Origin of the sequence: Delftia tsuruhatensis NBRC 16741, assembly GCF_001571325.1 — a bacterium.
Lineage (GTDB): Bacteria > Pseudomonadota > Gammaproteobacteria > Burkholderiales > Burkholderiaceae_C > Comamonas > Comamonas tsuruhatensis.
Map to the genome: position 1 here is coordinate 111,579 of NZ_BCTO01000004.1, position 55,034 is coordinate 166,612.

Sequence of the window (55,034 nt, forward strand, 5' to 3'; positions counted from 1 at the left end):
TGCCGATGCGGCCCAGGAAACCGGCCACCGCCGTGGCGATGGCCTCGTCGTTCACATAGCGGTCGTTGGGCGTGTTCAGCGTGATGGTGAAGCCGTTGGGGTAGCCCGCCTCGGCCAGCAGTTGCTTGGCCTTGGCGGCATCCGCCTTGGGATAGGCCGCAAAGGCCTTGTCGTACCCGTTGACGAACGACGGCGCGATTACGCCCGTGGGAATCGACAGGCCGCGCATCACCGAGCGCTTGATCGCATCGCGGTCGATGGCCAGCTCGATGGCCTGGCGCACCTTGGGATCGGCCAGCGGATTCTTGCCCTTGACGTTGCTGCTCTTGAGCTCGGCCGCACCCACGTTCAGGCCCAGGAAGATGGAGCGGTTCTCGGGGCCTTCATTGATGCGCAGGCGCTTGTCCTGCTTCAGGCGCGCCACGTCCTGCGCGGGAATGTCCTGGGCGAAGTCCACCTCGCCCGACAGCAGGGCCGCCACGCGCGTGGCCGGGGACTTGATGGGCAGGTAGACCAGCTCGGTCACCTGCAGCGGGAACTGGCCCTTGCCCCAATAGTCGGGGTTGAGCTTCATCACCGTCTTCGAATCGACCTCGCGGCTGGCCAGCACATAGGCGCCCGTGCCGTTGGCCGCGCGCGTGGCGCCGTTCTCGGTCTTGCTGGCCGTGTCCTGCGTGGTCTCGGCGCCGTTGGCCTTGGACCACTTCTCGCTCATGATGAAGAGATTGGTCAGGTTGTCGGGGAAGATCAGGTTCGGGCCCTTGGTCTTCACCTGCACCGTGAGATCGTCAACGGCCTTGGCCTCCTCCATCGAGGACAGCAGGGACTTGACCTGGGCGTTCTCGCCCTTGGCGCGGTTCAGCGAGAAAACCACGTCGCGCGCCGTGAACGGCGTGCCGTCATGGAACTTGACGTTGGGGCGCAGCTTGAACTCCCAGACCGACGGGTCGGAGGTCATCTTCCACGAGGTGGCCAGCGTGGGCACCAGCTTGCCGTCGGCCGAGCGGATGACCAGGGTTTCGTAGATCTGGTGCAGCAGCACGAAATTGGTGCCCACGTTGAAGGCATGCGGGTCCAGCGAAGTCGGATCGGAGCCGCGCGCCCAGCGCACGGTCTCGGCCTGGGCCAGCGCGGCCGAGGTCAACAGGCCTGCGGCCAGCAAAGAACTGCCCAGAATCTTCATGATCATTTGTCTGCTCCCCTGTGGATTGATTGGAAAGGCGGCGGCCATGCGACGCAGCAGCCCGGGCGCCGCAAGAAGCGGGCCATATAGGTGCGCCCCACTTTAAATAACTTTTTCAGCTTGTTGAATTGATTTTTATACTTAAAAGCCATTTCCAAATAACAAGACTGCCGCCGCGGCCCGCCAATGGTGTGCGGCCATCATGGACAGGCCAACGGCTTTGACAGCTAGTGAAAACGCGAAAGACCAAAACGGCCTGCTCTGGCAAAGGTTTGCAATCGGGCACAGGTCTGCGCCGCACGGCGTGCTAATTTCAGACCCTGTATCGAGCCTGCGGGTTTCCGCGGAAAGGAAGCATCCATGAAGACATCCATTGCCAGCGCACTGCTGTGCGCCATGCTGGGCCTGGGCGCCCTGCCTGCCCAGGCGTCGGGCCTGGGCGACTCGCTGCGCCAGGCCTCGGGCCTTGGCGGTGACAAGGCCGCCGCCAGCAGCGAAGGCACCGGCTCCGGCCTCGGCGGCATGCTGGGTGCGGGCGCAGGCGGTGCGGGCGCGCTGTCCGCCCTGGGCCTGAGCCCCTCGGCCACGGCCGGCAATGCGGCAGGCGTCATCTCCTACTGCATGAAGAACAACTACCTCAATGCCGACAAGGCGGCCCAGGTCAAGGACCAGTTGCTGGGCAAGCTGGGCATGCAAAAGCAGGAAGAGCCCAAGGACACGGGATTCCAGAACGGCCTGGGCGGCCTGGTCACCGGCTCCAACGGCAAGAGCTTCAGCATCGACAAGCTCAAGGGCGACCTCAAGGAAAAGGCCTGCGACTTCGTGCTGGACAACGCTAAATCGCTGATCTGACCCCCTGAGCGGCTGCGCCGCTTCCCCCTTCTCGCTTCGCGGAGGGGGACGACACCTTCGGCTGGGCGCCCCCGCCGCGAGGCGGCTCTTGCTCTGCGTCCCTGAGTGGGGCCGCGCCAGTTTCAACGGCGGCGCGCGATGCAGGCTTGCCTGGCTTGCGGGACAATGCCTGCTCCTTTTTGCAGCACCCCACGCCAGCCCCTCATGCAAGCCACGCGCATCATTGCCATCCGCCACGGAGAAACCGCCTGGAATGTGGACGCCCGCATCCAGGGCCATCTGGACATTCCTCTCAACGACCTGGGCCTGTGGCAGGCCGCCCAGGCCGGCAAGGCCCTGGCGGGCGAGCCGGTGGCCGCCATCTACAGCAGCGATCTGCTGCGTGCCTACGCCACGGCCGAGGCCGTGGCCGCGACCACGGGCGCGACGCTGACGGCCGACAAGGGCCTGCGCGAACGCTGCTTCGGCAGCTTCGAGGGCCAGACCTTCAACGATATCGAGGCGTCCCACCCGGAGGACGCGCTGCGCTGGCGCAAGCGCGATCCCGAGTTCGTGCCCGCAGGCGGCGGCGAGTCGCTGCTGATGCTGCGCGACCGCATCTCGGCCACGGTGAACCGCCTGGCCGGCCGCCACGCAGGCGAGCAGATCGTGATCGTGGCGCATGGCGGCGTGATGGATGTGCTCTACCGCCTGGCCACGCACCAGGAAGTGCAGGCACCACGCACCTGGGCGCTGGGCAACGCGGCCATCAACCGCCTGCTGTGGACGCCCCAGGGCCTGGGCCTGGTCGGCTGGGGCGATGTGCAGCACCTGGAAGGCGGTGCGCGCGACGAGGTTTTCAGCTAAGCACCCGCACGGGGAAGGGCGCCGCAGCGCACCTCCCCGCCGCTTGTCGCTTACCAGTTGTCGTCGTCCTTCTTGCCGACCGGGGCATCGGCATCCTTGGCGGGCGATGCCGCGCGGCGTGCTGCGGACGGTTGTGCAGCACGTGCCGGTGCGGCCTGGGGCTCAGCGTCCGCGGCCGCATCACCTGCTGCAGCCTGTGCGGCCAGAACCGGTGCAGCGGATGCCTTCAGTACTTCACGCACCTGCAGCCCGCCCGGTGGCAGGTCTTCCATGCCGCCGCGCATGTTCTCCAGGTGGCCGTAGGAGAGGTTGGGGGTCACGCGATCGACCACCAGTTCGCAGCACGGTGACTCCAGGCGCCCCAGGCTTTGCCCGGTCTGCGGGTCCTTCATCTCCTTGCCCATGGCCACCACCTGGTAGCGCGCGCCCTCCTTCACGGCCTGGCCGCCCTGGCTCAGCACCACGCTTTCGCCATCGCGGGCGACCACGGTCAGCGGAAAGGTGCGCTGCAGGATGGAGCTGACCACGCCGGCGACCAGCGCATCGCTCATGTCGGTCATGACCTTGTTGCCATCCACGCCCGCGCCCAGCGTGGTCGGTGCCGTGGAAGGGACGGAGCCGCGCAGCGAATCCGAGGCCGTGACCTGGCGCGTGGCCACGTTCACCAGCTTCTGCGACAGGGCCCAGCCGCCCGAGTAGCTCACCAGCTGGCGGTCGCTGGTCTTGAGCTGGCGGGCATGGCGGTTGTAGGCAAAGCTGCTGACACGGGCGCTCCACACCAGATCGGCGCTGGCAGCCTGGGACAGCTTGGCCAGCTCGGCACTGGGCGCCTGGCCCGTGGCGATGATGGCCAGTTCCTGCTCGATCTCGGGGCTGAATTCGCGGTCCAGCACGGCAAAGCGGCCTGTCTGCACCAGGGCGTCGCTGATGCGTTGCCTCAGCGTTGCACCCACCTCGGCGGCGGAGACGCTGCGGTCGCCCATGGGCAGCGAGGCCTGCTCGAAGCGCACCGGCCCCACAACGACCTTGATCTTCTGCATCTCGGCCGAAGGCTTGAACTTGGAAATGTTGGCCTTGATGGTGTACTTGTAGCGCTTGGCCCAGGGCTTGGGTTCCTCCAGATCCACCACCTGGACCGACTGGATGACGCCACCGGACTTTTGCTTGACCACCTCGGCGAAGGCGCTGGCGCGCAGCGAGGCGGCGTCCTGCCCCAGCGCCACGTCGAGGCCGTACTTGGCCGTGACCGAGGCGGACTGGATCACGGCGCCATTGACCTGCAGCAGCGCCATCTGCAGCGCCTGCGCCATGGCTTCGCCAGGGGACTGGCCCAGGCCGATGACCTGGACCTCGACGGTCTCCAGCCTGCCCACGTCGGGCACGGGCGGGGCGACGCTTTGGGGTTGTTCAGGCGCGTCGGTCCTGGGCTGCTCGGACGGCTTGTCGCCACAGCCGGACATGGCGGCGCAGGCAGCCACGACGGCCGCAATGATGCGGATACGCATAGAAAGTGCTCCTTGCCTGTACCGGATCACAGCTTGAGCGTGCCCAGCGCGGCCGTGGCGTCAGCCGCATTGGCCGGCACCTCGATGTCGTTGGCCCGCGCGAAGGCAATGGCCGTCTGCACGGTGCTGAACAGGTCTGAGGCCGAGCCGGGGAACTTGGACACCACCCAGGCCGCGGAGGTGAGCTTGGTCAGCTGCATGGGGTTGGCGCTTTGCAGGCTCTTGCCCATGACCGACACATCCTTGCCCATGCCGGCGTACTTCACGCTGCCGTTGACCAGGTGCACCAGCCCCTCGGCGAAGGTGGCCTTGGAGGCGGCATCGAGCACGGGCTTCTTCGCCATGGACTCGGCAATCGCGCCGCTGGTGTCCGAGACCACCTTGTTGCCATCGCCCAGCGCGCCGATGGTGGCGCCATCACCCAGGCTGTCCGCCGTGCTGGCGGCGCTGGCGGCCTGCTCCTTCAGGCCCAGGGCCGTGGCCATCTTGGCATTGGCGCTGAGCACCTCCTTGCTGGCGCCCACATAGCTGCGCACCAGGGCGTCGCCCTGGCCGGCCACGTCGGCAGAGCCGCTGCCGCCCATGAGCTTGCCGACACCCGGGATGGAGGGCATGGAGAACTGGGCCTGTGTCAGGGCGGGGCTGGCCATGGCGGCGGCAACGGCGACGGTGGTGAAGAGCTTTTTCATGGAGATGGACTCGGGTTGCAGCAGTCCGTGAACACGGACGGCGAAGATAAAAACGTGGAAAGCGTGGAAAACGAACGAAAGGAAAAAGGTCCGGCTGCATGGCAGCCGGACCTTGGAAGCCGCAGCGCTCAGCGCAGGCCCAGATTGGTGACCTGGCTGGTGAGATCGCGGGCCGCGTTGTTGGCGGCCAGCTTCAGCGCGTTGTTGCGCGCCTCATCCTCGGACGGGCCGGTGCCCGCATACAGCACCGGGCCGACGGCGGCAATCGTGTCGGGAATGGTCTGGGCGATGTCCAGGATCTTGGCGTTGACCGTCACGCTCACGCGCATCAGGCCGGTCTGGGGATCGGGCTCACCCATGCCCACATCCAGCGTGCCCAGGGCGATGTAGGGAATCTGCGCCGTGCGCATGCCGGCCACCATGGCCGCCAGGGTCGAGGGCTGCAGGTCCATGCCGCTCTTGTAGTCGTTCTCCACGGCCGCGACCTTGAAGTGGCCGCCCGTGTAGGGCTCCACCATGGCAGCCTCTGACACCTTGAAGCCGGCCTTGGCGAAGTTGGAGGAAAAGACCTGGGCCAGGTTGGCGCTGGGGATCACGCGCCAGGTGGACTCGGCCGAGCGGCGCGTCGTGCTGCCGCCGGTTTCGGAAGTGCGGCTGCTCTTGACCGAGGCGTTGCCCGAGGTCGCCGTGGAGGCATTCGTGCTGATGCGTCCGCCACGGATGGATTCACCCTCGCTGCCCTTTTCGGAAGCGCTGACCTGGGCCTTGACGTCCTCGGTCTCGTCCACGCGCTTGTAGACACGGTCATCGAAGGACTTGGTCGTGGCCACCTGGCGCGAGACGAACATGAAGGCCAGCGGCGACCGGCCTGCGGGACCGCCCCTGGCCACGGCAGAGTTGGCCTTGACGGCATTGCGCAGATTGGCCACGTTCAGCGCCACGCGCACGGAGACCGTGTACTGCTTTCTGTCGGCGTTGTCCTCTTCGCTGAGCACGGTGTGCTCAAGGATGTAGCGATCGGGGTTGGCCAGGATCTTGTCGCGCACGGCGTCGAAATTCTCGGCCTCCGACTGGCCCGCTTCGGCGTAGTAGAACTCCACGGCCTTGAGCTGGGCCGCCATCAGCGCACGCTCCTTGTCCTGCGGGCTGACCTTTGAATCCTGGTAGCTGACCGATGCCTTGCCGCGTGCCTGCTGCACCTGCGCGCCCGCACCGGCCGCGAACAGCGCCATGGAAAGGCACAGGAGGATTTTCTGGATTACTTGCATAGATTCATCAGGTCTTTTGTTTTGACAATTTGCGCTTCGATGTCGCTCTCGGCCGCAGCCGACTTGAGCCAGTCATTGCCCCGTCCAGCCGCCACCGTCTCGGCCAGCTTCACGAAAAGGCCGTTGAGCGAGTCATAGAACGCCGGAAAATCATCGACATGGGTTTGCGTGGAAGGCACTACCTTCACTTCCGCGTTCTTCAGCGAGGCGCCGAGAAACACCGGCCCATTGGGTTCCTGGATGCGCATATCGGCAAAGGTGCCGTAGACATAGCTGGTGCCGGCGCTGGACTCCTTGAACTTGAGCTTCTTGAATCCCTTGAAATCGACGCTGATGGCGTAGTCGGCACTGGGCAGCTGCAGCGTGTAGACCTCTCCGTCAAGCACCTGCATGCGCATCACATTGCCCACGGCATAGCCCATGGCAAAAGGAATGATGGGCACACCAATGCGGCTGGAAATGGCCTCGCCCACGATATCGGCGGCCCAGGTCTTGTGCACCTGCGGGTCCTGCAGATAGCCGGGCAGCATCTCGGCCATGGCGGCGGGAATCTGGATATCGGTGACCTGCAGGAAACGCGGCGTCTGCGAGGGCACGGTGGCCGTGGCCAGCACCTGGGCAAAACGGCCGAAGATGCCGGGCTTGCCTCCCGCGCCTTCGTATACCTTGGTCACGCGCTCCATGATTTCCTCTTGCGACGGCTCGTGGCGCAAGTTGTCGATGAAGGCAAAGCTGAGCGGATACGAACGCACCGCCGTCATGGACTTGAAGTCAAAAAACAGGGCCTGTCCACGAATCAGGATGAACAGCTTGCGCACGCCGCCAAAGCTTTCCACGGAGACCGTCTCGGAATTGAGCACCAGAGAAACCACCAGGGCCTGGTCGCGCCCCTTGAGCTCATCGATGGGATTGGTGGATATCTGCAGATGCTGTGCAGGCGCCTGCTGCACGAATGCCAGTGCCCGCGCATAGGCACTGTGTCCGGCGGCCTTCAGGCGGCTCTCATACTGCTTTGAATAAGGGAATCGCTGCTGCTGCGAACTGGCGTCGCCCGAATAGGCGACTCCCGCAAAAGTGACATTGGGCCGGTCCTCGGCCATTGCAGCGCCCGACGCTGCAAGCGCAAAAAGCCAGAGCCATGCCATGGCCCGGCGCATGATTTTCTCCACCCCCACACCGCCCCCTTAAAAATGTAAGCGGAGGGTAACAGATTTCACACACCAATACGTGGCACTCGGCGCACAAAGGCGACTGCAGACAATGCCGCCGATTTCGCCGGTCCAGTCTTCATTCAATGGAAAAAAGCGGTCACCCGCTGACCGTCAGCGCGGCCTATTCCACCTGGATATTGGCGGACTTGACGATCTGCGTATAGCTCGCCTTTTCCTTCTTCAGGAACTGGGCGAACGTGGCCGGCGTGCCCGAGCCGGGCGTGGCGCCGCTGTCCTGCAGGCGCTTGCGGACCTCGGGCAGCTTCAGCACCTCGGCCAGTTCGGCGGCCAGGCGGCTGACCACGGGTTCGGGCGTGCGGGCGGGGGCGAACAGGCCGGTCCAGGCTTCCAGCTCGAAGCCCTTCAAATCAGGAGCCTCCGCAAAGCTCATCACCTCGGGAATCACGTCGATGCGCTGTGCCGAGGTCACGCCCACGCCTTCCAGCTTTTTCTGCTGCACCAGCGGCGTGGCGCCGGTGGTCATCAGAATGCCCAGATCGACCTGGCCGCCCATGACCTCGCTGGTGACCTGTGCCACGCCACGATAGGGCACATGGACCAGGCGGATGCGGGCACGCTCCTGCAGCCGCTCCATGGCCAGGTGCAGCACCGTGCCCACGCCCGGCGTGGCATAGGTCAGCGCGCCGGGCCGGGCGCGGGCCATGCTGATCAGCTCGTTGAGGTTGTGCACGGGCAGGCCAGGGCGGGCCACGATCACCATGGGCGCCACCGAAGTCAGGCCCACGGGAGCCAGATCACGCTCGGCGTCATAGCGCACGGAGGAGTTCACCAGTTGCGCAATGCTCACCGGCCCGTCAAAGCCCAGCAGCAGCGTGTAGCCATCGGCATGCGAGCGCGCCACCTTGCTCACGCCCAGCACGCCGCCGGAGGCCGGCACGTTGTCCACCACCACCGACTGGCGCAGCCGCGCACCCAGCTTTTCGGCCACCAGCCGCGCCGTGGCGTCCACATCGCTGCCCGCGCCGAAGGGCACGATCAGCGTGATGGGCCCGCCTGCCGGCCAGGGCTTGCCCGCGCCCGGCGCGGCATGGGCGGCGGGTGCAGTAGCAAGGGCCGCAGCCACTGAGGCTGCAGCCGATAGCAGGGAGCGTCGGGACAGGTGCATGGAGCGTGGGCATGCGCGGCGCATGCCGGCGAAGGCGGTGCGGGCTGGCAATGGCCTGCAGGGCAGGGACGGCCAGCGCGTGGAAAGCGGGCGATTCTGCCATAGGGCGCAATTTTCCTGCCACACGCTTGCCACGAAGCCCTATTTATTGCAATCCGTTTCAACCCTTGTGATTCCGTGTCCTAGGGTTCTCGCCTAAGGCGCTGCCCCGCCGCCATGCCCAGAATCGGCTGACCATGCTCTCACCCAGCCAAGTCATTGTCTTCGCCACGCCTGCCTTTTTGCTGCTGATCGCGCTGGAATGGGGCGTGAGCCTGTGGCGCGGGCGCAATGCCTACCGGCTGGCCGACGCCATCAGCTCCATCAGCCTGGGTATGCTCAGCCAGACCAGCGCCGTCTTCACCACGCTGCTGCGCGTGGGCCTGTACACGCTGGCCTTCGAGCACCTGGCGCTGTGGCGCAACGATGCCTTCTGGACCAGCATTCCCGGCTGGCTGCTGGCCCTGCTGTTCTACGACTTCTGCTACTACTGGCTTCACCGCATGGGCCACGAGGTGGCCGTGCTCTGGGCCGCGCATGCCGTGCACCACCAGAGCCAGGACTACAACCTGTCGACGGCGCTGCGCCAGACCAGCTCGGGCGCGCTGCTGGGCTGGCTGTTCTACCTTCCCATGGCGCTGGCCGGCGTGCCGCCGCTGGTGTTTGCCATCGTGGGCCTGATCGATCTGCTCTACCAGTTCTGGGTCCATACCGAGCAGGTGCGGCGCCTGGGCTGGTTCGACCGCTGGTTCTGCGCGCCCAGCAACCACCGCGTGCACCACGCCGTCAATGACTGCTACCTGGACAGGAACTACGGCGGCATCCTCATCGTCTGGGACCGCCTGTTCGGCACCTTCAGGCCCGAGGACGACAGCGAGCCCTGCGTCTACGGCACGCGCGGCCTGCTGCAAAGCTGGGATCCGCTGTGGGCCAACGCCGTGGTGTACCGGCAACTCATCCATGACAGCTGGCATGCGCGGCGCTGGGGCGACAAGCTGCGCGTCTGGCTCAAGCCGCCCGGGTGGCGCCCTGCCGACGTGGCGCAGCGCTTTCCCAGGCCGGCCTTCGACCTGGACGCGCACCGCGTGCTCTACGCACCCGACATGCAGCGCAGCCTGCGCTGGTTTGCGGGCCTGCAGTTCGTGGCGCTGATCGCCGGGGTGTCGCTGTTCCTGTGGCATGCCGACCAGTCCTCGACGGCGCGCAATGCGCTGTGGTTTGGCGTGCTGCTGGCCTGCCAGTGGGCACTGGGCGCGGCCATGCAGGGGCGCATCAGCCTGTGGGTGGCCCTGGCCATCGAGGCCGGCGCGCTGGCCACCGCCACCAGCGTGCTGGACATGCTGCACTGGCACTGGCTGTTCAAGCCGCTGGCCATGGTCTTTGCGCTGATCGCTGTCATGCAGATGTGGCGCGGCAGCGCGGCGTTCTCGGCGCTGGCGAAACCCGCGCGCGGCGCCTGCTGGCTGGCCGCGGCGCTGGCGGCCTCGATGGCGGGCGACGTGTTCCTGATGCTGCCCGATCTGTTCATCCCGGGCCTGGCCAGCTTTCTGCTCGCCCACCTGGCCTATATCGTGCTGCTGCGCCAGGATGCGCCCTGGTTTGCGCACCGGCCCTCGCTGGCCGCCACGCTGGCCCTGGGCGTTGCCATGTATGCCGTGCTCTGGCAGGGGGGGCTGCCCGCCGCGCTGCGCCTGCCCGTGGCCGCCTATGTGCTGGTCATTGCGCTGATGGCGGCCCAGGCCCTGGGCCGCGCCAGGCACCTGGGCGGCCAGCCCGCCTGGACCGTGGCCATCGGCGCCTGCTTCTTCATGGTCAGCGACTCGCTGCTGGCCATCAACCGCTTCGTGCAGCCTTTCGACGGGGCGCAAGCTGCCGTGCTGACCACCTACTACGCGGCGCAGTTGCTGATCGTGCAGGGCTGGCTGGCCCGTGGCGCATCGACATCAGGGTTGACCCGAGGCAGCTCGCAAGGCACAATGGCGGGATCGCATTTTCAGGAGTCCTTCCGTGGACAGTGCCAGTTCAACCAGTGACAAACAGCGCGCCGCAATGGCTACGCTTCTGGCTGACTGACCGACTCCTGTGAAGGGAGCGGCCATGTCGGCCGGCTTCCTTCCATTGCTGCGTTTCCCCTTGGATCTTCGCGCCCGCCCGGCGCTGCAGTGGCATTTGGCTTGCATCAGGCATGCCGCCCCTGCACCTGAGATTCCAGTTGCTGTGGTTCACTGACCGCGTGTCCGTGCCTGCCCCGTTGCAGCGCGCGGCACACGCTGCTTGACGGCCCTGCCCGCGGCAGTCTTCCTGGTTCGCCAAGGAGAAAGCCATGTCCACACCGTTCGCTCGCCCCGCAATGCAACGCCTGCAGCCTGCCACTGCCGCGCCCTGCCCCGGCGCCACCGGCACGCGCGTGGCTGCCTCCCAGGCAGCAATGCAGGCCAAGGCACAGATGCAGGCCCAGGCCCCATCGGCCATGGAGCACGCCATGCACCTGGACCTGCAGACCCACTGGCCCACGCACCGCATCCGCAGCTTTCTGAGCCTGCAGCCGCGCTGAGCGCGCGCCGCAGCCTTGTCCGCCCCATCGTCAGAAAGGAGTTCCCCCATGGACCCCGATCCGAGTCGATCTTGCCCTGACCCCTCCGATACGGTCCGGCCGCACATGCCTGCGGCCCTTCCGCCCCTTCCCAAGGCCCCGGCCGGGAGGCCCGTGCACGTCCATTGACGGATAGGTGCCGGGCTTCTTTCGGCCGCAACGAAAGAAGCCCGCCATGCAACACGTCATCACCGCGCTGCGGACCATGCCCGCAGCCACACCCGCAACAGCACCCGTCTCCACGCGCGCCAGCCGCACCTCCCACACCACCCGCGCCAGCACCTTGCAGCTGGCCCTGCAAGCCGCCATTGCGGCACGCCATACCGGGCAACTGCACGCCCTGCTGCAGCAACACGGCCCCGACCTCTTTGCCCATGCCCTCGTGGCGCTCACGCAGCGCCAGCAGGCCGACGTCCTGTCCCTGCTGGCGGCGCAGGAGCGCGCCGAGGTCTACCGCCACCTGCCTGCCCATGCGCGGCGCCAATGGCTGCAGTCGGCCACCGTGGCCCGCCCGCCGCTGCGCCGCCGCCTGCTGTGCGCCTGCCAGCGCAACTGGCACTGGCTGCGCGCCACCCTTCGTTCGAGCCAGGCCTGAGCCGCCAGGGAGGTCACCATGAAAAGCCTCAAGCACCTGTTCCAGGCGTTTCTGCGCAGCCGCCACGCCCTGGGGCTGTTCCGGCGCAATGCCCTGCCCTCGGGCACGGCCGTGCACCACTCGCGCTCGGTATCGCCGACCCTCACGCGCGAGCTGCTGCGCGCCTCGCGCGATGACATTGCCGCCGTGCTGGCGCGCACCGGCTCCAGCGAGGACGGCCTGACCCGCGAGCAGGCCCGCGCCGCGCTCACGCGTCTGGGCCCCAACGAGGTCGAGCACGAAAAGCCGCTGCCCGGCTGGCTGCACCTGTGGTACTGCTACCGCAATCCCTTCAACCTGCTGCTGACGCTGCTGGCCGTGGTCTCCTACGCCACCGAGGACATGAAGGCCACGGTCGTCATCGCCTCCATGGTGCTGCTGTCCACGCTGCTGCGCTTTGTGCAGGAAGGCCGCTCCAACCGCGCCGCCGCGCGGCTCAAGGCCATGGTCAGCAGCACGGCCACGGTGCTGCGCCGCAATGGCGGCCCACCGGCCCCTGCAGATGCCGACTCCGCAGACGCCCCGCACAGCGGCTTCGGCCAGCAGGCGCGCCGCTACGAGGTGCCGCTGCGCGAGGTCGTGCCCGGCGATTTCGTGGTGCTGTCGGCCGGGGACATGATCCCTGCCGACTGCCGCGTGCTCAGCGCCAAGGACCTGTTCGTGAGCCAGTCCGCCATGACCGGCGAATCCCTGCCCGTGGAAAAGCGCGCCGACGCCAGTGCATCGAATGGCACCGGCGTGCTGGACGCCAGCAACCTGCTGTTCATGGGCACCAACGTGGTCTCGGGCACGGCGCTGGCCGTGGTGCTGGCCACGGGCAACCGCAGCTATTTCGGCACCATTGCCACGCGGGTGACCTCCAACGACCGCGCGCCCACGGCCTTCGAGACCGGGGTCAACAGCGTCAGCTGGCTGCTGATCCGCTTCGCGGCCGTGATGGTGCCCGTGGTGCTGTTCATCAACGGCTACACCAAGGGCGACTGGGCCGAGGCCTTCCTGTTCGCGCTGTCCGTGGCCGTGGGCCTGACGCCCGAGATGCTGCCCATGATCGTGACCTCCACCCTGGCCAAGGGTGCCGTGGTGCTGTCGCGCCGCAAGGTCGTGGTCAAGCGGCTGGACGCCATCCAGAACTTCGGTGCCATGGACGTGCTGTGCACCGACAAGACCGGCACGCTGACCCAGGACCGCATCGTGCTGGAGCGCCACACCGACGCCTTCGGCCAGCCGTGCGATGAGACGCTGCGCTTCGCCTACCTCAACAGCCACTACCAGACCGGCCTGAAGAACCTGCTCGACCATGCCGTGCTGGAACACGTGGAGCTGCACACCCAGATGCGCCTGGCCGAGGACTACCGCAAGGTCGATGAAATCCCCTTCGACTTCGAGCGCCGCCGCATGTCCGTGGTGGTGGCCGAACGCAACCACCACCACGAGCTGATCTGCAAGGGCGCGGTCGAGGAGATCCTGGGCACCTGCACCCGGCTGCGCGAAGGCGACGGCACGCGCCCGCTGGACGAGGAGCAACTGGCCCGCGTGCGCCGCGTGACGCGCGAGCTCAACCGCGAGGGCCTGCGCGTGGTCGCCGTGGCCATGAAGGAAGTGCCGCCGCACAAGAGCGACTACGGCGTGGCCGACGAGTCGGAGCTGACCCTGATCGGCTACATCGCCTTTCTGGACCCACCAAAGGAAACCACGGCCGAGGCGCTGGCCGCCCTGGCCGCGCACGGCGTGGCCGTCAAGCTGCTGACCGGCGACAACGAACTGGTGGCCGCCAAGGTCTGCCGCGATGTGGGGCTGCCCGCAGACCACATCATCCTGGGCACGCAGATCGAGCACATGAACGACGAGATGCTGCGCCAGACCGTGGAACGGCACCAGCTGTTCGCCCGGCTCACGCCGCTGCACAAGGAGCGCATCGTGCATGCGCTGCGCGCCAACGGCCACATCACCGGCTTCATGGGCGACGGCATCAACGACGCCCCGGCCCTGCGCGCGGCCGACATCGGCATCAGCGTGGACAGCGCCGTGGACATCGCCAAGGAAGCGGCCGACATCATCCTGCTGGAAAAAAGCCTGATGGTGCTGGAGCAGGGCGTGATCGAGGGCCGGCGCACCTTCAGCAACATGCTGAAGTACATCCGCATGACGGCCAGCTCCAACTTCGGCAACGTGTTCTCGGTGATGGTGGCCTCGGCCTTCATCCCCTTCCTGCCCATGCTGCCGCTGCACCTGCTGGTGCAGAACCTGCTGTACGACCTCTCGCAGATCGCCATCCCCTTCGACAACGTGGACGACGAACTGGTGCGCCAGCCGCTGCGCTGGAACCCGGCCGACCTGGGCCGCTTCATGGTGTTCTTCGGGCCCATCAGCTCGCTGTTCGACATCCTGACCTTCGCGCTGATGTGGTTCGTCTTCGCCGCCAACACACCTGAGCAGCAGACGCTGTTCCAGTCGGGCTGGTTCGTCATCGGGCTGCTCACGCAGACGCTGATCGTGCACATGATCCGCACGCCCAGGATCCCCTTCCTGCAAAGCCGCCCGTCCTGGCCTCTGCTGCTGGCCACGGCGGCCGTGATGGCGGCCGGCATCTTCCTGCCGATGGGGCCGCTGGCCGGCTACTTCAAGCTGCAGGCGCTGCCTGCGGCCTACTTCCCGTGGATGATTGCCATATTGCTGGGCTACGCTTGCCTGGCCACGCTGCTCAAGCGCGTCTACATCCGCCGCTACGGCTGGCAGTGACGCACCCTTCAACCCATTCACCAGGAAAGTCCGGAACCCCATGCAGGCCCTGCAGAACCTCAACCCCGGCGCCATGCTGGACACCTTCGTCAGCCTGACCACGGCCTTCGTGTTCGGCGCCCTCATCGGCCTGGAGCGCCAGGTGCGCCAGCGCACGGCGGGGCTACGCACCAACACCCTGGTCGCCGTGGGCGCGGCCGTCTTCGTGGACCTGGCCGTGCGCCTGGGCGGGGCCGAGGGCGCCACGCGCGTGGTGGCCTACGTGGTCTCGGGCGTGGGCTTCCTGGGTGCGGGCGCCATCATGAAGGAAGGGGCCAACATCACCGGGCTGAACACGGCGGCCACGCTGTGGGGCTCGGCCGCCGTGGGCGCCTGCGCGGGCGCCAGCCTGGTGGCCGAGGCCGGCCTGGCCACGCTGTTCGTGCTGGCCAGCAACACCTTGCTGCGCCCCGTGGTCAACCGCATCAACCGCCGCCCGGTGGATGACGAATCCACGGAGTCGACCTACTACGTCTACGCCATCTGCCACCGCGGCGCCCAGGGCGATGTGCGCGAGCAGATGCTGGAGCTGCTGGAGAACGCCAGCTACCCCGTGCGCGGCGTGGAAACCCATGCCTTCGGCCCGCAGGACACCGAGATCGAGGCCATGCTCTACGCCACCTCGGTGGACTCCGACGAGCTGGACCGCGTGATCGCCGCCATCGAGGCCCTGCCCGGCGTGCTGCAGGCCTTCTGGAACGCCGGCACGGAAGAGTGAGCCTGCGTCAGCTGGCGTCGTCGCCCGGCACGGGAAGGCCCAGGTGGCGGTACGCCGCCTGGGTCGCCATGCGCCCGCGCGGCGTGCGCTGCAAAAAGCCCTGCTGGATCAGGTAGGGCTCGATCACGTCCTCGATGGTGCCCGCCTCCTCGCCAATGCTGGCCGCGATGTTGTCCAGGCCCACGGGGCCGCCGTCGAAGCGGTGCACCACGGCCTCCAGCAGCTTGCGGTCCATGATGTCGAAGCCCTGGGGATCGACATCGAGCATGGCCAGCGCGCGGTCGGCCAGCTCGCGCGTGATGCTGCCGTCGCCGCGCACATCGGCATAGTCGCGCACGCGGCGCAGCAGGCGGTTGGCAATGCGTGGCGTGCCGCGCGAGCGGCGCGCGATCTCGAAGGCGCCCTCGTCATCGATGGGCGCGTTCAACAGGCCTGCACTGCGCCGCACGATGCGCGCCAGCTCCTCGGCCGTATAGAACTCCAGCCGCGCCACGATGCCGAAGCGGTCGCGCAGCGGGTTGGTCAGCATGCCCGCGCGCGTGGTCGCGCCCACCAGCGTGAACGGCTGCAGGTCCAGCTTGATGGAGCGCGCCGCCGGCCCCTCGCCGATCATGATGTCGATCTGGTAGTCCTCCAACGCCGGGTAGAGGATTTCCTCGACCACGGGCGACAGGCGGTGGATCTCGTCGATGAACAGCACATCGTTGGCTTCGAGGTTGGTCAGCAGCGCCGCCAGGTCCTTGGGCTTTTCCAGCACCGGGCCGCTGGTCTGGCGCAGGTTCACGCCCAGCTCGGCCGCGATGATGTGCGACAGCGTGGTCTTGCCCAGGCCCGGCGGGCCGAACAGCAGCACATGGTCCAGCGCCTCGCTGCGCTTTCGGGCCGCGCCGATGAAGATCTCCAGCTGCTCGCGCGCCTTGGCCTGGCCCACGTACTCCTGCAGCAGCTTGGGGCGCAGGGCGCGCTCCATGGCCTCTTCCCCGCGCGAGACCGGCGCTGCCGAAATCATGCGCGGCTTTTCCGGTGCCTTGTCTGGCGGGAAGCCGCCCTGCCCGAAATCGTCGGTATGGATGCTCATGCGCCGCTCACTTGGCCAGCGCCTTCAGCGCCAGCTTGATGCCTTCGGTCACGCCCACGTCGGGCGGCAGCTTCTTGAGCGCGGCGGCCGCATCCTTGTCGGAATAGCCCAGCGCCATCAGCGCCTGCACGATGTCGTTCTGGTCGTTGTTCACGAACAGCGACTGCGCGCCCGTATCGGCGCCGATCTTGCCCTTGAGCTCCAGCAGCAGGCGCTCGGCCGTCTTCTTGCCGATGCCCGGCACCTTGACCAGGCGGCCCACCTCCTGCAGCGTCACGGCCTGGGCCAGGTCCTCCACGCTCATGCCGCTGAGCACCGACAGCGCCATGCGCGGGCCGATGCCGGTGATCTTGATCAGCTCGCGGAACGCCTGGCGCTCGCTGTGCGTGCCAAAGCCGTACAGAAGCTGCGCATCCTCGCGCACCACGAAGTGCGTCAGCAGGCTGACCCTGGCCCCGCTGGCCGGCAGGTTGTAGAAGGTGCTCATGGGCACCTGCACCTCGTAGCCCACGCCGCCGCAGTCCACCAGCACCTCGGGCGGGTTTTTTTCCAGCAGCGTTCCTGTCAATTTGCCTATCATTGGTGTCCTTTGCCGCCCCAGGGGCGGCTTTTCATGCCCGTCCGCAACCGAACGCCGGCCCATTCACAGGGTATGGCACCACGCCCTCGCGCTGGCCGCCGCCCGGAATCTCTGGAATTATCCGCGTGATCCTGCGCCACACATTCACACCCCACGACAACAACCGGTTGAGCCATCTGTGCGGCCCGGCCGACGCGCACCTGCGCACCATCGAGATCGCACTGGGCGTCAAGATCGCCCACCGCCACGAGCAATTCAAGATCGACGGCCCCAAGGCCAAGGCCAACGACGCACTGGAGCTGCTGCAGGCCCTCTACGAGATGGCCGACGACCCCATCCTGGACGATTCGCTGCAGCTCATGCTGGCCGGCGACACCGAACTCATCGAGCAGCCCCTGGACGCCATCCAGCTGTCCACGCGCCGCCCCGACCTGCGCGCGCGCACGGCCAACCAGTCGGCCTACCTGGAGAACATCGCCCGCCACGACATCACCTTCGGCATCGGCCCGGCCGGCACCGGCAAGACCTACCTGGCCGTGGCCTGCGCCGTGGACGCGCTGGAGCGCAGCGCCGTGCAGCGCATCGTGCTCACGCGCCCGGCCGTGGAAGCAGGCGAGCGCCTGGGCTTTCTGCCCGGCGACCTCACGCAGAAGGTCGACCCCTACCTGCGCCCGCTGTACGACGCACTCTACGACCTCATGGGCTACGAGAAGGTGCAAAAGGCCTTCGAGCGCAATGTGCTGGAGATCGCGCCTCTGGCCTTCATGCGCGGGCGCACGCTGAACAATGCCTTCGTCATCCTGGACGAGGCGCAGAACACCACGCCCGAGCAGATGAAGATGTTCCTCACGCGCATCGGCTTCGGCGCCCGCGCCGTGGTCACGGGCGACGTCAGCCAGATCGACCTGCCCAAGGGCGCCCTGAGCGGCCTGATCGATGCCGAGCGCGTCTTGAAGCGCGTCAAGGGCATCGCCATCAACCACTTCACCAGCGCCGACGTGGTGCGCCACCCGCTGGTGGCCCGCATCGTGGACGCCTACGACGCACGCGGCCAGGCCCCGGCACGCCGTGCCGCACCGCGCCTTGCAGCGCCTTGATCCCGACAGCCACAGCAGACGCCCGCCCACGGGCGCTCCAAAGCACAAGCTCACGCCCACGCACTTCCCCATGTCCCTGAACCAACTGCAACTGTCCCTGCAATTCGCGCGCTTTGCCGAGGCGCCCGCCCACCGCGCCGTGCTGTCCCGCAGCAAGGTCACGCGCTGGATACGCCATGCCCTGGCCGTCGATGCCGAAATCACCGTGCGCATCGTCGATGCCGAGGAAGGCCAGCAGCTCAACCGCGAATACCGCCAGAAGGACTACGCCACCAACGTCCTGACCTTCGACTACCAGCAGGAGCCCACCGCCATGGCCGACCTGGTGCTGTGCGCCCCCGTGGTCGAGCGCGAGGCGCGCGAGCAGAACAAGACGCTGGAGGAGCACTACGCCCACCTGCTGGTGCACGGCACGCTGCACGCCCAGGGCTGGGACCATGAAACCAGCGAGCAGGACGCCGAGGAAATGGAAGCCTACGAGACCGAGATCATGGTCGAGCTGGGCTTTGCCGACCCCTACGCCAAGTAGGGCCCGCGCGGGCCTCAGCGCGCCGTATCGATGACGACCCGGCCGCGCACCTGGCCGGCAAGCAGCCGGGGCGCCAGCGCAACCGCATCGGCCAGGCCCGCCTCTTCGGTATTGCGCTCCAGCACCTCGCGCGGCAGTTCGGCGGCCAGCCGCGCCCAGGCCTGCTCGCGCCGCGCCTGCGGCGCATAGACGCTGTCGATGCCCAGCAGCGACACGCCGCGCAGAATGAACGGTGCCACGGAAGCCGGCAGGTCCAGCCCCTGGGCCAGCCCGCAGGCCGCCACGCAGCCGCCGTAGCGCAGGCTGGCGCACACATTGGCCAGCGTATGGCTGCCCACGCTGTCCACGGCCGCCGCCCAGACCTCCTTTTGCAGCGGCTTGCCGGGCGCATCCAGGCTGCTGCGCTCCACGATCCGCGCCGCGCCCAGCGCCTTCAGGTGCTCGGCCTGTTCGGGCCGCCCGGTGCCGGCGTGCACCTCGAAACCCAGGCGCGACAGCAGGGCCACGGCAATGCTGCCCACGCCGCCATTGGCCCCCGTCACCAGCACCGGGCCGCTGGAGGGCGTGATGCCATGCGCCTGCAGCGCCATCACGCACAGCATGGCCGTATAGCCGGCCGTGCCTATGGCCATGGCATCGCGTGCGCTGAAGGCCTCGGGCCGGCGGATCAGCCAGTCGCCGTTCACGCGCGCCTGCTGGGCGAGCCCGCCCCAGTGGGTCTCGCCCACGCCCCAACCGTTGAGCAGCACGGCATCGCCGCGCTGGAAACGCGCGTCCTCGCTGTCCAGCACCGTGCCGGCCAGGTCGATGCCCGGCACCATGGGGAACTGGCGCACCACGGGCGAGCGCCCCGTGATGGCCAGTGCATCCTTGTAGTTGAGCGTGGAATGCGAGACGGCCACGCGCACCGCGCCGGCGGGCAGGCTGGCTTCGTCCAGCTCCACACACTCGGCACGGGTTTCACGCGGTACGGGTTGGGTCAGCAGCAAGGCTTTGAACATGGGGTCTCCAGCAAGGCAGTGGCAAAGGAATCCAAAGGCAATCAGGACTGCGGCGCGCCCAGCACGTCGCTGCGGCACAGGCAGGCGATGGCCTCGTCCGCCATCCCCAGCTCCCGCAGCAGCGCAAGGTTGCCATCGCCCAGGACGGGGACCGGCGCACCCGGCAGGGGCTCGGCATCCATCCACCGGAACCCCATTCCCGGAGTGTCCACCGCAGCGCCGCCGGCGCCATAGCTCACAGGTGACACGGTGCCGGCAGCGCGGGCGTCGCCCAGGAACTCACCCAGGCGCCGCACCCTGGCGGCAGGCACGCCCACGGCGTTGAGCCGGGCTTCCATGTCCCGTGCGCTGCGTGCGGCGAAGGCCTCGGCCAGACATGCCTGCAGCCGCTGCAGCGCGGACGCATCGCGCGCGGCCACAAAGCCGCCCTCGGGCGCGTTGAAGGCATCGAGGTCCAGCAGCGTGGCGTCCTCGCACAGCGCATCGAGCCCCAGCACGCTGGCGAGCCTGCGGAACTGCTGCGGCGTGTTGGCGGCCGTGGACAGCCAGCCGTCGGCGCACCGGTAGGTGTCGGCCGCCGGGCTCCCCGTATAGCCCCGGTTGCCCGCGCGCAGCTCCATGCTGCGCCGCATGATGGAAGAGGTGTTCCGCCGCGAAGGCGTGATCGCGCCCACGCCCGTCATCGAATCCACCAGCCCCTTCACCAACCTGCAACTGGTCCGGGCCGGCCTGGGGCTCAGCGCCGTGCCCGACTCCACGCTGCAGGCCTCGCACCGGTCGCTGGGGGTGCGCAGGGTGCATGTCACACCCGCCATCTCCATGGGCCCCGTGGCGCTGATCTACCGCAGCGCCGTCGCCAACCCACGCGTCGCCCTGCTGCGCGCCACGCTGGGCCTGCCCGGCCCGGTGGTGGCGCCGCCCTAGTCGCCTGGTGGCCGCCACGCCGGCGCGATCCTGTCCTTTTGCGCAAAGCAGCCCTGACCCAGCCGCCATGCCGGTGCGACAGCCCGCCCGATGGTCCGGCACTAAGATCGGCCTCGACCTATAACACCGGCCTGGCCGCGCAAGGCCACGGCGGCCTGCCGATGCCCGGCCCCAGGAGGAGACAACACCCATGTGGGACATCGCACTGCTCATGAGCGCCGCCTTCGTGGCCGGCGCGCTCAATGCCGTCGCCGGGGGCGGCAGCTTCCTCACCCTGCCCGCCCTGGTCTTCACCGGCGTGCCGCCCGTGGCCGCCAACGCCACCGGCACCGTCGCCCTGCTGCCCGGCTACATGGCCGGTGCCTGGGGCTTTCGCCAGGACATGGAGCCGCCGCCCGGCCTGGGCATGCGCGGCGTCATCGTGCTGTCGCTCATCGGCGGCTCGCTGGGCGCGGCCCTGCTGCTGGTCACGCCCGACCACCTGTTCCGCAAGGTCGTCCCCTGGCTGCTGCTGGCCGCCACCGCCATGTTCGCCTTCGCGCCCCAGCTCAGGCGCATGGCATCACGCGGCAGCGCCGAGCATGCCGCCCATGCATCGCCCCTGAAGGCCGGCGCCGGCATGCTGGTCGTGGCCATCTACGGCGGCTACTTCAACGGCGGCCTGGGCATCCTGCTGCTGGCCCTGTTCGGCCTGCTGGGCCAGACAAGGCTGCATGCCATGAACGGCATGAAGAACCTGGTCTCCGCCCTGCTCACGGCCATTGCCGTCGCCATCTATGCGGCCGGCGGCGTCGTGCAGTGGGAGCAGGCCCTGGTCATGATGATTGCCGCCACCGCAGGCGGCTACGGCGGCGCCCGCCTGGCGCGCCGCATCCCGCCCGAATGGCTGCGCGCGGGCATCGTGCTGACGGGGCTGGTGATGGCGGGGGTGTTTTTCTGGAGGCAGTGAGGCCAGAAAGCTACTTCTTCGGCGCCGCACTCCGCACTGTCTTCGATACGCGCTTGCCTGTGGATCTTTCCGGCGTCGCCGCATCCGTGTCTGGCTGAGGGCCGCTCTGTGGCAGGGCCAGGGCTTGCGCAAGCGATTGCAACCGCTCTTCGATACGCTTCACGGTTTCCAGCGTTTCGTCACCGACGCGGGTATCCAGATTCATTTGCAAACTACCGCTGTCCATGCCCGAAACGTGCGGCGCCGCAAAGGTCTGCTGTAGCCGAGCCACGACCTCGGCAGTCATTGAGCGCCGGTTCTCTTCGGAAGCGGCATCCAGCAGATCCTTCAGCTCCTGAGGGATACGCATGTAGATGGTTGGGTCGTCGCGTGCCATCCGCGCACTTTGCCATGGAACACACTTGCCATTTTCTATGCACAGTGCATAGAATATTGAGTGCATAGATCGTGCATAGAAAGCCCGAGTCATTGAAGCGACGACAAAGGAATCGATATGGCTGCGTCACGGCACTCAACGAACAAGCCCTGCACGATGGACACCGCTGCCTGGCCCACCATGCAGCAAATGATCGCCCTGTCCATTGCCCGCGCAGAGAGGGGGCTGGTTGCCCTGATCGAAACACGCTGTGCCGACATGGACTGGCATGACGCGGATGTAGAGGTGGACCTGGCTGCAGACCTGGCGCTGAACCACATCCGGCAAATCCGGCACAAGGTATTCGAGGACGCCAGCGAATTCGACAACGAGTGGTACCTCGCCCGCGCAGCCATCGCCCTGGCAGCCCAGGCCTTCAACCGGCCACAGAGCCTCTACGCCCGGCGCCTGAAACTGCTCTTGCAACTGTTTGATGAAGCACCGTCCTTTGTGGAATACGCGGAGCATGGTCCGGAAGGTTGAGGGCAGGCAGGCCTGTGCCGCATCCAGGGCAGTCGGCTTTCATGTGTCGAATGACTGGGCGGAATTGGACGAAAAAAGCGCCTTGCTTTCACAAGGCGCTTTCGCATTTCAATAGCCGGAGAATGTCACTGCATCTGCTTCAGATTCCCGATGCGCACCAGCATTTCCGTGAACATCTGCATGTCGGCGCGCAGGTCGGGCAGTTCCTTGTATTCGAGCGCGTTGTGCGCCGTGTACTTCTTGCCGGGCATGGCGGGGCCGAAGTTGATGGCGTTGGGCATGAGCTTGGCCGTGGTGCTGCCGGCCGTGGGCACGGGCTTGGCGTCCAGGCCCGTGGTGTCGCCGAAGATGTTGAGCAGGGTGGACAGCCAGGCGCCCTTGGGATCGCGCGCCATCCAGTTGCCCTGGGTGTACTGCAGGGTGAGGGGAACCTTGGCGGCCTCGCTCCAGCGGGTGATGCGCTGCTCGACTTCGGTGCGCAGTTGCTCTGGCGTCTTGCCGCGCGGCATGCGCACGTTGGTGGTGACTTCGAGCTTGCCGTCTGCCGCCTTGATGAGGTTGGGCGACAGGGTCAGCGGGCCCATGAAGTCGTCGGCATAGGCAACGCCCAGCTGCTTGCCGAAGTAGTCGAGGCCGAAGGCGCCGTTGATGTAGCGCAGGGCGTTGCTGTAGGCATTGGGCTGGACCAGGGCCACGCCATCGGTGGGCATGAGCACCTGCTGCAGGAACAGCGTCAGGCGCGGCACGGGGTTGACGCCTTCCTCGGGGCGCGAGCCGTGGGCCGAGGTGCCCGTGACCTTGACGGTGGCCGTCGCGCCGCTGTGCTGTATGTCGATGGTGAACGGTCCGCCCTGCCCGGCATAACTGGTGGTGAAGTCACCCTTGGCCGCCTGCAGGCGCGCGGCGATGGCGGCAATGGCGGCTTCGTCGCTGGCCGTGATGGTGGCGGTGGCGGTCTGGGCAATGGCGTTGGCCGAGGCGGCGCCGGCCATGGCGGTGATGGCCGGGCGGGCGGGGTCGGTCCTCACGTCGTCGAACACGGCCTTGAGCGCGCCCGAGCCTTTTTCCGCGACGACGGCTGGGTACTTGCTGTCCAGCACGATGTTGTAGGCAGGCAGCGTGGTCTTGCCCTGGTAGTACTTCATGGCGTCGCCGCCGGTTTCCTCGGTGGTCTCGATCATGAGGCGTATGCCGCGCGACAGGGGCAGGCCGCTGTCCTTGACGGCCTTCATGGCGAACAGCACGGTGGCGATGGAGCCCTTGTCGTCGATGGTGCCGCGCCCGTAGATCCGATCAGGCATGGGTGGGACAAGCACCGGGGGATGGCTCATCAGGGTGATCCCGCTGTTGCCGGGCACAAAGGTAACCTCGAATGGGTTGATTTGCTTGCCGTCCAGCACCCATTCGGCGGCCACGGCAGGTACGACGTCGGCATGGGTGAGGATGCCGAATTCATCGGTGCCCGCGTTCGCTGCGTTCGCAGGCAGGGTGACCTCGAAGATGCGGTTGTCCACGTTGCGGTACTGCAGGCCGAAGTCCTTGGCCATCTGCTGCACCAGTTCGCCGAAAGCCAGGATGGCCGGGCTTTCGTGCGGCGGCACCTTGGGGTCGCGCACCGTGGGCAGGGCGACCATGCGCTCGATGCTGGCCAGCACGGCCCGCTCCTGCGTGAGACGTGTGTACAGGCCCAGCAGGCGGGCGATGTGGTTGAGTTCATCCCCCGTGAGCGCGGCGCCTGCGGCATGGCGCTGCACGGCCTGGGCGATGGCAGGCTGCGCGGCCGCGGCCTGCTTCAGGAAGCTGGCGAAGTCGGTGGGTGCCGGCTGCGCCTGGGCCAGCGCGTCCAGCGCGGGCTTCCTGAGGGTGTCGGCGCCGGCCGCGCCGCTCCACGCCAGGGCCATGCTCATGGCAAGGGCCAGGGTGGAGGCTTTGAACGGATGGTTCTTCATGGTCGTCGGTCTGTCGATGAATGCTGAGGCCGCAAGAATACGGGCTTTGCAGGCATGTTCCGACCAGGCCGCGCTCGCAGATCGCGCCAGAATCCGCCCCAGAACAGCAGGTCTGCGGCGCGCTATGCCGCGGTGGCCGGAGCTATCGACAGCGGGATGGTCACGGGCCCGTCGTTGAGCAGGTGCACCTGCATGTCGGCGCCGAAGCGGCCCGTGGCGACTTCCGGGTGCAGGGCGCGCGCCCGCTGCACGATGTAGTCGTACAGGCGCTCTCCCTCGGCCGGTGGCGCGGCGCGCGTGAAGCTGGGGCGGTTGCCGCCGCCGGTGTCGGCCGCCAGCGTGAACTGGCTGACGATGAGCAGGCCGCCGCAGGCGCCCTGCCCGTCCAGGTCCTGCACGCTGCGGTTCATCTTGCCCGCGTCGTCGGCAAAGATGCGCAGCTTGAGCATCTTGGCCAGCAGCTTGTCGGCCTCGGCTTCGGTGTCGCCGCGCTCTGCGCAGACCAGGGCCAGCAGGCCAGGGCCTATGCTGCCGGCGACCTGGCCATCGATTTCCACGCGGGCCTGTTGCACGCGCTGCAGGATGCTGATCATGGTTCGGGGTTCGGTTTCTTGTCGGTGGATGGGGAAGAAGTGTCCGCCTGGCCTGCCGCCTCGATGGCGGCTTCCATGGCGGTCTGCATGCCCAGCGGCAGCAGCTCTATGCGCGCGTACAGGCCGGGCACGGCCTGCAGCAGTTCGGCCTCGATCTCGGTGCGCAGCCGGGCGGCGCGGGCCACGCTCCAGTCGCCGGGCACATGCATGTGCAGGTCGGCAAAGCTGCGCTCGCCGGCGCGCCGGCTGGAGATGTTGTCAAAGACCACGCCATGCGCGCGGTGCGCATGGCGGTCCAGAACGGCGTCGATGCGCAGGCGCTCGGGCGCGTCCAGGGCCTGGTCCATCAGGCCCTGGGAAGACTGCCAGACCAGTTGCGCGCCCTGCACGCAGATGTTGATCGCAACCCCGATGGCCACGGCCGCGTCCAGCCACAGCCAGCCTGTGAGCGCTGCGCCCATCAGGCCGATGACCACGCCGGCCGAGGTCCAGACATCGGTGAGCAGATGGCGGGCATCGCCCTCCAGCGCCATGGAGCGGTGCTGGCGCGCCGAGCGCAGCATGGCCACGGCCAGCAGGCCGTTGAGGGCAGAGCTGGCCACGGACAGCGCCAGGCCCCAGCCCAGCTGCTCCAGCGGCTGCGGGTTCCACAGCCGCGCCAGCGCCGCCCAGCCAATGGCCAGGCTGGCTCCGATGACCAGGATGCCCTCGAAGCCCGCAGAGAAGTACTCGGCCTTGTGGTGCCCATAGGGATGGTCGGTGTCCGCCGGCCGCTTGGCGATGGTGACCATGGTCAGCGCGAACACGGCGCCGGCCAGGTTGACGAAGGATTCGAGCGCATCCGACAGCAGGCCCACCGATCCCGTCAGCCACCAGGCCAGGGTCTTGAGCACGATGGTCAGCAGGGCCACGGCCACCGAGATGCGCAGCAGGCTGTGCGGCGCCATCCAGCCGGCCGCGGAAGCGGGGGCGGGAGCGTTGGCAGTAGGGGGAGTGGGTTCGGCCATGCTGCGCTGCGGTACGTGGGGGGGGGTGCTCCGGATTAGACCACCGCGTGCCCACCGCGTGTGCGAGCCGCATGACAGAATCCGCGCCATGAATGGATGGCAGCGAGCAGCGGGGTGGGTGCTGGCCTGGGCCCTGGCCGCAGGCTGTGGCGCGGCGTGGCTGGCGCACAAGCGCCTGCAGTCGCTGCGCGAGGTCTTCGACACCGATGCACGCATCGCCCACCGGCTGCTGAGCCAGCGCATGGTGCAGCACGACGCCGTTCTGGGCACGCTGGCCCTGCTGCAGCCGCGCCAACCCGCATCCGGCCAGGCGCCATGGAGGCAGCTGCAGCGCCTGTATCCCCAGGTGCTGGATGTGGCGCGCCGCGCGGCCACCGCAGGCGAGCCCTGGCCCGAGACCTGGCCGCCCGGCATGGCCGAGGCCGAGCGCCGCTCCCAGGCCAGCGGCCAGGCCGAACTGGCCCTGGCCGACCTGGTCCGGGGCCGCCTGTACCTGGTGCAGGCCGGGCTGCCGGCCAGCTACGCGCTGCTGCTGGACCTGCGCGCCACGATTCCCGCCGACGAGTGGCCGCTGCCGCCCGCCACCAGCCCGGTGCGCGCATGGCTGGCCCTGGGCGGGCAGGAATTCGTGATCCAGCCGGGCCGAGCCGCCGCGCACGGCTGGAACACATGGTCGTGGGAGGTGAGCAAGACCCTGGCCTCGCCCAGCCAGCCTCTGGTGCTGTACCTGCGCCAGCCGCTGGACGCCACGGTGCTGCCCTGGACGGCCATGCTGGGCTGGGCCCTGGGCTGTGCGCTGGCCGTGGCCGCGCTGCGCGCCCTGCTGCGCCAGCGCGTGGCCCGCCGCCGCGCCGAGCAGTTGCTGCAGCTGGGCCAGGTGGCACGGCTCAATACGCTGGGCGAACTGGCGGCCGGCATGGCGCATGAGCTGAACCAGCCGCTGACGGCCGTGCTGTCCAACAGCCAGGCCGCGCGCCGCCTGCTGGCCGAGGACCCGCCCGAGATGGACGCCGCACGCCAGGCCATGGGGCAGGCTGCCGAGCAGGCCAAGCGCGCATCAGCCGTGGTGGGCAGGCTGCGCCGCCTGGTGGAGCGGCCGGGGCTCGCGCCCCAGGCCGAGCCGCTGGATCTGGGCCAGGCCGTTGCCGAGGCGCTGTATCTGCTGGAGCCCGAGCTGCGGCGCCGCCAGGTTCAGGTCATGGTGCAGGCTGCCGATCTGCCCGCCGCCCAGGCCGACCCCGTGGCGGTGCAGCAGATACTGCACAACCTGCTGGTCAATGCACTGCAGGCCATGGACGAGCAGCCGCCCGCAGCCCGCCATCTGCGGGTGGAGCTGGCACGCCGCGACAGCCGCCTGATGGTGGCCGTGCACGACAGCGGCCCCGGCGTGGCGCCCGAGATGCGCCAGCGCCTGTTCACCCCGTTTGCCACGGGCCGCGCCCAGGGCCTGGGACTGGGCCTAACGCTCAGCCAGAGCCTGGCCGAATCCATGGGCGGCAGCCTGGAGCTGGCCGCATCCGCCGCCACCCCGCCGCAAGGCGGAGCGCGCTTCGAGCTGCTGCTGCCTGCGGCCCATGGCCCGGCACCTGCCGTACCCAACGCCCCTCAGGAACCACCGACCCCATGGCTGCCGCGCCCGCCCAAGACCTGTCCCCGCTGATCCATCTGGTCGATGACGACGAGGCCGTGCGCGACAGCCTGGCCCTGCTGATCGGCACCGTGGGCCTGCGCGTGCAGTGCTGGGCCGATCCGCTGGCCTTTCTCGACGGGCTGGACCGCCAGGGCATAGGCGCCATCGTGCTGGACGTGCGCATGCCCGGCATCGGCGGGCTGGCCCTGCTGGGCCGGCTGATGGAGCAGGGTGTGGACCAGCCCGTGATCATGCTCACCGGGCATGGCACGGTGGACATGTGCCGGCGCGCCTTCAAGGCCGGCGCGGCCGAGTTCCTGGAAAAGCCCGTGGACGACGAGGTGCTGATCGATGCGCTGCAAGGCGCCGTGCGCCAGCATGTGCAGTCGCGCGAACGCCAGCAGGCCGACCGCGATGCCCAGCAGCGCTTTGCGCAGCTTTCCGCGCGCGAGCGCGAGGTGCTGGCGCTGATCGTGCAGGGCCTGACCAACAAGGAGATAGGCCGCAGCCTGGAGCTGTCGCCCCGCACGGTGGAGACGCACCGCGCCAACCTGTTCGCCAAGCTGGATGCGCCCAGCCTGGCGCAGCTCATACGCCGCTACGCCAGCCTGGCCGATCCGGCGGCAGGCGCCTGAAGTTCCATCGCCGCGCCCAGCGCGCCTGGCTTCTCCGTATTTCTACGCAGCGGCGCGCGTAGCCGTCCGAATGGTGCGCGGCGACGGCATTTTCTACAGTGCATGCATGCCGTCCGGGCTTGTGTCCCGGGCCGTCCTGACCCCCAAGGAGAAGACCATGCAACGCCGCACCACCAAGCTCGCCACCCTCGCCGCCCTGACCCTGGGCCTGATCGCCACCGCCGCCCAGGCCGATGCCGTGCGCACGGAAAAGAACATGTCGCTGGAGCTGGCCAACCAGATCGCCGCACGCAGCGTGGCCGCCTGCGCCGCCGACGGCCATGCCGTCACCGCCACCGTGGTGGACCGCGCCGGCACCGTGCGCGCCGTGCAGCGTGCCGACAACGCGGGCCCCCACACGCTGGAGGCCAGCCGCCTGAAGGCCTACACGGCCGCATCGGCCAAGAACAGCACGCTGGCCATCATGGAGGGCGCGCAGAAGAACCCCGGCGCCGCCAACCTGGTGAATATTCCCGGCTACCTGCTGCTGGGCGGTGGCCTGCCGGTGAAGGTGGGCAACGAGGTGATCGGCGCCGTGGGCATCGGCGGCGCGCCTGGCGGCCACCTGGACGACAAATGCGCCCAGGCCGCGCTGGGCCAGGTGCAGGAACTGCTCAAGTAAGGCGCCCGCAAAGGCTACCACACTGCACCGCGCCCGGCCGCGCCTGCCCTTGATGCGGCGCTGCAAAAAAAAGACAGGCCGCCACGGCGGCCCCTGATGCCCGACAGCCGCACGCGCCCCCACGCGTCAGCGGCCGCTCACCCTCGCACAAGAGCGCTATCAAAATCTCTGCGATTCCGCTATAAATCCCCAGCGAGGGGGACGCATGCCAGAGAACATCGATGCGCAAGACACGGGGCCCGATGATGCGCTGTTGCGGCTGATAGCAGACACGGCTCCGGCCATGCTGGCCTATTTCGATGCGCGCACGCTGCGCTGCCGCTTCGCCAACATCAACTACGCACGCAATTTCGGCTTGACGCCCGCCGAGGCCGTGGGCAAGACCGTGCGCGAGATCGTGGGCGAGGCCGTGTGGCAGCTCATCGCGCCGCAGGTGGAGCGCGGCCTGCGCGGCGAGCATGTGCGTTACGAGCGCGAAGTGCCCCAGCCGGACGGACCGCCTCGCCATATCGAGTCGCTGCTGATGCCGCACTTCGAGCAGGGCCGGCTGCAGGGCGCCGTGGTGCAGATCACCGACGTGAGCCACCACCACCATGTGGCGCAGAAGGTGCGTGACAGCGAAGAGCGCATGCGCAAGTTCACCGAGGTCACGACCGAGGCCATCGTCATGCACCGCGACGGCCTCATCATCGACGGCAACGAGGCCCTGTCCCGCCTGGCCGGCTACACGCTGGACGAGCTGATCGGCCGCCCCATCCTCGACTACATCTGCCCGGAATTCCGCCTCTACGCGCTGCAGTACATGCGCAGCGGCCGCGAGGACCGTTTCGATGGCGCCCTCCAGCACAAGGACGGCCACCGCATTCCCGTGGAGATCGAGGCCAAGACCATGCCGGCCGGGGGCAGGCCCTACCGCATCGTGCTGGTGCGCGACATCACGCTGCGCCAGCTGGCCCAGGAGCGCATGGACTTCCTGGCCCAGCACGACCAGCTGACCCAGCTGCCCAACCGGGTGCGCCTGATCCAGATGCTGCGCCAGGCGCTGTCGCTGGCCTCGGTCAAGCAGCGCACGCTGGCCGTGCTCCTCATCGACCTGGACCATTTCAAGACCATCAACGACTCGCTGGGCCACCAGGCCGGCGACCTGCTGCTGTGCGAGGTCGCCCAGCGCCTGCGCGGCAGCGTGCGCGCCCATGATCTGGTGGCGCGCGTGGGCGGCGACGAATTCGTGGTCGTGCTCACCGATGATCCCGATCCGCAGGAGACCGAGACCCAGGCCAGGCACCTGCAACGCATCATCGAGGCACCCTGCACCATCGACGGCACGCCGCTGGTGGTCTCGCCATGCATGGGCATCGCCATGTACCCGGGCGACGGAAAAAGCGCCGAGGAACTGCTCAACCGCGCCGAAAGCGCCACGCACACGGCCAAGGACAGCGGCCGGCGCAACCTGCAGTTCTACGCACCCGCCCACGGCGGCCAGGCCACCCAGATGCTGATGCAGGAGCAGCAACTGCGCGGCGCGCTGGAGCGCGGCGAGTTCGAGCTGCACTACCAGCCCCAGACCTTCACGGCCGATGGCCGGCTGGCGGGCTTCGAGGCCCTGGTACGCTGGCGCCACCCGCAGCGCGGCCTGGTGCTGCCCGGCGAGTTCATCGGCTTTGCCGAGGCGCGCGGCCTGATCTCGGCCATAGACCACTGGGTGCTGCGCGAGGCCTGCCGCCAGGCTCGCCAGTGGCAGGACGAGGGGCTGCGGCCCGTACCCCTGTCCGTGAATGTCTCCGCGCTGGAATTTCGCCAGCGCAACATGGCGCGCGAGGTGGCCCTGGTGCTGGAGGAAACCGGCCTGGAAGCGCGCTGGCTGCACATCGAGCTGACAGAGTCCACGCTGATGCACACCAGCGGCCAGGTGCAGGACACCTTGCAGGCGCTGCAGGCCCTGGGCGTGGGCCTGGCCATCGACGACTTCGGCACCGGCTATTCCTCGCTGGCCTATCTGCGCCGCCACCCCATCAACCAGCTCAAGATAGACCGGTCCTTCATCGCCGACGTGCCCGATAGCGAGGACGACACGGCCATCGTCACCGCCATCGTGCAGATGGGCCACAGCCTGCATCTGGACATCGTCGCTGAAGGCGTGGAAACACCTGCCCAATTGGAGCTTTTGCGCGACCTGGGCTGCGGCATGATGCAGGGGTACCTTGTGGCGCCGCCCATGCCGGCCGACAGAGCGCGCGCCTGGCAGTTGCACAACAGTCATCCAGTCCAACGACAATAGCCCATGGTTTCGCTTCACAACCCCTCGCAGGCCTCACGGGCCGCAGCCACCTTGCACACCGACCCCCAGCGGGCCCTGGAGCATGTACAGCAGATCTACCGCGAGCAGATAGAGCACCTGCGCACGAACATGCAGCGCTTCGTCTCCGGTGAAACCCCGGCCGCCCCCGTCCACGCCTACTACCCCTTCGTGCGCATGCATACGGCCACCGTGTCACGCGCGGACACGCAGCTGGCCTACGGCTTTGTCGAGGGGCCGGGCACGCACGAGGCCACGCTCACGCGGCCCGACCTGTTCTCGCGCTACTACGCCGAGCAGTTCCGCCTGCTGATCAAGAGCCACGGCGTGCCGCTGGAAGTGGGCCTGAGCGACAAGCCCATCCCCATCCACTTCTCGTTTGCCGAGAACGACCACATCGAAGGCACGCTGTCGCGCGAGCGCCGGCAGCTGATGCGCGATGTGTTCGACCTGCCCGACCTCGAGGCCATGGACGACGGCATCGCCAACGGCACCTGGCGCCCCCAGCCGGGCGAGGCCCTGCCGCTGTCGCTGTTCACGGCCCCGCGCGTGGACTATTCGCTGCACCGGCTGCGCCACTACACGGGCACCCAGCCGGAGTGGTTCCAGAACTTCGTGCTGTTCACCAACTACCAGTTCTACATCGACGAGTTCATCCGCCTGGGCCACGCCGAGATGGCCCGGGAGGACAGCGAGTACGTGGCCTTCATCGAGCCCGGCAACGTGGTCACGCGCCGCACCGGCCTGCCGGCCCAGCCCAATGACGAGCTGGGCACGCCGCCGCCGCGCCTGCCGCAGATGCCGGCCTACCACCTGGTGCGCGCCGACCACAGCGGCATCACCATGGTCAACATCGGCGTGGGGCCGGCCAATGCCAAGACCATCACCGACCACATTGCCGTGCTGCGCCCGCACGCCTGGATGATGCTGGGCCACTGCGCGGGCCTGCGCAACAGCCAGCAGCTGGGCGACTACGTGCTGGCCCACGCCTATGTGCGCGAGGACCATGTGCTGGACGAGGAGCTGCCGCTGTGGGTGCCCATTCCCGCGCTGGCCGAGATCCAGCTGGCCCTGCAGCAGGCCGTGGCCGACGTCACGCAGATGGACGGGCCCGACCTCAAGCGCATCATGCGCACCGGCACCGTGGCCAGCACCGACAACCGCAACTGGGAGCTGCTGCCCAACAACCTGCCCCAGCTGCGCTTCAGCCAGAGCCGCGCCGTGGCGCTGGACATGGAAAGCGCCACCATCGCGGCCAACGGCTTCCGCTTCCGCGTGCCCTATGGAACGCTGCTGTGCGTGTCCGACAAGCCGCTGCACGGCGAGATCAAACTGCCCGGCATGGCCAACCACTTCTACCGCGAGCGCGTGGACCAGCACCTGCGCATCGGCATGCGCGCCATCGACATCCTGCGCGAGGGCGGCACCCAGCGCCTGCACAGCCGCAAGCTGCGCAGCTTCGCGGAGGTGGCGTTCCAGTAGCGCGGCCACCTTCTTCCAAGGGCCCCGCTTCGCACCGCCATCCAGGGACGCACATGCCATCCACGCTGCCCACCCTGGATTTTTTCTCCATGACCTCGGTCGTGGCCCTCAACATGATGGCCATGTCGGCCGCCCTGCCGCTGGCCATGGGGCGGCGCGTCAGCGGTGCCGCGCGCCATGCCCAGCATTTCTTCCTGATCCAGGCCGGTGCCTGGATCTTCATCCTCATCGCCAGCCGCCTGCCGCAAGGCCTGCTCTCGCGCGAACTGCTGTCGCTGGGCGCAGCAGCCTGCGCGGCATCGGCACAGTGGCAGATGGCGCGCGCCTTGCGCGAATGGCTGGGGCCCCGGCCGCCCTGGCTGGAACGCGGCCTGATCGCGCTGTGCTTTCTGGGGCCGCTGGGCTTCACCCTGCTGCTGCCCCACTTGTCCTTGCGCACCGGCTGGTTCAGCGCCGCCCACGGACTGAGCCTGCTGGCGCTGGCCGGCCTGTGCCTGGAGCCACGCCGCCCCGTGGCACGCAGCTGGCGCTATCTGATGTGCGGCGTGGCCGTCTTCATGGGGCTGGTACTTCTGGTGCGCAGCTACCTGGCCCTGGCCACGCCCTTCCTGCCCAGCTTCACGGCCGACAGCGGCGCCAACCAGATATTCGCCCTGCTGGTCACGTTGAGCAGCACGCTGCTGATGGTGGCCGTGCTGGTGGCCTGGCGCGACGAGACCAACCAGCAGCTGCGCGACATGGCCTTGCAGGACATGCTCACCGGCCTGCCCAACCGCCGCGCCCTGCTGGAGCGCGCCCCCGCCATGCTGGCGCATGCCCAGCGCCACCGGCAGGCCCTGGCCCTGGTGATGCTGGACCTGGACCACTTCAAGCATGTCAACGACGAATACGGCCATGCCACGGGCGACCGTACGCTGTGCCTCTTCGCCCGCCTGCTGCAGCAGCAATTGCGCAGTGACGAAATCGCTGCGCGCTGGGGCGGCGAGGAGTTCTGCCTGCTGCTCTACACCACGGACGACGGTGTGGATACCCTGTGCACCCGGCTGCAGTCCGCGCTGCTGCAGGCCTCGACGCAGACGCTGGGCTTCGAAGTCCGCTTCAGTGCCGGCTGCGCCCACGCGCCCCAGGTCTGGGACGGCCTGCGCCTGGAAATGCTGCTGCCCGCCGCCGATGCCGCGCTCTACGCTGCCAAGCGCCGCGGGCGTGACTGCTGGACGCAGGTGCGGCTGAGCCCGCCGCAGCAGCAGGCCTGCGCCGATGCGCCAGCTGTATCGGAGACGCCGGAGACGCCGGATGCGCCGGCCAGGCCCGCACTGGCCGCCAAGCCTGCGCGCTAGCCCCGGCCCCCAGGAAAACGCTCCATGCCCGCGCTCTTCGACGCCCTGAACCTGCGCAAGCGCTACGGCGACACAACGGTGGTCGATGACCTGTCCTTTTCCATCGCTCCCGGCGAATGCCTGGGCGTGATCGGCCCCAATGGCGCGGGCAAGACCACCACGCTGCGCATCTGCCTGGGCCTGACGGCACCCGATGCGGGCCATGTTCTCTACCACCCCGAAGACGGCTCGCCGCCGCTGCACATGCCTGCCGATGCACTGGCCATCAAGGCGCGGCTGGGCGTGGTCTCGCAGAACGACACGCTGGACCCCGACTTCAGCTGCGCGGAAAACCTGGGCGTCTACGCGCGCTACTTCGGACTGGGTACGGCGCAGATGCGTGACCGCATACCGCAGCTGCTGGACTTCGCGGCGCTGTCGCACAAGGCCGCGGCCAGGCCGGGCGAGTTGTCCGGCGGCATGAAACGGCGCCTGTCCCTGGCGCGCGCCCTGGTCAACGACCCGCGCCTGCTGCTGCTGGACGAACCCACCACGGGCCTGGACCCGCAGGCACGCCACCTGATCTGGGAGCGTCTGCAGTGGCTGCTGCAGCAGGGCAAGGCCATCTTGCTGACCACGCATTTCATGGACGAGGCCGAGCGCCTGTGCTCCCGGCTGCTGGTGCTGGACCACGGCCGCAAGATCGCCGAAGGCCGCCCGCGCGAACTCATCGCCGAGCACCTGGAGCCCGAAGTGGTCGAGGCCTACGGCAACGGCGCCCTGCACCTGGCGCATGACGCGGCACTGCGCCCCCTGGCCGGGCGCACCGAGGTCAGTGGCGACACCGTCTTCTTCTATACGCACGACGCGCGCCCGCTGCTGCAGGCGCTGGCCGCGCACAGCCACCTGCGCACCCTGCACCGCCCGGCCAACCTGGAGGACCTGTTCCTCAAGCTCACCGGCCGACAGATCAGAACCGACGGCTGAATCACCATGACCGAACCCGCATCGGACACCCCCAGCATCTGGCGCCCGCCCGACCTGTCGCTGCGCTGGTGGCCGGTGTTCCTGCGCAACCTGCTGGTGTGGCGCAAGCTGGCCCTGCCCAGCCTGATCGGCAACATCGCCGAGCCGCTGATGTGGCTGGTGGCCTTCGGCTACGGCATGGGCGCCTTGGTGGGCGAGGTCACCGTGGGCGCCACGGGCCGGCAGGTGCCCTACATCCTGTTCCTGGCCAGCGGCTCCATCTGCATGAGCGCCATGAATGCCGCCAGCTTCGAGGCGCTGTACTCGGCCTTCTCGCGCATGCATGTGCAAAAGACCTGGGACGGCATCATGAACGCGCCCATCAGCCTGGACAGCGTGCTGCTGGCCGAGATGCTCTGGGCCGCCTTCAAGGCGCTGTTCACGGTCACCGCCATCCTGGGCGTGATGCTGGCGCTGGGCATCAGCCACTCGCCCAGGCTGCTGGTGGCCTGGCCCGTGCTGCTGTGCGTGGGCATCATGTTCTCCAGCATCGCGCTGATCTTCAACGCCCTGGCCAAGGGCTATGACTTCTTCACCTACTACTTCACCCTGGTGCTCACGCCCATGATGTTCCTGTCCGGCGTGTTCTTCCCGCGCGAGCAGCTGCCCGAGGCCGTGCGCCTGGCCTCGGACTGGCTGCCGCTGACCAATGCCGTGGAGCTGGTGCGCCCGCTGTTCATGGACGAGTGGCCGGCCCACCCGCTGCGCCACGGCCTGGTGCTGGCCGCCACCACGGTGGCGGCCTACTGGTTTGCGCTGGCGATGACGCGCAGGCGCTTCAGGGCCTGAGATCCGGCCGTTCTTCAGCGCGCTGCGGCGCGGATCATGTCCACCGCCTTCTCCGCGATCATCACCGTGGGCGCATTGGTGTTGCCGCTGACGATGCGCGGCATGACCGAGGCATCGACCACGCGCAGGCCCTTGAGGCCGTAGACACGCAGCTGCGCATCGACCACGTCCATGGGCCCCGGCCCCATGCGGCAGCTGCCCACGGGGTGGTAGATGGTGTCGGCATGGCTGCGGATGAAGGCCTCGATGCCCGCATCGTCCTGCGCGCCGGCCGAGGCCGGCATCTCGCGCCCGCCCAGGGCCGCCAGCGCCGGCTGGGCCAGGATCTCGCGGGCGCAGCGCACGCCGTTCACCATGCGCCGCAGGTCCTGCGCATCGGAGAAAAAGGCCGGATCCACCAGCGGCAGGGCCAGCGGGTCGGCACTGGCCAGGCGCAGGCTGCCGCGGCTGGCCGGCTGCAGCACGCAGACATGCAGGGAATAGCCGTGGCCCCAGACCGTCTTGCGCCCATGGTCCACCAGCTTGGCCACCACGAAGTGCAGCTGCAGGTCGGGCGCGGCCTCGCCGGGGCTGCTGCGGATGAAGCCGCCCGCCTCGGCAAAGTTGGTGGTCAGCATGCCGCGCCGCTGGCTGCGCCATTGGCCCACGGCGGCCAGCAATCTGCGCGCACCGCCCAGTGACAGGCCGAAGCTGTCGGTCAGCTGCGCGCCATCGACCACCAGCACCACATCCGGGTGGTCATGCAGATGGGCGCCCACGCCGGGCAGATGGTGGACCACATCGATGCCCAGCGAACGCAGGTGCTCGCCCGGCCCCACGCCAGACAGCATCAGCAGCTGCGGCGACAGCAGTGCGCCGCCGCTGAGCAGCACCTCGCGCCGGCAGTGCAGTTGCTGCACCGTACCGCCCTGCAGGTACTCCACGCCCACGGCGCGCCGGCCCTCGAACAGAATGCGCAGCACCTGGGCACCCGTTTCCACGCGCAGATTGGGCCTGGCACGGTGCGGCGCCAGATAGGCCTTGGCGACGTGGTGGCGCTCGCCGTTGCGCTGGGTGACCTGGTACAGGCCCACGCCCTCCTGCGCCTGGCCGTTGAAATCCGCGTTGTGCGCATGGCCGGCCTGCACGCCCGCCTGCACGAAGGCCCGGGACAGCGGGTTGGGATCGCGCAGCTCGGCCACGTTCAGCGGCCCGTCCGCGCCGTGCCAGGCGTCGGCGCCGCGTTCGTTGTGTTCGGCGCGCAGGAAATAGGGCAGCACCTCGCCCCAGCTCCAGCCCGGGTTGCCCTGGGCGGCCCAGTGGTCGTAGTCGGCCGGCTGGCCGCGCACATAGACCATGGCGTTGACCGCGCTGGAGCCGCCCAGCACCTTGCCGCGCGGCTGGTGGCCACGCCGCCCGCCCAGGCCCGGCTGCGGCACGGTGGACAGGCCCCAGCTGTGGCGCCCGCCCTTGGCCATGGCGGCCATGCCTGCCGGACAGTGGATGAGCACGCTGGAGTCGGCCAGCCCGGCCTCCAGCAGCGCCACCTGCGTCTGCGCATCCTCGCTGAGCCGCCCGGCCAGCACCGAGCCCGCCGAGCCGCCTCCGATCACGATGTAGTCCAGCATGCCTCCCCCTCCCCTGCGGTGTAGCCATCCACTGTTGCAGTCGCCTGCGCGGCGCCGCAAGCCGGGGCAAACCCGGTGGATGCTCCGAATCCCGCTACGATCGCTGGATCGCATTCACGTTCGCATTCACTTTGTTCGTTTGAGGAGACTGACAGTCATGGCAATTCAAACCGTAGGCATCATCGGCGCAGGCACCATGGGCAACGGCATCGCGCAGGCCTGCGCGGTATCGGGCATCGACGTGGTCATGGTGGACATCTCCGATGCCGCCGTCCAGAAGGGCGTGGCCACCGTCTCGGGCAGCCTGGACCGCCTGATCAAGAAGGAAAAGCTGACCGAGGCCGACAAGGCCGCCGCCCTGGCCCGCATCAAGACATCGACCGACTACGCGGCGCTCAAGGGCGCGCAACTGGTCATCGAGGCCGCCACCGAGAACTACGAGCTCAAGGTCAAGATCCTCAAGCAGCTGGACGCCCTGCTGGATGCCGACGTCATCGTCGCCACCAACACCTCGTCCATCTCCATCACCCAGCTGGCCGCCGTGACGGGCCGTGCCGACAAGTTCATCGGCATGCACTTCTTCAACCCCGTGCCCATGATGGCGCTGGTGGAGATCATCGTCGGCCTGCAGACCAGCGACGAGACGCACGCCACGGTCAAGGAACTGTCCGAGCGCCTGGGCAAGAGCCCCATCACCGTGAAGAACGCGCCCGGCTTCGTGGTCAACCGCATCCTGGTGCCCATGATCAACGAGGCCTTCTTCGTGCTCGCCGAAGGCCTGGCATCGGCCGAGGACATCGACGCCGGCATGAAGCTGGGCTGCAACCAGCCCATCGGCCCGCTGGCGCTGGCCGACATGATCGGCCTGGACGTGTGCCTGGCCGTGATGGAGGTCTACCTCAAGGAATTCGGCGACAGCAAGTACCGTCCCTGCCCCCTGCTCAAGGAAATGGTGGCCGCCGGCCGCCTGGGCCGCAAGACGGGCCGCGGCGTGTACAGCTACTGATACACCGCCCCCAAGGCCAAGCGAAGGCGAAGGCAGCTCAGGCTGGCCTTCGCCTTTTGTTTTGGTGGCCGCGCGCTACTTGGTTTTGCGCACCAGCGCCAGCATGTCCTCGATGACGATGTGACGTATCGACCTGAGCATTCTCAGGTGGGCACTTCTTGTGGAATGGTCCATTGCAGAGTCGGCAGGCTGGTGGAGCTGGCCAGCCTCGAATTCTGCGATCAACGTATCGGCCTGCGGAGCCAGCATGCCAAGCATCCTGTCGAGCACACGTCCGCTTGTGCTCTGGGTCAGGCCCAAGGCCGTACCTGCGGCCAGCAGCTTTCCGTAGGTCACGTCGGCAAAGAAGGCCGCACCCGCAAGCGGAACCGTCAGCCGCTCCTGTGGCCATACCGCATGTTCATCGGCGTAAGCCCGCGTGTGATAGACGGCGGTGCTCAGGAGATCGTAGAACGGCGCCAGCCTGACGCCGCCCCGGTCCACCAGGAACGACAGATTCTTCAGATGACTGTCGCTGTTGCCCACCAGGGTGTTGAACAGCAGCCACTGATAGATGCCCATCCGGGCGTGCGCCTTTTCGCGGCAGCGGTCCATCAACGACGCCAGTGTCTGGATGCTGGCTCCTTGATATTTGAAAGTCCGGGCCAGGTCGAGCAGTTGGCAGGCATCCACCACATGCAGTCGCAGCCACTCTTGGGACGCTTCATCAAACACGCGGTCAAAGCGGTTGATGACATAGACCGGATCGGGCGTGTACAGCAGGTGTACCGGCGGCACATCAAGCCCCAGGCGCCCGGCAAGCTTCATGGTGAAGGCCTCGTTGACGGTCGATTGCGGATAGCCTTCGGCCGTGGAGTCCGGCTTGAGGATATGGCTGGAAGCCGTCCCTTGGAAGGGTTCCTGCAGGCGAGCGGTTTTCTCGTCGTACAGCACCACCATTTTGTGCTGCGCTCCAGCCAGGGACATGCGCTTGGGTGATCCGGCATGCAAGGATATGCGCGGCAAGTTCCTGAGTCTTAGTGACAGTTCGCCGAACTCCAGCCTCCTTGCGCCGCGCTCGGCTGCACCCGCCCCAGGCGGCAGCAGGACCAGGGATCCGGCCGATTCCGCGCCAAGGGCCTGCAACAGGCCGAAGGCATCGTGCTCATTCACCTCCAGCTCTTTGCTGATCGCACTGCGCAGTGCTTCCTCGGGCAGCAGGTTGTCGAAGAACCATTGGACGCTGCGGTGCGTAGATCCGTCGATGTGCCTGCGCTTTGCCAAGGAAATGCCGGGCGCCAATGGGAAAGCGCGAGGGTCGCCCATCCACTCCTCCTCATAGGCAAAGCCCCAGACATCCCTGTTTTCGACCAGCTTTCCGGCAAGCCGGCCGTTGATGAATACGTCCAGGATGCGTGCGGTCACGGCCTGTTCTTTTCGAAGGCGGTGCGGAAGAACGCATCGTCCGAGTCGCGGGCACCGGGCTCCTCCCTGACTTCAGCGGCTGGCCCTCCGTCCGGTGCGCCCTGGCGCGTTCGGTACTCGTGGGAACCATGGGACTCAGGTGGCAGCCTGGCCTGGCGGCGCTGCAGATAGGCCTGCTCGGTTCCCTCGGGAAGGTCGATGAGCACCTCGATTCCCAGTTCGGACAGCAGTTGCAGCACGCGCCCAAACTGGACCGTGGGCTTGCCGCGCTCCACGTCCCGCACAAAGACATGGCTCACGCCTGCGGCGCCTGCTGCATCGTCCTGGCGCAAGCGCCGCGCCTTGCGAACGGCCCATACCGCGTCACCGAGTGCATCCACAGAGTCGATGGAGATCTTCATGGCTTCAATGAAATCGAAAGCATGGTTTCGATCTTATCGATCGGCAATGGCGCTGGCAATGAATCGAAACGAACTTATCGATTTTCATCGATCAGCTTCCCAAACCTCAGAAAACGAAAGCATTGCTTAGATATTCATTTCGTTTTCAACCGTCCTCTGCGCGACTGCACCCATCCCTGGCCTGCTCTAAGGTCCATGCGCAGGAGACACGCATGGACATCAACACCCCCACCCCGCCGCCCGAAGGCTGCATCAGCTGCGAAGTGCGCGGCCATGTGCTGCTGATCGGCATCAACCGCCCCGCCAAGCGCAACGGCTGGACGCCGCCCATGTTCCAGCAACTGGCCGAGGCCTATACGCGCCTGGACGACGATCCAGAGTTGCGCGTGGGCGTGCTGCATGCGTTCGGCAGCCATTTCACGGCGGGGCTGGACCTGCCGGTGATGGCGGAGTACCTGCGCTCGGGCAGGAAGGCCATCCCGCAAGGCCTGGTGGAGCCGCACGACTACGGCCTGGTCGGCTACCGGCGCCGCGCCAAGCCCATGGTGGTGGCGGTCAAGGGCATTTGCTTCACGGTGGGCATCGAGCTGATGCTGGGCGCCGACATCGTGGTCGCGGCCGATGACTGCCGCTTTTCCCAGCTGGAGGTGCAGCGCTGCATCATGCCCACGGGCGGCGCCACGCTGCGCATGGCCGAGCGTGCGGGCGTGGGCAATGCCATGCTGCACCTGCTGACGGCCGACGAATTCGACAGCGCCGAGGCCTATCGCCTGAACTTCGTGCAGAAGGTGGTGCCGGCCGGTGAGGAGCTGGCCGAGGCGCTGCGCATTGCCGAGCGCATTGCCGCCCAGGCCCCGCAGGCCGTGGTGGCCACGCGGCTCAATGTGCTCAAGGCCATCGAGCTGGGCCAGGCCGCCGCCGTGGCCGACTTCATTCCCGTGCAGCAGCGCCTGGCCAGCAGCGAGGATGCGGCCGAGGGCGTGCGCTCCTTCATCGAAAAACGCCCCGCTCGCTTCACGGGCCGATAGGCCCCCTCGGTCCCTCGACCCCTGCGGATCTTCACCTTCCGATCCGAAGGGGTTTTTCAAATTAATTTGTGCACAATTTAATTGACAGCAATAATTCAACCCATGCCCAGCAGCCACCCCCTTCCTCTCGACAGCTCCGAGCTTCTGCGCCTGGACAACCAGGTCTGCTTCGCGCTGTACTCGGCATCGCTGGCCATGACCAAGCTGTACAAGCCCCTGCTCGATGGCATCGGCCTGACCTATCCGCAGTACCTGGTGATGCTGGTGCTGTGGGAGCGCGACGGCCTGACCGTGTCCGAGATCGGCGAACAGCTGTATCTGGATTCGGGCACGCTGACCCCGTTGCTCAAGCGCCTGGAAGGCGCGGGCCTGCTGGAGCGGGTGCGCGATGCGCATGACGAGAGGCGCGTGCGCATCACGCTCACGCCGCAAGGCCGGGCGCTGCGCGATGCGGCTGAAAAGATTCCCGCCTGCGTGCTGCAGAGCACGCAGTGCACGCTGCCCGAGTTGCAGGCGCTGACGCAGCAACTGGGCGCACTGCGCCAGCGGCTGGTGCCGCGCCGCAGCGATTGACGACCACCCACAGACGATTTCCTCCACCCGTCCGCACCGCCGGACAACTTTGCAAAAGGAAGACACCATGGCCCAGCTCGAAAAAGTCCTCTACACCGCACGTGCCCACACCACCGGCGGCCGCGACGGCGCCTCGCGCACCGATGACGGACGCCTGGATGTGACCCTGTCCTCGCCAGGCACCAGCGGCACGGGCACCAACCCCGAGCAACTGTTCGCCGCCGGCTACTCGGCCTGCTTCATCGGCGCCATCAAGGCCGTGGCCGGCAAGCAGAAGATCAGCCTGCCCCAGGACCTGGCCATCGACGCCGAAGTGGACCTGGGCACCATCCCCAACGCCTACGGCATCGCCGCGCGCCTGAAGGTCAGCCTGCCCGGCATGGACAGGGCCGCCGCCCAGGCCCTGGTGGACGCGGCCCACCAGGTCTGCCCCTACTCCAACGCCACGCGCGGCAACATCGACGTGCAGATCACCCTGGCCTGATCAGGCCCAGTCCGGCCTCTGCAGCCAGTGCAGCCTGCGGCGCAGGAGGTCGTAGCGGGCGTGGCAGGTCAACGGCCCGTGCAGCACGTCGGCTGCATAGCTGACCAGCGCGATCTCGCCCACGGCGGCCTGCCAGTGCTCCTGCATTGGCAGGCCGCTCATCCATTGCAGCACCTGGTCACGGGGCCAGGCAGCGCTCCAGGCGCCCAGCGTCACATGGGGCACGTAGGGGCGCATCGCCTCGGTCAGCGCCAGCCCGGGCCCTGTCTGCGCGAGCACGCCATGCAGTCCGTGCAGCGTGCAGCCGTCCGGCCTGCCGTCGCGCACCTGAAGGTAGGGCGCCATCTCGAAACTTCCCCAGCCACCGAACTCCAGCTGCAGCGGCGCGGCCGGCAGGTGCTGCAGCGCGAGCAGGTCGCGCGACAGTTGCGCCGCGCCGTAGGCCTGAGGCAGTTGCGCACCGCCATCCAGAAAGCCCGCGGTGGCCAGGGTCACGTGCAGTTGCCGCTGGCAGTGCGGGACCAGCGCCGCGCCCAGCCAGCGGCGTGCCTGCGCACAGGCGGCTTGCACGGCGTCGCGCACAGGCGGGGCCAGCGCCTGCATCGTCACCACCCAGACCGCATAGCGGCCACGGCCGAGGTGCCAGGCGCTCCAGTCGTCGGATGGCCCGGCCGCACTGGCGATGGCATGGGATTGCAGGAAGTGGGGCAGCAGCGGCACGGCGGGCGGATCGGCGTTGTCGGGCGGACGCAAAGCTTAAGCCAGCCCGGCGACAATCGCCCCATGTCTGCCACACCATACGATCCTGATCTGAGTGCCGTCCCCGATGCCGGTTCGCACGCCTATGCCCGGCTCACGCCCGACGCCGTGCTCGACGCACTGGCCTCGGTCGGCCTGTGGGGCGATGGCCGGCTCACGGCCCTGGCCTCCTACGAAAACCGCGTCTACCAGGCCGTGCTGGAGGACGGCGAACGGGTGGTGCTGAAGTTCTACCGCCCGGGCCGCTGGAGCCGCGATCAGATCCTGGAGGAGCACGCCTTCAGCGCCGAGCTGACGGCCGCCGAAGTGCCTGCCGTGCCCCCGCTGGTGCTGGAAGGTGCCACGCTGCACAGCTATGCGGGCTTTGATTTCTCGGTCAGCCCGTGGCGCGGTGGCCGCCCGCCCGAGCTGGACGATTTCGAGGTGCTGGAGTGGACCGGGCGCTTCCTGGCCCGCATCCACACCGTGGGCGAAGCGCGCCCGTTTGTGCACCGGCCCGCGCTGGATCTGGCCACCTTCGGCCACGACTCCATGCAATGGCTGCTGGACCGGAAAATGATTCCGCTGGAGGTGGAATCCACCTGGAAAGCCGCCTGCCAGCGCGCCCTTGAGCTGATGGCACCCGCTGCCGACGGCCTGAGCGCAGCCGGCCACTTCGGCCTGCACAGCGCGCGCACGCTGCGCCTGCACGGCGACTGCCATCCCGGCAACGTGCTGTGGACGCCGCTGGACGACGAAGGCCATGGCGGCCCGCATTTCGTGGACCTGGACGATGCGCGCACGGGCCCGGCCGTGCAGGACCTGTGGATGCTGCTGTCGGGCGACCGCAGCCAGCGCACGCGCCAGCTGGGGGCCCTGCTGGATGGCTATGAGCAGTTCCGCCCCTTCGACCGACGCGAGCTGGCCCTGATCGAGCCGCTGCGCACGCTGCGCCTCATCCACTACAGCGCCTGGCTGGCGCGGCGCCAGGACGACCCGATCTTTGCCATCAACTTCCCGTGGTTCGGCACACCCGACTACTGGCGCGGGCAGGTGGACATGCTCAACGAGCAGATCGAGGCGATGCAGGAAGAGCCTCTATACGCCTGAGGTCACCGGGCCGCCTGCCTGCCGAAGACAGAGATCTTTACAAATTGTCCACACCCCCTGCGCCCTATCCAGGGCTGCGGGTTCCGGGGTATTCTCGGCCCGAAATCCCACCGGCCATGCCCTACTCCGCCTTCCCCCCTTCGCTGCCCAACCCGCTACAGCCCTTGCCTGCCGGGCAGAAGGTGCTTGTGGTGGACGACGTCCCGGACAACGCCGCCATCATCTGCCAGGTGATCAAGGATCTGTGCAGCGTGCTCATGGCCCACACGGGCGAGGACGCGCTGACCCTGGCTCGCCAGTACCTGCCCGACCTCATCCTGCTGGACATCCGCATGCCCGAGATGGACGGCTTCGAGGTCTGCCGGCGCCTGAAGGCGGACCTGGAAACCGCCCACATCCCCGTCATCTTTCTCACGGCGCTGACCGAGCCCCATTGCGAGGAACTGGGACTGAACCTGGGCGCGGTGGATTTCGTGACCAAGCCCTTTCGCCCGCCCGTGCTCAAGGCGCGTGTGCGCACGCATCTGGAGATTGCACAGCAGCGCAAGATGCTGCAGCTGCTCTCGCACAGCGACGGGCTGACGGGCACGGCCAACCGGCGCTTTTTCGGCGCCCAGCTGGAGCGCGAGTTCATGCGCCTGCAGCGGCTGGGCGAGCCGCTGTCGCTGGTGATGATCGATGTGGACCACTTCAAGGCCTACAACGACCACTACGGTCATCTGGTCGGCGATGAATGCCTGAGCCAGCTGTCCCAGGCCATACAGGGCGCGCTGCACCGGCCTGGCGACCTGCTGGCGCGCTATGGCGGCGAGGAATTCGTCTGCCTGCTGCCCCATACGGCGCTGGACGGCGCGGTGCTGGTTGCGCAGGGCATCGTCGATGCGCTCAGGGCGCTGGACCTGCCCCACGCCGCCTCGCCCCTGGGCCATGCGCTGACCGTCAGCCTGGGTGTGGCCAGCATGGCGCCTTCGCCCGACAACAGCGCCGACCAATTGCTGGCCGATGCCGACCGGCGCCTGTACCTCGCCAAGAACGCGGGCCGGGACCGTATCGTCTGGGCGGGGTGAACCGAAGTACCCCCTGAGCGGCTGCGCTAGGCTGGGCCAGGCGCACCTTCCAGGGCGACGCATACCCTTAAGCGTTAGCAACGCCCGTCGACGCGGCAGGCCGGTACGACCTGACCGCTGGCGTCGCGCCATTGCAGCTGGCCGGCGGGGGTCTGGGAGGGCGCTGCAGGTGCGGGCTCCTGCGGTGTTTGGGTGGCGGAGCGCTGCGGGTCGTGCAGCACGGTGGACGAGCCCACGCCCACACCCACCCGCGCGCCGCCCACGCCCGTGGAGGCGCCCACGCCGGCGCTGCCCAGGACCTGGCCACTCTGGTTGACGCCCACCCCAACGCCCAGCGGCCCCACGCCCGTGCCGACACCGGCGCTCAGCCCGCCGCTGCCCAGCCCGACGCCCACCGATACCGGGCCGACGGGAATGCCTATGCCCACGCCGCCGCCTACCGAGCCGCAACCGGCCAGCAGCAGCGCGCAGGCGGCAAGCGCGGCCCCAGCCGCCTTGCGCGATGGCGGGCAGGTGATGAAGGCGGTGGGTGGAACTGGCATGCCGGACTCTCTGGACAAGGGAAAACACAGGGACGGCCACAGGGTACACCCGCCCGCCTGGCGCACGATGCCAGCGGTATGCCCGGGTGCATGCCAGGGGCTCGGAGGCGGCGAAACACCCAGGACACGCGGGTTTCTTAGAATTCACCCATTGGCCTGCGGGTCATTCCAGATTCCATGCGCTCCCGGACAGTGCCGCGGCGCCTCGGGGCGCAAGGCCTGCGCGGCGCCTCTTTCCCTCGCTTTCGTCTTCTTCGCGTTCCCTTTTTCTATGCAAACCCGTTGGCCGCCCTATGCGTGGGTGTGTTTTTCCATGTGCGTGGGTGTCATGGGCACGGCCCTGGCCAGCCCGCTGTACCCGCTGTACCAGCAGGCCTGGGGGCTGCAGCCCAGCCACATCACGCAGATCTTCGTGGCCTACATGTTCGGCGCGCTGGCCAGCCTGCTGTTCCTGGGCCGGCTGACCGACCGCTTCGGCTTTGTCGCCGTGCTGCGCGCCGGGCTGATCCTGATGACGCTGGGCGTGCTGGCCTCCACCGTGGCCTGGAACGTGCCCAGCTTTGCGCTGGGCCGCGTGGTGATCGGCGTGGCTTCGGGGCTGATCACCACCTCGGCCTCGGTGGGCATGACCCGGCTCAACAACCGGGGCGACCTGCAGCGCGCCGCGGCCACGACCAGCCTGACCATTGCCTTCGGCTTCGGGCTGGGCCCCGTGGTGGGCGGGCTGATCGCGCAGTGGCTGCCCTGGCCGCTGGTCACGGCCTATATCCCCTCGCTGGGGCTGGGCCTGCTGGCCATCTATGCGCTGTACCAGGTGCGCATTGCCGAGCCGGCGGAGCTGGCCTCCACCCAGGCACGTGCGCTGCACTGGCGTGATTTCATGCCCACCATCACCCTGCCCGAGCGCCGCTTTGCGCGCCACTACGCGCTGGGCGGCATGTGTGCGTTCTGCGCCTTCGGCATGTTCAGCCTGTTCGCATCGCTGGCGCCCAGCTTCATGCAGCGCATGGTGCCCTGGCATGGGCCGGCCGTTTCGGGCCTGTCCATCGGCGTGATCCTGTTCCTCTCGGCGGGCTTCCAGTACCTGGCGCGCCCGCGCCCGACCAAGGGCTCGGCCATTCTGGGCTTTGCCTGCCTGGTGGCCTGCAACCTCCTGCTGCTGGTCAACAGCTTTGCGGGCTCGGCCCTGCTGTTCGCGCTCAGCGTGATCACCACGGCGGCGGGCCACGGCCTGTGCAACCTGGCGGGCATGTCCATCGTCAACAAGGTCTCCACGCCGGCCACGCGCACGGGCCTGCTGTCCACGTACCTGGTGGTCGGCTACCTGGGCACCATCGTGCCCATCCTCGGCCTGGGCTGGCTCTCGGACCACATCGGCATCACCGAGGCCCTGGTCGCCTACTGCATCGTCATGGGCGCGCTGGCCGGCTGGCTGTGCTGGATGTGCACGCGCACGCCCACGCTGCCCATGCCCAAGCACTAGGGCCTGTTCGCGCCCAAGCGCAGGCTATTCAGCGAAAGTGCGGCCCCGGCCCGTCCTTGGCCAGGCAATCGCCGTCATTGCGCAGCGGGCAGACCTTGAGGGACAGGCAGCCGCAGCCAATGCAGCCGTCGATCTGGTCGCGCAGCTGGGTCAGCCCCTGGATGCGCGCATCCAGCGCATGGCGCCAGCGCGCGGACAGCGCGCTCCAGTCGGCCTGCGTGGGCGTGCGGCCGCTGGGCAGCTCCTGCAGCGCCTCGGCAATCTCGGCCAGCGGCACGCCCATGCGCTGGGCCACCCTGATGACGGCCACGCGCCGCAGCACGGCACGCGCATAGCGGCGCTGGTTGCCGGGCGTGCGCAGGCTCTCGATCAGCCCCTGGCGCTCGTAGAAATGCAGGGCCGAGACGGAGATGCCGCTGCGCCGGGCCACTTCGCCCACGGAGAGGATGGCCGGCCCGTCATGGTCGGACGCGGTGACACCGGCAGAAGACAGATTCATGGCAGCAGGAAAATAGGCGCAGGAAAAATAGGTCCAAGCAGGCCTGCATTTGACCTCAACTTTGGTTGAGGTTTCACACTGGCAAGCCTCGCCGGTCCAGCCGGCGCACTTTCGGACTCCAGGCCCACCATGCAACACGACGCACTTCCAGCCGCCTCGGCACAGCCCGCCGCTTCCACGGCCCCGCAACTGCACCATCTGCAGCCCGCCGGTCTCTACGACGCCACGCCCAACGGCTACACCCATGTGGTCACCGTGCACGGGCCGGCGCAATGGGCCTTCGTCTCGGGCCAGGGCGGCGAGAACCAGGCGGGAGACCTGCCCGACAGCTTCGCGGACCAGGCGCAGCAGGCGCTGTCCAACCTCAAGCTGGCGCTGCAGGCGGCGGGTGCGGACATGGGCCAGGTGGTCAAGCTGACCCTGCTCATCGTGGACCACTCGGAGGCCCGCTTCAACGACTGGCAGGCCGCCGTGCGCCTGCATTGGGGAGATGGTTCCCCCGGCGATGGCGCACCCAGCAATACCCTGCCGCGCTTTCCGGCCTGCACCCTGATCCCCGTGCCCCGGCTGGCCCTGCCCGGCATGCTGATCGAGGTCGATGCCGTGGCCGCACTGCCCGCCACCGCCCAGCCGGCGCGACCGCCGCTGTGGGTCTGAGCCATCCGCTTGCCACCCATCAGCAGATACCACAGGCATTCGTCCGATGAACAGATCCTCCCCGGCCCCCGCCCTGCCCTCGCCGCCCATGCAGGCCACCGCCGCGCCCGTGCTGCCCCAGAGCACCCTGCTGCTCATGGCCACGGCCTGCGGCCTGTGCGCGGGCGCCAATTACTTCAACCAGCCGCTGCTGCACTCCATCGCCATCGACCTGGGCATCAGCGAGGCGCGTGCCTCACTGACAGTGACCATGGCCCAGGTCTCCTATGCGCTGGGACTGCTGCTGCTCGTGCCGCTGGGCGACATGCTGGAACGCCGCCGCCTGGTGCTGGGCCTGATGCTGCTGGCCGCGCTGGGCATGCTGGCCAGCGGCATGGCGCACAGCTTTGCGCTGCTGGCGGCGGGCACGCTGATGACGGGGCTGTTCTCGGTCGCGGCCCAGGTGCTGGTGCCCATGGCGGCCAGCTTTGCGGCGCCCGGCGCCAGCGGGCGCGCCGTGGGCCTGGTCATGAGCGGGCTGCTGATCGGCATCCTGGCCTCGCGCAGCGTGGCCGGCGTGCTCTCGGACCTGGGCGGCTGGAATGCCGTGTACTGGGTCGGTGCCCTGGCCACGGCCGGCGTGGCCCTGCTGCTGCGGCGCGCGCTGCCGCTGGCGCAGCCGGCCCAGCGCATCGGCTATGGCGCGGTGCTGCGCTCCCTGCTCACGCTGGCGCGCGAGCAGCCGCGCCTGCGCAGCCGGGCGCTGATCGGCGGCATGGGCTTTGCCACGGTGAGCGTGCTGTTCTCCACCATGGCACTGCTGCTGGCCGGGCCGCGCTACGGGTTCGGCGATGCGCAGATCGGCCTCATCGGCCTGGTCGGCGTGGCCGGCGCCCTCATGGCCAACATGGCCGGCCGGCTGGCCGACCGGGGGCTGGAGCAGCGCACCACGCTGGCCGGCGGCCTGCTCATGCTGGCGGGCTGGGGGGCGCTGTGGCTGGGCGGCACCAGCCTGTGGTGGTTCCTGGCGGGGCTGCTCATCGTCGATGCTGCGCTGCAGGCCCTGCACATCAGCAACCAGAACGTGATCTACGCGCTGGCGCCTTCGGCGCGATCGTGCATCAATGCGGTCTACATGACGGGGTACTTCATCGGCGCCTCGCTGGGCTCGGCCGTGGGCTCGACGGTGTGGCTGCACTGGGGATGGACGGGTGCCGGCGTTGCAGGCCTGGCCCTGAGCCTGTGCACGCTGGCCGTGGTCGCCTGGGACAGAAGCCTGGCGCGCCAGGCCAAGGCACGGGCGTAGGGCATCGCACCAACCTGCGGCACGGCGGCGCAGGAATGCACCGCAAGCGTGCCGCATTCCGCCCCGCGCATGGCAGCGCACGCACCAATCCGATGCGCCAGCGCACCAGCAGGGCGCAGCCGCCACTGCACCGGATTGGCACGCTAAATGCATGACGGAAGGCCGTTACCACCCACACGCCCTGTACCGTCCGCCCCGCCCATGTCCGCAGCGCTACCGATCACCGCCGTGCCCACGTCCGCCTCGGGCTGGCAGGCCATGCTGGAGCTGCGCTTCGGGCACCGCGCCGGCCAGGGCAGCGTGCTTTCCCACGCACGCCACAGCGGCCCGCTGCGCGTGCAAAAACCGCTGCACCCTGAAGGCCCCGGCATCTGCCATGCCGTGCTGCTGCACCCGCCCGGCGGCGTGGCCGGCGGCGACCAGTTGCAGATCGATGTGACCGTGGAGCCCGGCGCCCACGCCCTGCTGACCACGCCAGGCGCCACGCGCTGGTACAAGTCCCAGGGCCGCCCGGCCGCGCAGCGCGTGCGGCTGCGCGTGGAAGAAGGCGCCATCCTGGAATGGCTGCCGCAGGAAAACATGCTGTTCGCCGGTGCCGACGCCACCATGGCGCTGGATCTGGAGCTTGCCCCGGGTGCGCGCGCCATCGGCTGGGACGCCACGGTGCTGGGCCGCTATGGCGCAGGCGAGCACTGGAACCATGCCGACGCACCGCCTGCGCGGCTGCAGCTTCACAACCGGCTGACCCATGCGGGCCTGCCACTGTGGCTGGAACAGGGCGAGCTGCACTGCGGCCATGCCCTGCTGTCCAGCCCGGTTGCCTGGGCAGGCTTGCCCATACAGGCCAGCCTCTGGGCCGCGGCCCCGGAACCCCTGGCGGCCATGGAGCCATTGAGCGAGCAACTGGCCGCCAGCCTGCCCTGGAGCGATGAAGTGCGCGCCGGCGCCAGCCTGCTGGCCGGCCAGGGCGGCGCGCCCTCGGTGCTGCTGCTGCGCGTGCTGGCGCGGCGCATGGAGGCGGCACGGGCCGTGCTGCATGAAGGCTGGCGCCTGCTGCGCCCCGCACTGCTGGACATGCCTGCCCGCCCTCCCCGCCTCTGGGCCACCTGATCAACGGAGACTCATCCATGGAACTCACCCCGCGTGAAAAAGACAAGCTGCTGCTGTTCACCGCAGCCCTGGTGGCCGAGCGGCGCAAGGCGCGCGGCCTGAAGCTCAACTACCCCGAGGCCGTGGCGCTGATCAGCGCTGCCGTGCTGGAGTGGGCGCGCGACGGCAGGACCGTGGCCGAGCTCATGCACCTGGGCACCACGGTGCTGACGCGCGCCGATGTGATGGAGGGCATCCCAGAAATGATCCCGGACATCCAGGTCGAAGCCACTTTCCCGGACGGCACCAAGCTGGTCACCGTTCATCATCCAATAGTTTGACCCCCTGAGCGGCTACGCCGCTTCCCCCAAGGGGGACGGCGCCATCGCTGCGGGGCGGCGCGGCCAGCTTAGGCCCTTGCTGGGCACCCCCAACCAGCCCGCTGCATCCGCTTGTGCCGTGGGCAGATCCAGTCTCGATAGCGATCAAGGAGATCTCCATGTTCAGATTCCGCAACACTTTCAACTACCTGCTCGCCCCGGCCCTGCTGGCCGCCGCAACGGCTGCCAGCGCCCATACGGGGGCCGGCGCCCACCTGCATGCCGGCGACGGCGCCATGCAGGCCCTGATGGCCGGGCTGTCCCATCCCATTGCGGGCCTGGACCATCTGCTGGCCATGGTGGCGCTGGGCCTGTGGTGCGGGCTGATGCTCAAGCGCCAGTGGCTGCCGCCCGTGGCCTTTGCCGCCTGCATGGCGCTGGGCCTGGCGCTGACGCAGACCCCGCTGGAGCTGCCGGCCGTCGAGCCCATGGTGGCTGCATCGCTGCTGGCCTTCGGCCTGCTGCTGGTGGCCCAGCGCCGCCTGCCCTTGGCCCTGGCCATGGTGCTGGCCGGCGCCTTCGCGCTGTTCCACGGATACGCGCATGGCGAGGTCTTCCCCCACGCGCTGCCCGCAGCCGTGTTCTGGGCCTACATGGCGGGCATGGTCGCCACCACGCTGGTGCTGCATGCGCTGGGCGTGGCCTTTGGCCGGGCCATGCGCGGCGGCACGGCATCGGCCTGGGCCGCACGCCTGGCCGGCGTGGCCGCCATGGGCTACGGTGCCGTGGCGCTGGCAGGCTGATCGCGGGAGCCGCACATGACCGAGCGCATCATCCCCGGCGAACTGCTGGCCGAGCCCGGCGAGATCCTGCTGAACGCGGGCCGGCCCGTGCAGACCCTCACGGTCACCAACACCGGCGACCGGCCCGTGCAGGTGGGCTCGCACTTTCACTTCTTCGAGGTCAACGAGGCCCTGCACTTCGACCGCGCCGCCGCACGCGGCTGGCGGCTGAACATCGCGGCCGGCACGGCCGTGCGCTTCGAGCCCGGGCAGGAGCGCACCGTGGAACTCGTGGAAATCTCCGGCGACCGCATCATCTATGGCTTCAACGCCAAGGTGATGGGACCTCTCTGAAAGGGAACATTCATGGCAAGCATCACGCGTCAGGCCTATGCCGAGATGTTCGGCCCCACCGTGGGCGACCGCCTGCGGCTGGCCGACACGGCCCTGGTCATCGAGATCGAGAAGGACCACACGATCTACGGCGAAGAGGTCAAGTTCGGCGGCGGCAAGGTCATCCGCGACGGCATGGGCCAGAGCCAGCGCATGGCCGCCGACTGCGCCGACACCGTCATCACCAATGCCGTGATCATCGACCACTGGGGCATCGTCAAGGCCGACATCGCCATCAAGAACGGGCTGATCGCCGGCATAGGCAAGGCCGGCAACCCGGACATGCAGCCGGGCGTGACCATCGTCATCGGCCCCGGCACGGAAATCATTGCGGGCGAGGGCATGATCGTCACGGCCGGCGGCATCGACACGCACATCCACTTCATCTGCCCGCAGCAGATCGACGAGGCGCTGACCAGCGGCGTGACCACCATGATCGGCGGCGGCACGGGCCCGGCCACGGGCACCTTCGCCACCACGGTCACGCCCGGCCCCTGGCACATGGAGCGCATGCTGCAGGCCGTGGACGGCTACCCCATGAACATCGGCCTGCTGGGCAAGGGCAACGCCAGCCAGGCCGCGCCGCTGCGCGAGCAGATCGCGGCAGGCGCCATCGGCCTGAAGCTGCACGAGGACTGGGGATCGACGCCCGCCGCCATCGACTGCTGCCTGGGCGTGGCCGACGAGACCGACACCCAGGTCGCCATCCACACCGACACGCTCAACGAGGGCGGCTTCGTCGAGGCCACGGTGGCCGCCTTCAAGGGCCGCACCATCCACACCTACCACACCGAAGGCGCGGGCGGCGGCCACGCGCCCGACATCATCAAGGTCTGCGGCGAGGCCAACGTGCTGCCCTCGTCCACCAACCCCACGCGGCCCTACACGGTGAACACGCTGGACGAGCACCTGGACATGCTCATGGTCTGCCACCACCTGGACGCCTCGATTGCCGAGGACATCGCCTTCGCCGAAAGCCGCATCCGCCGCGAGACCATCGCCGCCGAGGACGTGCTGCACGACCTGGGCGCCTTCTCCATGATCTCCAGCGACAGCCAGGCCATGGGCCGCGTGGGCGAAGTGGTGCTGCGCACCTGGCAGACCGCGCACAAGATGAAGGTCCAGCGCGGCAGCCTGCCGGGCGACAACGCGCGCCACGACAACTTCCGTGTCAAGCGCTACGTGGCCAAGTACACCATCAACCCCGCACGCACGCATGGCATCGCCCATGTCGTGGGCTCGGTCGAGGTCGGCAAGCTGGCCGACCTGGTGCTGTGGCGGCCTGCGTTCTTCGGCGTCAAGCCCAGCCTCATCCTCAAGGGTGGCAGCATCGCCAGCGCCGCCATGGGCGACCCCAACGCCAGCATCCCCACGCCCCAGCCCGTGCACTACCGCCCCATGTTCGCGGGCCAGGGCAGCGGCGTGGCGGCGGCCAGCCTCACCTTCATCTCGCAGGCCGCCCAGCAGGCCGGCGTGGCAGACCGCTACGGCCTGCGCAAGCGCACCGTGGCCGTGGAAAACTGCCGTAGCGTCAGCAAGCGCGACATGGTGCACAACGACTGGCAGCCCGACATCAGCGTCGATCCCGAGACCTACCAGGTCGTGGCCGACGGCCAGCTGCTGACCTGCGAGCCCGCCACCGAGCTGCCGATGGCGCAGCGGTATTTTCTGTTCTGATCACCCCATGCTCACCGTCAACAAACACATGCCCCAGGGCGGCGGCTTTGCCGCCGTGCTGGTCAGGCGCGCCACCACGCTGGAACTGGACTGGGACATGCGCCAGAAGAGCCGATTTGCGGCCATCGACTCCACGGGGCGCGAGCTGGCCGTGGTGCTGGTGCGCGGCAGCGTGCTGCGCGGCGGCGATGTGCTGGTGGCCGAGGATGGCAGCCTGGTCGCCGTGCGCGCCGCGGCCCAGGCGGTGTTGCGCGTGACGGCGGCCACGCCGCTGGGCCTGCTGCGTGCGGCCTACCACCTGGGCAACCGGCATATCCCGGTGGAGGTCACCCCCACGCACCTGCACCTGGAAAACGACCCCGTGCTCCACGACATGCTGCTGCGCCTGGGTGCACAGGTGGCCCTGGTGGATGCGCCCTTCGAGCCCGAGGCTGGCGCCTATGGCGGCGGCCACCGCCACGGCCATGACGCCAGCTTTGCCGAGGACCAGGCGCTGGCGCAGAGCGTGTATGCGCTGCATGACCATGGGCACGCACACGGCCATTCCCACGAACATTCCCACGATCATTCCCACGGGCATGAACATGGCCACGACCACAGCCATGACCATGATCACAAAGGCTGCTGCGGACACGGGCACGGCCACGACCATCCGCATGGCTGACCTGTCGATACAGGGGCTGTGCGCCCTGCTGCACTTGGCATCGCCCCAGCTGCCCGTGGGCGGCTTCAGCTATTCGCAGGGGCTGGAGGCCGCCATCGAGCACGGCCTGGTCACGGACGCCGGCACGGCGCGCACCTGGATTGCCGATGCGCTGGCCCACGGCTTTGCACGCTGCGAGGCGCCGCTGTGGCTGCTGCTGCGCCGGGCCTGGAGCGAAGGCGACGAAGGGGCAGTGCACGAATGGAACCAATGGTTCATTGCCAGCCGCGACAGCCGTGAGGCCCGTGCCGAGACGCTGCAGATGGGCTGGTCGCTGCACAGCCTGCTGCGCTCCGTGCCCTGG

At 68.3% G+C, this 55,034-nt stretch carries 56 protein-coding genes (2 of these 56 cut by a window edge); 36 read left to right on the forward strand and 20 right to left on the reverse strand.

The window, feature by feature from the left end; translation table 11 throughout:
* A protein-coding gene (locus DTS01S_RS00805) for an ABC transporter substrate-binding protein (RefSeq protein WP_016446523.1) crosses the window boundary here: on the reverse strand, positions 1-1,189 show its 5' portion. It extends 404 nt beyond the left edge of the window; only the first 1,189 of its 1,593 coding nucleotides appear in the window; it begins with the start codon at positions 1,187-1,189; its stop codon lies beyond the left edge, outside the window.
* Positions 1,190-1,543: 354 nt separating this feature from the next.
* Between DTS01S_RS00805 and DTS01S_RS00810 the strand changes: the two genes are divergently transcribed.
* Both DTS01S_RS00810 and DTS01S_RS00815 read left to right on the forward strand, forming a co-directional pair.
* Positions 1,544-2,035 (forward strand): DUF2501 domain-containing protein, encoded by a 492-nt coding sequence (locus DTS01S_RS00810; protein WP_017406434.1) that lies wholly within the window; start codon positions 1,544-1,546, stop codon positions 2,033-2,035.
* A 204-nt stretch (positions 2,036-2,239) separates the two neighbouring features.
* On the forward strand, positions 2,240-2,881 hold the full coding sequence (locus DTS01S_RS00815; protein WP_017406433.1) for a histidine phosphatase family protein: 642 nt from the start codon (positions 2,240-2,242) through the stop codon (positions 2,879-2,881).
* Between the two features lie 50 nt (positions 2,882-2,931).
* Here DTS01S_RS00815 and DTS01S_RS00820 read toward each other — a convergent pair whose 3' ends face one another.
* The 5 genes from DTS01S_RS00820 to DTS01S_RS00840 all read right to left on the reverse strand — a co-directional run bounded on the left by DTS01S_RS00820 (position 2,932) and on the right by DTS01S_RS00840 (position 8,680).
* Positions 2,932-4,386 (reverse strand): CsgG/HfaB family protein, encoded by a 1,455-nt coding sequence (locus tag DTS01S_RS00820; protein ID WP_017406432.1) that lies wholly within the window; start codon positions 4,384-4,386, stop codon positions 2,932-2,934.
* Positions 4,387-4,412: 26 nt separating this feature from the next.
* Positions 4,413-5,075 carry a hypothetical protein gene (locus DTS01S_RS00825; RefSeq protein WP_012203166.1) on the reverse strand — a complete coding sequence of 221 codons (663 nt, stop codon included), beginning with the start codon at positions 5,073-5,075 and terminating at the stop codon, positions 4,413-4,415.
* Between the two features lie 128 nt (positions 5,076-5,203).
* Complete coding sequence (locus DTS01S_RS00830) at positions 5,204-6,343, reverse strand: hypothetical protein (protein ID WP_016451868.1); 1,140 nt, start codon at positions 6,341-6,343, stop codon at positions 5,204-5,206.
* Positions 6,334-7,488 (reverse strand): hypothetical protein, encoded by a 1,155-nt coding sequence (locus DTS01S_RS00835; protein ID WP_228676823.1) that lies wholly within the window; start codon positions 7,486-7,488, stop codon positions 6,334-6,336. The genes DTS01S_RS00830 and DTS01S_RS00835 overlap by 10 nt, the downstream gene beginning before the upstream one ends.
* 187 nt (positions 7,489-7,675) lie before the next feature.
* Entirely contained in the window at positions 7,676-8,680 is a 1,005-nt protein-coding gene (locus DTS01S_RS00840) for a Bug family tripartite tricarboxylate transporter substrate binding protein (protein WP_016451870.1), read from the reverse strand.
* A 236-nt stretch (positions 8,681-8,916) separates the two neighbouring features.
* On the opposite strand from DTS01S_RS00840, the gene DTS01S_RS00845 reads away from it, so the two are divergent.
* The 5 genes from DTS01S_RS00845 to DTS01S_RS00865 all read left to right on the forward strand — a co-directional run bounded on the left by DTS01S_RS00845 (position 8,917) and on the right by DTS01S_RS00865 (position 15,442).
* A complete protein-coding gene (locus DTS01S_RS00845; protein ID WP_017406428.1) occupies positions 8,917-10,752 on the forward strand; it encodes a lysoplasmalogenase family protein in 1,836 nt (611 codons plus the stop codon).
* A 290-nt stretch (positions 10,753-11,042) separates the two neighbouring features.
* Positions 11,043-11,273 (forward strand): hypothetical protein, encoded by a 231-nt coding sequence (locus tag DTS01S_RS00850; RefSeq protein WP_016451872.1) that lies wholly within the window; start codon positions 11,043-11,045, stop codon positions 11,271-11,273.
* A 214-nt stretch (positions 11,274-11,487) separates the two neighbouring features.
* The gene (locus DTS01S_RS00855; RefSeq protein ID WP_017406426.1) at positions 11,488-11,907 is read left to right on the forward strand and encodes a hypothetical protein; all 420 of its coding nucleotides are present in this window, start codon (positions 11,488-11,490) and stop codon (positions 11,905-11,907) included.
* 18 nt (positions 11,908-11,925) lie between these two features.
* The gene (gene mgtA / locus DTS01S_RS00860; RefSeq protein ID WP_061287158.1) at positions 11,926-14,685 is read left to right on the forward strand and encodes a magnesium-translocating P-type ATPase; all 2,760 of its coding nucleotides are present in this window, start codon (positions 11,926-11,928) and stop codon (positions 14,683-14,685) included.
* A gap of 40 nt (positions 14,686-14,725) precedes the next feature.
* Positions 14,726-15,442 (forward strand): MgtC/SapB family protein, encoded by a 717-nt coding sequence (locus tag DTS01S_RS00865; RefSeq protein WP_012203158.1) that lies wholly within the window; start codon positions 14,726-14,728, stop codon positions 15,440-15,442.
* Positions 15,443-15,449: 7 nt separating this feature from the next.
* Here the strand turns inward: DTS01S_RS00865 and ruvB are convergent, their stop codons facing one another.
* Entirely contained in the window at positions 15,450-16,520 is a 1,071-nt protein-coding gene (gene ruvB, locus DTS01S_RS00870) for a Holliday junction branch migration DNA helicase RuvB (protein WP_061287159.1), read from the reverse strand.
* 7 nt (positions 16,521-16,527) lie between these two features.
* Positions 16,528-17,100, reverse strand: coding sequence for a Holliday junction branch migration protein RuvA (gene ruvA, locus DTS01S_RS00875; protein WP_016446532.1), 573 nt, complete (start codon positions 17,098-17,100; stop codon positions 16,528-16,530).
* Positions 17,101-17,225: 125 nt separating this feature from the next.
* Between ruvA and DTS01S_RS00880 the strand changes: the two genes are divergently transcribed.
* Together DTS01S_RS00880 and ybeY are read left to right on the forward strand one after the other, a co-directional pair.
* A complete protein-coding gene (locus DTS01S_RS00880; protein ID WP_016446533.1) occupies positions 17,226-18,197 on the forward strand; it encodes a PhoH family protein in 972 nt (323 codons plus the stop codon).
* A gap of 70 nt (positions 18,198-18,267) precedes the next feature.
* Positions 18,268-18,726, forward strand: a complete 459-nt coding sequence (gene ybeY / locus DTS01S_RS00885) for an rRNA maturation RNase YbeY (protein ID WP_016446534.1) — start codon at positions 18,268-18,270, stop codon at positions 18,724-18,726.
* 14 nt (positions 18,727-18,740) lie between these two features.
* On the opposite strand, the gene acuI is transcribed toward ybeY, so the two are convergent.
* A complete protein-coding gene (acuI, locus tag DTS01S_RS00890) occupies positions 18,741-19,727 on the reverse strand; it encodes an acrylyl-CoA reductase (NADPH) (protein WP_017406424.1) in 987 nt (328 codons plus the stop codon).
* 41 nt (positions 19,728-19,768) lie between these two features.
* Complete coding sequence (locus tag DTS01S_RS00895) at positions 19,769-20,359, reverse strand: CoA transferase (protein WP_017406423.1); 591 nt, start codon at positions 20,357-20,359, stop codon at positions 19,769-19,771.
* On the opposite strand from DTS01S_RS00895, the gene DTS01S_RS00900 reads away from it, so the two are divergent.
* Positions 20,346-20,651, forward strand: coding sequence for a LysR substrate-binding domain-containing protein (locus DTS01S_RS00900; RefSeq protein ID WP_017406422.1), 306 nt, complete (start codon positions 20,346-20,348; stop codon positions 20,649-20,651). The genes DTS01S_RS00895 and DTS01S_RS00900 overlap by 14 nt on opposite strands.
* 190 nt (positions 20,652-20,841) lie before the next feature.
* On the forward strand, positions 20,842-21,600 hold the full coding sequence (locus tag DTS01S_RS00905) for a sulfite exporter TauE/SafE family protein (RefSeq protein ID WP_016451878.1): 759 nt from the start codon (positions 20,842-20,844) through the stop codon (positions 21,598-21,600).
* A 10-nt stretch (positions 21,601-21,610) separates the two neighbouring features.
* Here DTS01S_RS00905 and DTS01S_RS00910 read toward each other — a convergent pair whose 3' ends face one another.
* Complete coding sequence (locus DTS01S_RS00910; RefSeq protein WP_017406421.1) at positions 21,611-21,976, reverse strand: Arc family DNA-binding protein; 366 nt, start codon at positions 21,974-21,976, stop codon at positions 21,611-21,613.
* A gap of 156 nt (positions 21,977-22,132) precedes the next feature.
* Between DTS01S_RS00910 and DTS01S_RS00915 the strand changes: the two genes are divergently transcribed.
* Positions 22,133-22,498 (forward strand): hypothetical protein, encoded by a 366-nt coding sequence (locus DTS01S_RS00915; protein ID WP_017406420.1) that lies wholly within the window; start codon positions 22,133-22,135, stop codon positions 22,496-22,498.
* 125 nt (positions 22,499-22,623) lie between these two features.
* Here DTS01S_RS00915 and DTS01S_RS00920 read toward each other — a convergent pair whose 3' ends face one another.
* The 3 genes from DTS01S_RS00920 to DTS01S_RS00930 all read right to left on the reverse strand — a co-directional run bounded on the left by DTS01S_RS00920 (position 22,624) and on the right by DTS01S_RS00930 (position 26,047).
* Positions 22,624-24,447, reverse strand: a complete 1,824-nt coding sequence (locus DTS01S_RS00920; protein ID WP_017406419.1) for a dipeptidase — start codon at positions 24,445-24,447, stop codon at positions 22,624-22,626.
* Positions 24,448-24,569: 122 nt separating this feature from the next.
* The gene (dtd, locus tag DTS01S_RS00925) at positions 24,570-25,040 is read right to left on the reverse strand and encodes a D-aminoacyl-tRNA deacylase (protein WP_017406418.1); all 471 of its coding nucleotides are present in this window, start codon (positions 25,038-25,040) and stop codon (positions 24,570-24,572) included.
* Positions 25,037-26,047 (reverse strand): cation diffusion facilitator family transporter, encoded by a 1,011-nt coding sequence (locus DTS01S_RS00930; protein WP_026062649.1) that lies wholly within the window; start codon positions 26,045-26,047, stop codon positions 25,037-25,039. Before DTS01S_RS00930 ends, dtd begins: the two co-directional genes overlap by 4 nt.
* 88 nt (positions 26,048-26,135) lie before the next feature.
* On the opposite strand from DTS01S_RS00930, the gene DTS01S_RS00935 reads away from it, so the two are divergent.
* The 8 genes from DTS01S_RS00935 (at position 26,136) to DTS01S_RS00970 (ending at position 35,882) form a co-directional block, all read left to right on the forward strand.
* A complete protein-coding gene (locus DTS01S_RS00935; RefSeq protein WP_061287160.1) occupies positions 26,136-27,707 on the forward strand; it encodes a sensor histidine kinase in 1,572 nt (523 codons plus the stop codon).
* Positions 27,671-28,312: a response regulator transcription factor gene (locus DTS01S_RS00940; protein ID WP_017407067.1), complete on the forward strand. Its 642-nt coding sequence runs from the start codon at positions 27,671-27,673 to the stop codon at positions 28,310-28,312. Before DTS01S_RS00935 ends, DTS01S_RS00940 begins: the two co-directional genes overlap by 37 nt.
* 157 nt (positions 28,313-28,469) lie before the next feature.
* Positions 28,470-28,973, forward strand: coding sequence for a GlcG/HbpS family heme-binding protein (locus tag DTS01S_RS00945; protein WP_026062812.1), 504 nt, complete (start codon positions 28,470-28,472; stop codon positions 28,971-28,973).
* A gap of 205 nt (positions 28,974-29,178) precedes the next feature.
* On the forward strand, positions 29,179-31,251 hold the full coding sequence (locus DTS01S_RS00950; RefSeq protein ID WP_016446545.1) for a putative bifunctional diguanylate cyclase/phosphodiesterase: 2,073 nt from the start codon (positions 29,179-29,181) through the stop codon (positions 31,249-31,251).
* A gap of 3 nt (positions 31,252-31,254) precedes the next feature.
* On the forward strand, positions 31,255-32,751 hold the full coding sequence (locus DTS01S_RS00955; RefSeq protein WP_016446546.1) for an AMP nucleosidase: 1,497 nt from the start codon (positions 31,255-31,257) through the stop codon (positions 32,749-32,751).
* 53 nt (positions 32,752-32,804) lie between these two features.
* Positions 32,805-34,088, forward strand: coding sequence for a GGDEF domain-containing protein (locus DTS01S_RS00960; protein WP_017407066.1), 1,284 nt, complete (start codon positions 32,805-32,807; stop codon positions 34,086-34,088).
* A gap of 24 nt (positions 34,089-34,112) precedes the next feature.
* The gene (locus tag DTS01S_RS00965) at positions 34,113-35,054 is read left to right on the forward strand and encodes an ATP-binding cassette domain-containing protein (RefSeq protein WP_061287161.1); all 942 of its coding nucleotides are present in this window, start codon (positions 34,113-34,115) and stop codon (positions 35,052-35,054) included.
* Positions 35,055-35,060: 6 nt separating this feature from the next.
* Positions 35,061-35,882 carry an ABC transporter permease gene (locus tag DTS01S_RS00970; protein ID WP_017406567.1) on the forward strand — a complete coding sequence of 274 codons (822 nt, stop codon included), beginning with the start codon at positions 35,061-35,063 and terminating at the stop codon, positions 35,880-35,882.
* Between the two features lie 14 nt (positions 35,883-35,896).
* Here DTS01S_RS00970 and DTS01S_RS00975 read toward each other — a convergent pair whose 3' ends face one another.
* Positions 35,897-37,489: a GMC family oxidoreductase gene (locus DTS01S_RS00975; RefSeq protein WP_017406566.1), complete on the reverse strand. Its 1,593-nt coding sequence runs from the start codon at positions 37,487-37,489 to the stop codon at positions 35,897-35,899.
* Positions 37,490-37,646: 157 nt separating this feature from the next.
* On the opposite strand from DTS01S_RS00975, the gene DTS01S_RS00980 reads away from it, so the two are divergent.
* Positions 37,647-38,495, forward strand: coding sequence for a 3-hydroxybutyryl-CoA dehydrogenase (locus tag DTS01S_RS00980; RefSeq protein ID WP_016446551.1), 849 nt, complete (start codon positions 37,647-37,649; stop codon positions 38,493-38,495).
* Between the two features lie 75 nt (positions 38,496-38,570).
* Here DTS01S_RS00980 and DTS01S_RS00985 read toward each other — a convergent pair whose 3' ends face one another.
* Together DTS01S_RS00985 and DTS01S_RS00990 are read right to left on the reverse strand one after the other, a co-directional pair.
* Complete coding sequence (locus DTS01S_RS00985) at positions 38,571-39,899, reverse strand: HipA domain-containing protein (RefSeq protein WP_061287162.1); 1,329 nt, start codon at positions 39,897-39,899, stop codon at positions 38,571-38,573.
* Positions 39,896-40,300, reverse strand: a complete 405-nt coding sequence (locus DTS01S_RS00990) for a helix-turn-helix domain-containing protein (RefSeq protein ID WP_016446553.1) — start codon at positions 40,298-40,300, stop codon at positions 39,896-39,898. The genes DTS01S_RS00985 and DTS01S_RS00990 overlap by 4 nt, the downstream gene beginning before the upstream one ends.
* Positions 40,301-40,512: 212 nt before the next feature.
* On the opposite strand from DTS01S_RS00990, the gene DTS01S_RS00995 reads away from it, so the two are divergent.
* The 3 genes from DTS01S_RS00995 to DTS01S_RS01005 all read left to right on the forward strand — a co-directional run bounded on the left by DTS01S_RS00995 (position 40,513) and on the right by DTS01S_RS01005 (position 42,385).
* Positions 40,513-41,328: a crotonase/enoyl-CoA hydratase family protein gene (locus DTS01S_RS00995; RefSeq protein ID WP_016446554.1), complete on the forward strand. Its 816-nt coding sequence runs from the start codon at positions 40,513-40,515 to the stop codon at positions 41,326-41,328.
* Between the two features lie 102 nt (positions 41,329-41,430).
* On the forward strand, positions 41,431-41,901 hold the full coding sequence (locus DTS01S_RS01000) for a MarR family winged helix-turn-helix transcriptional regulator (protein ID WP_016446555.1): 471 nt from the start codon (positions 41,431-41,433) through the stop codon (positions 41,899-41,901).
* Between the two features lie 67 nt (positions 41,902-41,968).
* Positions 41,969-42,385: an organic hydroperoxide resistance protein gene (locus DTS01S_RS01005; RefSeq protein WP_016451896.1), complete on the forward strand. Its 417-nt coding sequence runs from the start codon at positions 41,969-41,971 to the stop codon at positions 42,383-42,385.
* On the opposite strand, the gene DTS01S_RS01010 is transcribed toward DTS01S_RS01005, so the two are convergent.
* Positions 42,386-43,138 carry a 2'-5' RNA ligase family protein gene (locus DTS01S_RS01010; protein ID WP_016446557.1) on the reverse strand — a complete coding sequence of 251 codons (753 nt, stop codon included), beginning with the start codon at positions 43,136-43,138 and terminating at the stop codon, positions 42,386-42,388.
* 30 nt (positions 43,139-43,168) lie between these two features.
* Between DTS01S_RS01010 and DTS01S_RS01015 the strand changes: the two genes are divergently transcribed.
* Positions 43,169-44,233, forward strand: a complete 1,065-nt coding sequence (locus DTS01S_RS01015; protein WP_047474524.1) for a serine/threonine protein kinase — start codon at positions 43,169-43,171, stop codon at positions 44,231-44,233.
* Between the two features lie 116 nt (positions 44,234-44,349).
* The gene (locus DTS01S_RS01020; protein ID WP_061287163.1) at positions 44,350-45,300 is read left to right on the forward strand and encodes a diguanylate cyclase; all 951 of its coding nucleotides are present in this window, start codon (positions 44,350-44,352) and stop codon (positions 45,298-45,300) included.
* Between the two features lie 74 nt (positions 45,301-45,374).
* Here DTS01S_RS01020 and DTS01S_RS01025 read toward each other — a convergent pair whose 3' ends face one another.
* Complete coding sequence (locus DTS01S_RS01025; protein WP_016451899.1) at positions 45,375-45,842, reverse strand: hypothetical protein; 468 nt, start codon at positions 45,840-45,842, stop codon at positions 45,375-45,377.
* A gap of 271 nt (positions 45,843-46,113) precedes the next feature.
* Here DTS01S_RS01025 and DTS01S_RS01030 point away from each other — a divergent pair, with 271 nt between their 5' ends.
* Positions 46,114-47,325, forward strand: a complete 1,212-nt coding sequence (locus DTS01S_RS01030) for an MFS transporter (RefSeq protein ID WP_437438704.1) — start codon at positions 46,114-46,116, stop codon at positions 47,323-47,325.
* 28 nt (positions 47,326-47,353) lie between these two features.
* On the opposite strand, the gene soxR is transcribed toward DTS01S_RS01030, so the two are convergent.
* Entirely contained in the window at positions 47,354-47,824 is a 471-nt protein-coding gene (soxR, locus tag DTS01S_RS01035) for a redox-sensitive transcriptional activator SoxR (protein ID WP_017407202.1), read from the reverse strand.
* Between the two features lie 129 nt (positions 47,825-47,953).
* On the opposite strand from soxR, the gene DTS01S_RS01040 reads away from it, so the two are divergent.
* From DTS01S_RS01040 to DTS01S_RS01080, 9 genes are all read left to right on the forward strand, one after another.
* Positions 47,954-48,481 carry a RidA family protein gene (locus tag DTS01S_RS01040; RefSeq protein ID WP_061287165.1) on the forward strand — a complete coding sequence of 176 codons (528 nt, stop codon included), beginning with the start codon at positions 47,954-47,956 and terminating at the stop codon, positions 48,479-48,481.
* Between the two features lie 46 nt (positions 48,482-48,527).
* Positions 48,528-49,766 carry an MFS transporter gene (locus DTS01S_RS01045; RefSeq protein WP_061287166.1) on the forward strand — a complete coding sequence of 413 codons (1,239 nt, stop codon included), beginning with the start codon at positions 48,528-48,530 and terminating at the stop codon, positions 49,764-49,766.
* A 201-nt stretch (positions 49,767-49,967) separates the two neighbouring features.
* On the forward strand, positions 49,968-50,876 hold the full coding sequence (locus DTS01S_RS01050) for an urease accessory protein UreD (protein ID WP_061287167.1): 909 nt from the start codon (positions 49,968-49,970) through the stop codon (positions 50,874-50,876).
* 17 nt (positions 50,877-50,893) lie between these two features.
* Entirely contained in the window at positions 50,894-51,196 is a 303-nt protein-coding gene (locus tag DTS01S_RS01055) for an urease subunit gamma (protein ID WP_012203116.1), read from the forward strand.
* A gap of 158 nt (positions 51,197-51,354) precedes the next feature.
* Positions 51,355-51,978: a HupE/UreJ family protein gene (locus tag DTS01S_RS01060; protein ID WP_061287169.1), complete on the forward strand. Its 624-nt coding sequence runs from the start codon at positions 51,355-51,357 to the stop codon at positions 51,976-51,978.
* A gap of 27 nt (positions 51,979-52,005) precedes the next feature.
* On the forward strand, positions 52,006-52,311 hold the full coding sequence (locus DTS01S_RS01065) for an urease subunit beta (protein WP_174538844.1): 306 nt from the start codon (positions 52,006-52,008) through the stop codon (positions 52,309-52,311).
* Positions 52,312-52,323: 12 nt separating this feature from the next.
* The gene (ureC, locus tag DTS01S_RS01070; RefSeq protein WP_046239195.1) at positions 52,324-54,027 is read left to right on the forward strand and encodes an urease subunit alpha; all 1,704 of its coding nucleotides are present in this window, start codon (positions 52,324-52,326) and stop codon (positions 54,025-54,027) included.
* Between the two features lie 7 nt (positions 54,028-54,034).
* Entirely contained in the window at positions 54,035-54,691 is a 657-nt protein-coding gene (gene ureE / locus DTS01S_RS01075) for an urease accessory protein UreE (RefSeq protein WP_061287171.1), read from the forward strand.
* Positions 54,684-55,034, forward strand: the 5' end (the start) of a protein-coding gene (locus DTS01S_RS01080) for an urease accessory protein UreF (protein ID WP_061287188.1). The gene runs 366 nt beyond the window's last position; 351 of the gene's 717 nt are visible here — the first part of the coding sequence; its start codon is at positions 54,684-54,686; the stop codon falls past the right edge of the window. Before ureE ends, DTS01S_RS01080 begins: the two co-directional genes overlap by 8 nt.

Coding starts and splice junctions, on each gene's coding strand:
- DTS01S_RS00810 (WP_017406434.1), top strand. CDS start 1,544: ATGAAGACATCCATTGCCAGCGCACTGCTGTGCGCCATGCTGGGCCTG.
- DTS01S_RS00815 (WP_017406433.1), top strand. CDS start 2,240: ATGCAAGCCACGCGCATCATTGCCATCCGCCACGGAGAAACCGCCTGG.
- DTS01S_RS00820 (WP_017406432.1), bottom strand. CDS start 4,386: ATGCGTATCCGCATCATTGCGGCCGTCGTGGCTGCCTGCGCCGCCATG.
- DTS01S_RS00825 (WP_012203166.1), bottom strand. CDS start 5,075: ATGAAAAAGCTCTTCACCACCGTCGCCGTTGCCGCCGCCATGGCCAGC.
- DTS01S_RS00830 (WP_016451868.1), bottom strand. CDS start 6,343: ATGCAAGTAATCCAGAAAATCCTCCTGTGCCTTTCCATGGCGCTGTTC.
- DTS01S_RS00835 (WP_228676823.1), bottom strand. CDS start 7,488: ATGGCATGGCTCTGGCTTTTTGCGCTTGCAGCGTCGGGCGCTGCAATG.
- DTS01S_RS00840 (WP_016451870.1), bottom strand. CDS start 8,680: ATGCACCTGTCCCGACGCTCCCTGCTATCGGCTGCAGCCTCAGTGGCT.
- DTS01S_RS00845 (WP_017406428.1), top strand. CDS start 8,917: ATGCTCTCACCCAGCCAAGTCATTGTCTTCGCCACGCCTGCCTTTTTG.
- DTS01S_RS00850 (WP_016451872.1), top strand. CDS start 11,043: ATGTCCACACCGTTCGCTCGCCCCGCAATGCAACGCCTGCAGCCTGCC.
- DTS01S_RS00855 (WP_017406426.1), top strand. CDS start 11,488: ATGCAACACGTCATCACCGCGCTGCGGACCATGCCCGCAGCCACACCC.
- mgtA (WP_061287158.1), top strand. CDS start 11,926: ATGAAAAGCCTCAAGCACCTGTTCCAGGCGTTTCTGCGCAGCCGCCAC.
- DTS01S_RS00865 (WP_012203158.1), top strand. CDS start 14,726: ATGCAGGCCCTGCAGAACCTCAACCCCGGCGCCATGCTGGACACCTTC.
- ruvB (WP_061287159.1), bottom strand. CDS start 16,520: ATGAGCATCCATACCGACGATTTCGGGCAGGGCGGCTTCCCGCCAGAC.
- ruvA (WP_016446532.1), bottom strand. CDS start 17,100: ATGATAGGCAAATTGACAGGAACGCTGCTGGAAAAAAACCCGCCCGAG.
- ybeY (WP_016446534.1), top strand. CDS start 18,268: ATGTCCCTGAACCAACTGCAACTGTCCCTGCAATTCGCGCGCTTTGCC.
- acuI (WP_017406424.1), bottom strand. CDS start 19,727: ATGTTCAAAGCCTTGCTGCTGACCCAACCCGTACCGCGTGAAACCCGT.
- DTS01S_RS00900 (WP_017406422.1), top strand. CDS start 20,346: ATGCTGCGCCGCATGATGGAAGAGGTGTTCCGCCGCGAAGGCGTGATC.
- DTS01S_RS00895 (WP_017406423.1), bottom strand. CDS start 20,359: ATGCGGCGCAGCATGGAGCTGCGCGCGGGCAACCGGGGCTATACGGGG.
- DTS01S_RS00905 (WP_016451878.1), top strand. CDS start 20,842: ATGTGGGACATCGCACTGCTCATGAGCGCCGCCTTCGTGGCCGGCGCG.
- DTS01S_RS00910 (WP_017406421.1), bottom strand. CDS start 21,976: ATGGCACGCGACGACCCAACCATCTACATGCGTATCCCTCAGGAGCTG.
- DTS01S_RS00915 (WP_017406420.1), top strand. CDS start 22,133: ATGGACACCGCTGCCTGGCCCACCATGCAGCAAATGATCGCCCTGTCC.
- DTS01S_RS00920 (WP_017406419.1), bottom strand. CDS start 24,447: ATGAAGAACCATCCGTTCAAAGCCTCCACCCTGGCCCTTGCCATGAGC.
- dtd (WP_017406418.1), bottom strand. CDS start 25,040: ATGATCAGCATCCTGCAGCGCGTGCAACAGGCCCGCGTGGAAATCGAT.
- DTS01S_RS00930 (WP_026062649.1), bottom strand. CDS start 26,047: ATGGCCGAACCCACTCCCCCTACTGCCAACGCTCCCGCCCCCGCTTCC.
- DTS01S_RS00935 (WP_061287160.1), top strand. CDS start 26,136: ATGAATGGATGGCAGCGAGCAGCGGGGTGGGTGCTGGCCTGGGCCCTG.
- DTS01S_RS00940 (WP_017407067.1), top strand. CDS start 27,671: ATGGCTGCCGCGCCCGCCCAAGACCTGTCCCCGCTGATCCATCTGGTC.
- DTS01S_RS00945 (WP_026062812.1), top strand. CDS start 28,470: ATGCAACGCCGCACCACCAAGCTCGCCACCCTCGCCGCCCTGACCCTG.
- DTS01S_RS00950 (WP_016446545.1), top strand. CDS start 29,179: ATGCCAGAGAACATCGATGCGCAAGACACGGGGCCCGATGATGCGCTG.
- DTS01S_RS00955 (WP_016446546.1), top strand. CDS start 31,255: ATGGTTTCGCTTCACAACCCCTCGCAGGCCTCACGGGCCGCAGCCACC.
- DTS01S_RS00960 (WP_017407066.1), top strand. CDS start 32,805: ATGCCATCCACGCTGCCCACCCTGGATTTTTTCTCCATGACCTCGGTC.
- DTS01S_RS00965 (WP_061287161.1), top strand. CDS start 34,113: ATGCCCGCGCTCTTCGACGCCCTGAACCTGCGCAAGCGCTACGGCGAC.
- DTS01S_RS00970 (WP_017406567.1), top strand. CDS start 35,061: ATGACCGAACCCGCATCGGACACCCCCAGCATCTGGCGCCCGCCCGAC.
- DTS01S_RS00975 (WP_017406566.1), bottom strand. CDS start 37,489: ATGCTGGACTACATCGTGATCGGAGGCGGCTCGGCGGGCTCGGTGCTG.
- DTS01S_RS00980 (WP_016446551.1), top strand. CDS start 37,647: ATGGCAATTCAAACCGTAGGCATCATCGGCGCAGGCACCATGGGCAAC.
- DTS01S_RS00990 (WP_016446553.1), bottom strand. CDS start 40,300: ATGAAGATCTCCATCGACTCTGTGGATGCACTCGGTGACGCGGTATGG.
- DTS01S_RS00995 (WP_016446554.1), top strand. CDS start 40,513: ATGGACATCAACACCCCCACCCCGCCGCCCGAAGGCTGCATCAGCTGC.
- DTS01S_RS01000 (WP_016446555.1), top strand. CDS start 41,431: ATGCCCAGCAGCCACCCCCTTCCTCTCGACAGCTCCGAGCTTCTGCGC.
- DTS01S_RS01005 (WP_016451896.1), top strand. CDS start 41,969: ATGGCCCAGCTCGAAAAAGTCCTCTACACCGCACGTGCCCACACCACC.
- DTS01S_RS01015 (WP_047474524.1), top strand. CDS start 43,169: ATGTCTGCCACACCATACGATCCTGATCTGAGTGCCGTCCCCGATGCC.
- DTS01S_RS01020 (WP_061287163.1), top strand. CDS start 44,350: ATGCCCTACTCCGCCTTCCCCCCTTCGCTGCCCAACCCGCTACAGCCC.
- DTS01S_RS01025 (WP_016451899.1), bottom strand. CDS start 45,842: ATGCCAGTTCCACCCACCGCCTTCATCACCTGCCCGCCATCGCGCAAG.
- DTS01S_RS01030 (WP_437438704.1), top strand. CDS start 46,114: ATGCAAACCCGTTGGCCGCCCTATGCGTGGGTGTGTTTTTCCATGTGC.
- soxR (WP_017407202.1), bottom strand. CDS start 47,824: ATGAATCTGTCTTCTGCCGGTGTCACCGCGTCCGACCATGACGGGCCG.
- DTS01S_RS01040 (WP_061287165.1), top strand. CDS start 47,954: ATGCAACACGACGCACTTCCAGCCGCCTCGGCACAGCCCGCCGCTTCC.
- DTS01S_RS01045 (WP_061287166.1), top strand. CDS start 48,528: ATGAACAGATCCTCCCCGGCCCCCGCCCTGCCCTCGCCGCCCATGCAG.
- DTS01S_RS01050 (WP_061287167.1), top strand. CDS start 49,968: ATGTCCGCAGCGCTACCGATCACCGCCGTGCCCACGTCCGCCTCGGGC.
- DTS01S_RS01055 (WP_012203116.1), top strand. CDS start 50,894: ATGGAACTCACCCCGCGTGAAAAAGACAAGCTGCTGCTGTTCACCGCA.
- DTS01S_RS01060 (WP_061287169.1), top strand. CDS start 51,355: ATGTTCAGATTCCGCAACACTTTCAACTACCTGCTCGCCCCGGCCCTG.
- ureC (WP_046239195.1), top strand. CDS start 52,324: ATGGCAAGCATCACGCGTCAGGCCTATGCCGAGATGTTCGGCCCCACC.
- ureE (WP_061287171.1), top strand. CDS start 54,035: ATGCTCACCGTCAACAAACACATGCCCCAGGGCGGCGGCTTTGCCGCC.